General features: G+C 57.1%; 56 protein-coding genes and 6 pseudogenes (1 of these 62 cut by a window edge). 18 read left to right on the forward strand and 44 right to left on the reverse strand.

Features of this window, described 5'->3' with window-relative positions:
- Positions 1-324, reverse strand: a pseudogene (locus tag RAC79_RS14865) (hypothetical protein); the annotation flags it as partial.
- Between the two features lie 124 nt (positions 325-448).
- Here RAC79_RS14865 and RAC79_RS14870 point away from each other — a divergent pair.
- Both RAC79_RS14870 and RAC79_RS14875 read left to right on the forward strand, forming a co-directional pair.
- Entirely contained in the window at positions 449-1,066 is a 618-nt protein-coding gene (locus RAC79_RS14870) for a hypothetical protein (protein WP_374997177.1), read from the forward strand.
- A 146-nt stretch (positions 1,067-1,212) separates the two neighbouring features.
- A complete protein-coding gene (locus RAC79_RS14875; RefSeq protein WP_374997178.1) occupies positions 1,213-2,010 on the forward strand; it encodes an NYN domain-containing protein in 798 nt (265 codons plus the stop codon).
- A 660-nt stretch (positions 2,011-2,670) separates the two neighbouring features.
- On the opposite strand, the gene RAC79_RS14880 is transcribed toward RAC79_RS14875, so the two are convergent.
- The 4 genes from RAC79_RS14880 to RAC79_RS14895 form a co-directional block, all read right to left on the reverse strand.
- On the reverse strand, positions 2,671-3,225 hold the full coding sequence (locus RAC79_RS14880; protein ID WP_374997179.1) for a CGNR zinc finger domain-containing protein: 555 nt from the start codon (positions 3,223-3,225) through the stop codon (positions 2,671-2,673).
- Between the two features lie 160 nt (positions 3,226-3,385).
- The gene (locus RAC79_RS14885) at positions 3,386-3,712 is read right to left on the reverse strand and encodes a hypothetical protein (protein ID WP_044460145.1); all 327 of its coding nucleotides are present in this window, start codon (positions 3,710-3,712) and stop codon (positions 3,386-3,388) included.
- Between the two features lie 40 nt (positions 3,713-3,752).
- Positions 3,753-4,670 carry an alpha/beta fold hydrolase gene (locus RAC79_RS14890; protein ID WP_374997259.1) on the reverse strand — a complete coding sequence of 306 codons (918 nt, stop codon included), beginning with the start codon at positions 4,668-4,670 and terminating at the stop codon, positions 3,753-3,755.
- A gap of 193 nt (positions 4,671-4,863) precedes the next feature.
- Positions 4,864-5,772, reverse strand: coding sequence for an alpha/beta fold hydrolase (locus RAC79_RS14895; RefSeq protein WP_374997180.1), 909 nt, complete (start codon positions 5,770-5,772; stop codon positions 4,864-4,866).
- A gap of 98 nt (positions 5,773-5,870) precedes the next feature.
- On the opposite strand from RAC79_RS14895, the gene RAC79_RS14900 reads away from it, so the two are divergent.
- From RAC79_RS14900 to treY, 3 genes are all read left to right on the forward strand, one after another.
- Positions 5,871-6,476, forward strand: coding sequence for a TetR/AcrR family transcriptional regulator (locus tag RAC79_RS14900; protein WP_374997181.1), 606 nt, complete (start codon positions 5,871-5,873; stop codon positions 6,474-6,476).
- Positions 6,477-7,061: 585 nt separating this feature from the next.
- Positions 7,062-8,867: a malto-oligosyltrehalose trehalohydrolase gene (gene treZ, locus RAC79_RS14905; RefSeq protein WP_374997182.1), complete on the forward strand. Its 1,806-nt coding sequence runs from the start codon at positions 7,062-7,064 to the stop codon at positions 8,865-8,867.
- On the forward strand, positions 8,867-11,389 hold the full coding sequence (gene treY, locus RAC79_RS14910; protein WP_374997183.1) for a malto-oligosyltrehalose synthase: 2,523 nt from the start codon (positions 8,867-8,869) through the stop codon (positions 11,387-11,389). Before treZ ends, treY begins: the two co-directional genes overlap by 1 nt.
- A gap of 647 nt (positions 11,390-12,036) precedes the next feature.
- Here the strand turns inward: treY and RAC79_RS14915 are convergent.
- Positions 12,037-12,393, reverse strand: coding sequence for a DUF982 domain-containing protein (locus tag RAC79_RS14915; protein WP_374997184.1), 357 nt, complete (start codon positions 12,391-12,393; stop codon positions 12,037-12,039).
- A gap of 364 nt (positions 12,394-12,757) precedes the next feature.
- On the opposite strand from RAC79_RS14915, the gene RAC79_RS14920 reads away from it, so the two are divergent.
- The 3 genes from RAC79_RS14920 to RAC79_RS14930 are packed head-to-tail and all read left to right on the forward strand — an operon-like array spanning position 12,758 to position 13,650.
- Complete coding sequence (locus tag RAC79_RS14920) at positions 12,758-12,910, forward strand: hypothetical protein (RefSeq protein WP_374997185.1); 153 nt, start codon at positions 12,758-12,760, stop codon at positions 12,908-12,910.
- Positions 12,911-12,928: 18 nt separating this feature from the next.
- Entirely contained in the window at positions 12,929-13,129 is a 201-nt protein-coding gene (locus RAC79_RS14925; RefSeq protein WP_220331286.1) for a hypothetical protein, read from the forward strand.
- Positions 13,130-13,158: 29 nt separating this feature from the next.
- Complete coding sequence (locus RAC79_RS14930; RefSeq protein WP_374997186.1) at positions 13,159-13,650, forward strand: DUF4142 domain-containing protein; 492 nt, start codon at positions 13,159-13,161, stop codon at positions 13,648-13,650.
- A gap of 251 nt (positions 13,651-13,901) precedes the next feature.
- On the opposite strand, the pseudogene RAC79_RS14935 reads toward RAC79_RS14930, so the two are convergent.
- Positions 13,902-14,117, reverse strand: a pseudogene (locus RAC79_RS14935) (VapC toxin family PIN domain ribonuclease); the annotation flags it as partial.
- A gap of 16 nt (positions 14,118-14,133) precedes the next feature.
- On the opposite strand from RAC79_RS14935, the pseudogene RAC79_RS14940 reads away from it, so the two are divergent.
- Positions 14,134-14,749 (forward strand): annotated as a pseudogene (locus tag RAC79_RS14940) (IS3 family transposase); the annotation flags it as partial.
- Positions 14,750-15,174: 425 nt separating this feature from the next.
- Here RAC79_RS14940 and RAC79_RS14945 read toward each other — a convergent pair.
- The 8 genes and pseudogenes from RAC79_RS14945 to RAC79_RS14980 all read right to left on the reverse strand — a co-directional run bounded on the left by RAC79_RS14945 (position 15,175) and on the right by RAC79_RS14980 (position 22,871).
- Positions 15,175-16,956 (reverse strand): PAS domain-containing methyl-accepting chemotaxis protein, encoded by a 1,782-nt coding sequence (locus tag RAC79_RS14945; protein ID WP_220331290.1) that lies wholly within the window; start codon positions 16,954-16,956, stop codon positions 15,175-15,177.
- A 445-nt stretch (positions 16,957-17,401) separates the two neighbouring features.
- Positions 17,402-17,815: a RidA family protein gene (locus RAC79_RS14950; RefSeq protein ID WP_374997187.1), complete on the reverse strand. Its 414-nt coding sequence runs from the start codon at positions 17,813-17,815 to the stop codon at positions 17,402-17,404.
- Between the two features lie 112 nt (positions 17,816-17,927).
- On the reverse strand, positions 17,928-18,575 hold the full coding sequence (locus RAC79_RS14955; protein ID WP_173616177.1) for a LysE family translocator: 648 nt from the start codon (positions 18,573-18,575) through the stop codon (positions 17,928-17,930).
- Between the two features lie 385 nt (positions 18,576-18,960).
- A complete protein-coding gene (locus tag RAC79_RS14960; RefSeq protein ID WP_173616399.1) occupies positions 18,961-19,719 on the reverse strand; it encodes an alpha/beta fold hydrolase in 759 nt (252 codons plus the stop codon).
- A gap of 106 nt (positions 19,720-19,825) precedes the next feature.
- Positions 19,826-20,387 (reverse strand): annotated as a pseudogene (locus tag RAC79_RS14965) (L,D-transpeptidase); the annotation flags it as partial.
- Between the two features lie 170 nt (positions 20,388-20,557).
- On the reverse strand, positions 20,558-21,088 hold the full coding sequence (locus RAC79_RS14970; protein WP_112963853.1) for a VOC family protein: 531 nt from the start codon (positions 21,086-21,088) through the stop codon (positions 20,558-20,560).
- A gap of 64 nt (positions 21,089-21,152) precedes the next feature.
- Positions 21,153-22,001: an alpha/beta fold hydrolase gene (locus tag RAC79_RS14975; RefSeq protein ID WP_374997188.1), complete on the reverse strand. Its 849-nt coding sequence runs from the start codon at positions 21,999-22,001 to the stop codon at positions 21,153-21,155.
- Positions 22,002-22,046: 45 nt separating this feature from the next.
- Entirely contained in the window at positions 22,047-22,871 is an 825-nt protein-coding gene (locus tag RAC79_RS14980) for an oxidoreductase (protein WP_374997189.1), read from the reverse strand.
- A gap of 108 nt (positions 22,872-22,979) precedes the next feature.
- Here RAC79_RS14980 and RAC79_RS14985 point away from each other — a divergent pair, with 108 nt between their 5' ends.
- A complete protein-coding gene (locus RAC79_RS14985; RefSeq protein WP_173616173.1) occupies positions 22,980-23,843 on the forward strand; it encodes a LysR family transcriptional regulator in 864 nt (287 codons plus the stop codon).
- A 67-nt stretch (positions 23,844-23,910) separates the two neighbouring features.
- Here the strand turns inward: RAC79_RS14985 and RAC79_RS14990 are convergent, their stop codons facing one another.
- From RAC79_RS14990 to RAC79_RS15020, 7 genes are all read right to left on the reverse strand, one after another.
- Positions 23,911-24,207 (reverse strand): chorismate mutase, encoded by a 297-nt coding sequence (locus RAC79_RS14990; RefSeq protein WP_110730692.1) that lies wholly within the window; start codon positions 24,205-24,207, stop codon positions 23,911-23,913.
- Positions 24,208-24,248: 41 nt separating this feature from the next.
- Positions 24,249-24,833, reverse strand: coding sequence for a DUF308 domain-containing protein (locus tag RAC79_RS14995; protein ID WP_374997190.1), 585 nt, complete (start codon positions 24,831-24,833; stop codon positions 24,249-24,251).
- Positions 24,834-25,243: 410 nt separating this feature from the next.
- Positions 25,244-26,020 (reverse strand): molybdopterin-binding protein, encoded by a 777-nt coding sequence (locus RAC79_RS15000; protein ID WP_374997191.1) that lies wholly within the window; start codon positions 26,018-26,020, stop codon positions 25,244-25,246.
- On the reverse strand, positions 26,017-26,871 hold the full coding sequence (locus RAC79_RS15005; protein ID WP_374997192.1) for a cytochrome b/b6 domain-containing protein: 855 nt from the start codon (positions 26,869-26,871) through the stop codon (positions 26,017-26,019). Before RAC79_RS15005 ends, RAC79_RS15000 begins: the two co-directional genes overlap by 4 nt.
- A gap of 109 nt (positions 26,872-26,980) precedes the next feature.
- Positions 26,981-27,607, reverse strand: coding sequence for a hypothetical protein (locus RAC79_RS15010; protein WP_220331297.1), 627 nt, complete (start codon positions 27,605-27,607; stop codon positions 26,981-26,983).
- Between the two features lie 67 nt (positions 27,608-27,674).
- Entirely contained in the window at positions 27,675-28,265 is a 591-nt protein-coding gene (locus RAC79_RS15015; protein ID WP_374997193.1) for a TetR/AcrR family transcriptional regulator, read from the reverse strand.
- A 55-nt stretch (positions 28,266-28,320) separates the two neighbouring features.
- Complete coding sequence (locus tag RAC79_RS15020) at positions 28,321-29,148, reverse strand: oxidoreductase (RefSeq protein ID WP_374997194.1); 828 nt, start codon at positions 29,146-29,148, stop codon at positions 28,321-28,323.
- Between the two features lie 78 nt (positions 29,149-29,226).
- On the opposite strand from RAC79_RS15020, the gene RAC79_RS15025 reads away from it, so the two are divergent.
- Positions 29,227-30,153, forward strand: a complete 927-nt coding sequence (locus tag RAC79_RS15025) for an AraC family transcriptional regulator N-terminal domain-containing protein (protein WP_374997195.1) — start codon at positions 29,227-29,229, stop codon at positions 30,151-30,153.
- A gap of 51 nt (positions 30,154-30,204) precedes the next feature.
- Here the strand turns inward: RAC79_RS15025 and RAC79_RS15030 are convergent, their stop codons facing one another.
- From RAC79_RS15030 to RAC79_RS15050, 5 genes are all read right to left on the reverse strand, one after another.
- Positions 30,205-30,894, reverse strand: a complete 690-nt coding sequence (locus RAC79_RS15030; RefSeq protein ID WP_220331301.1) for an aspartate/glutamate racemase family protein — start codon at positions 30,892-30,894, stop codon at positions 30,205-30,207.
- 259 nt (positions 30,895-31,153) lie between these two features.
- A complete protein-coding gene (locus RAC79_RS15035) occupies positions 31,154-31,909 on the reverse strand; it encodes an SDR family oxidoreductase (RefSeq protein WP_220331302.1) in 756 nt (251 codons plus the stop codon).
- An 88-nt stretch (positions 31,910-31,997) separates the two neighbouring features.
- The gene (locus RAC79_RS15040) at positions 31,998-33,416 is read right to left on the reverse strand and encodes an MFS transporter (RefSeq protein ID WP_374997196.1); all 1,419 of its coding nucleotides are present in this window, start codon (positions 33,414-33,416) and stop codon (positions 31,998-32,000) included.
- 78 nt (positions 33,417-33,494) lie between these two features.
- A complete protein-coding gene (locus tag RAC79_RS15045) occupies positions 33,495-34,028 on the reverse strand; it encodes a TetR/AcrR family transcriptional regulator (protein WP_374997260.1) in 534 nt (177 codons plus the stop codon).
- A 150-nt stretch (positions 34,029-34,178) separates the two neighbouring features.
- Positions 34,179-34,565 carry a winged helix-turn-helix transcriptional regulator gene (locus tag RAC79_RS15050; protein ID WP_374997197.1) on the reverse strand — a complete coding sequence of 129 codons (387 nt, stop codon included), beginning with the start codon at positions 34,563-34,565 and terminating at the stop codon, positions 34,179-34,181.
- 46 nt (positions 34,566-34,611) lie between these two features.
- Between RAC79_RS15050 and RAC79_RS15055 the strand changes: the two genes are divergently transcribed.
- Entirely contained in the window at positions 34,612-35,421 is an 810-nt protein-coding gene (locus tag RAC79_RS15055) for an SDR family NAD(P)-dependent oxidoreductase (protein WP_173616162.1), read from the forward strand.
- Positions 35,422-35,465: 44 nt separating this feature from the next.
- Here the strand turns inward: RAC79_RS15055 and RAC79_RS15060 are convergent, their stop codons facing one another.
- The 3 genes from RAC79_RS15060 to RAC79_RS15070 form a co-directional block, all read right to left on the reverse strand.
- Complete coding sequence (locus RAC79_RS15060; protein ID WP_374997198.1) at positions 35,466-36,452, reverse strand: alpha/beta hydrolase; 987 nt, start codon at positions 36,450-36,452, stop codon at positions 35,466-35,468.
- 193 nt (positions 36,453-36,645) lie between these two features.
- Positions 36,646-37,293, reverse strand: coding sequence for an NrsF family protein (locus RAC79_RS15065; protein ID WP_220331306.1), 648 nt, complete (start codon positions 37,291-37,293; stop codon positions 36,646-36,648).
- Positions 37,286-37,858 carry a sigma-70 family RNA polymerase sigma factor gene (locus RAC79_RS15070; RefSeq protein WP_220331307.1) on the reverse strand — a complete coding sequence of 191 codons (573 nt, stop codon included), beginning with the start codon at positions 37,856-37,858 and terminating at the stop codon, positions 37,286-37,288. The genes RAC79_RS15065 and RAC79_RS15070 overlap by 8 nt, the downstream gene beginning before the upstream one ends.
- 157 nt (positions 37,859-38,015) lie before the next feature.
- Between RAC79_RS15070 and RAC79_RS15075 the strand changes: the two genes are divergently transcribed.
- Positions 38,016-38,801, forward strand: coding sequence for an alpha/beta hydrolase (locus RAC79_RS15075; protein ID WP_374997199.1), 786 nt, complete (start codon positions 38,016-38,018; stop codon positions 38,799-38,801).
- Positions 38,802-39,543: 742 nt separating this feature from the next.
- Here the strand turns inward: RAC79_RS15075 and RAC79_RS15080 are convergent.
- From RAC79_RS15080 to RAC79_RS15115, 8 genes and pseudogenes are all read right to left on the reverse strand, one after another.
- On the reverse strand, positions 39,544-40,515 hold the full coding sequence (locus RAC79_RS15080) for an alpha/beta fold hydrolase (RefSeq protein ID WP_374997200.1): 972 nt from the start codon (positions 40,513-40,515) through the stop codon (positions 39,544-39,546).
- A 136-nt stretch (positions 40,516-40,651) separates the two neighbouring features.
- A complete protein-coding gene (locus RAC79_RS15085; protein WP_374997201.1) occupies positions 40,652-41,542 on the reverse strand; it encodes a LysR family transcriptional regulator in 891 nt (296 codons plus the stop codon).
- 76 nt (positions 41,543-41,618) lie between these two features.
- The gene (locus tag RAC79_RS15090) at positions 41,619-41,924 is read right to left on the reverse strand and encodes a hypothetical protein (RefSeq protein ID WP_374997202.1); all 306 of its coding nucleotides are present in this window, start codon (positions 41,922-41,924) and stop codon (positions 41,619-41,621) included.
- A gap of 25 nt (positions 41,925-41,949) precedes the next feature.
- A pseudogene (locus RAC79_RS15095) lies at positions 41,950-42,415 on the reverse strand (DUF1348 family protein).
- A gap of 74 nt (positions 42,416-42,489) precedes the next feature.
- Positions 42,490-43,038 (reverse strand): carboxymuconolactone decarboxylase family protein, encoded by a 549-nt coding sequence (locus RAC79_RS15100; protein ID WP_307008506.1) that lies wholly within the window; start codon positions 43,036-43,038, stop codon positions 42,490-42,492.
- A 126-nt stretch (positions 43,039-43,164) separates the two neighbouring features.
- A complete protein-coding gene (locus tag RAC79_RS15105) occupies positions 43,165-45,222 on the reverse strand; it encodes a pyridoxamine 5'-phosphate oxidase family protein (protein WP_307008504.1) in 2,058 nt (685 codons plus the stop codon).
- A 60-nt stretch (positions 45,223-45,282) separates the two neighbouring features.
- Positions 45,283-45,894, reverse strand: coding sequence for a glutathione S-transferase family protein (locus tag RAC79_RS15110; protein ID WP_307008502.1), 612 nt, complete (start codon positions 45,892-45,894; stop codon positions 45,283-45,285).
- A gap of 182 nt (positions 45,895-46,076) precedes the next feature.
- Entirely contained in the window at positions 46,077-46,979 is a 903-nt protein-coding gene (locus tag RAC79_RS15115) for a LysR substrate-binding domain-containing protein (RefSeq protein WP_374997261.1), read from the reverse strand.
- A 98-nt stretch (positions 46,980-47,077) separates the two neighbouring features.
- Here RAC79_RS15115 and RAC79_RS15120 point away from each other — a divergent pair, with 98 nt between their 5' ends.
- Positions 47,078-48,493 (forward strand): aldehyde dehydrogenase family protein, encoded by a 1,416-nt coding sequence (locus tag RAC79_RS15120; protein WP_374997203.1) that lies wholly within the window; start codon positions 47,078-47,080, stop codon positions 48,491-48,493.
- 24 nt (positions 48,494-48,517) lie between these two features.
- Here RAC79_RS15120 and RAC79_RS15125 read toward each other — a convergent pair whose 3' ends face one another.
- Entirely contained in the window at positions 48,518-49,513 is a 996-nt protein-coding gene (locus tag RAC79_RS15125; protein WP_307008498.1) for an NADPH:quinone reductase, read from the reverse strand.
- 108 nt (positions 49,514-49,621) lie between these two features.
- Between RAC79_RS15125 and RAC79_RS15130 the strand changes: the two genes are divergently transcribed.
- Entirely contained in the window at positions 49,622-49,948 is a 327-nt protein-coding gene (locus RAC79_RS15130) for a helix-turn-helix domain-containing protein (RefSeq protein WP_307008495.1), read from the forward strand.
- Positions 49,949-49,963: 15 nt separating this feature from the next.
- Here the strand turns inward: RAC79_RS15130 and RAC79_RS15135 are convergent, their stop codons facing one another.
- Positions 49,964-50,842, reverse strand: coding sequence for a LysR family transcriptional regulator (locus RAC79_RS15135; protein ID WP_307008493.1), 879 nt, complete (start codon positions 50,840-50,842; stop codon positions 49,964-49,966).
- A 139-nt stretch (positions 50,843-50,981) separates the two neighbouring features.
- Between RAC79_RS15135 and RAC79_RS15140 the strand changes: the two genes are divergently transcribed.
- From RAC79_RS15140 to RAC79_RS15150, 3 genes and pseudogenes are all read left to right on the forward strand, one after another.
- Positions 50,982-51,557 (forward strand): isochorismatase family protein, encoded by a 576-nt coding sequence (locus RAC79_RS15140; protein ID WP_152096502.1) that lies wholly within the window; start codon positions 50,982-50,984, stop codon positions 51,555-51,557.
- A 67-nt stretch (positions 51,558-51,624) separates the two neighbouring features.
- Entirely contained in the window at positions 51,625-52,371 is a 747-nt protein-coding gene (locus RAC79_RS15145; protein ID WP_307008490.1) for a pirin family protein, read from the forward strand.
- 259 nt (positions 52,372-52,630) lie between these two features.
- A pseudogene (locus RAC79_RS15150) lies at positions 52,631-53,388 on the forward strand (hypothetical protein); the annotation flags it as partial.
- On the opposite strand, the gene RAC79_RS15155 reads toward RAC79_RS15150, so the two are convergent.
- From RAC79_RS15155 to RAC79_RS15170, 4 genes are all read right to left on the reverse strand, one after another.
- The gene (locus tag RAC79_RS15155; RefSeq protein ID WP_307008538.1) at positions 53,271-53,579 is read right to left on the reverse strand and encodes a hypothetical protein; all 309 of its coding nucleotides are present in this window, start codon (positions 53,577-53,579) and stop codon (positions 53,271-53,273) included. The pseudogene RAC79_RS15150 and the gene RAC79_RS15155 overlap by 118 nt on opposite strands.
- Before the next feature lie 471 nt (positions 53,580-54,050).
- On the reverse strand, positions 54,051-54,713 hold the full coding sequence (locus RAC79_RS15160) for a hypothetical protein (RefSeq protein WP_374997204.1): 663 nt from the start codon (positions 54,711-54,713) through the stop codon (positions 54,051-54,053).
- Between the two features lie 585 nt (positions 54,714-55,298).
- A complete protein-coding gene (locus RAC79_RS15165) occupies positions 55,299-55,574 on the reverse strand; it encodes a hypothetical protein (protein WP_307008486.1) in 276 nt (91 codons plus the stop codon).
- Positions 55,501-55,672 carry the final stretch of a DUF1254 domain-containing protein gene (locus RAC79_RS15170; RefSeq protein ID WP_373426380.1) on the reverse strand. Its footprint extends 227 nt past the window's final position, so 172 of the gene's 399 nt are visible here — the last part of the coding sequence; its start codon lies beyond the right edge, outside the window; its stop codon occupies positions 55,501-55,503. The genes RAC79_RS15165 and RAC79_RS15170 overlap by 74 nt, the downstream gene beginning before the upstream one ends.

Consider the following 55,672-nt stretch of genomic DNA (forward strand, 5'->3'; position numbering starts at 1 on the left):
GATACCGCCTGCGACGAGCGTAGGAACGCCTTCGACTTGCATTTTTTTAACCTCGCCGCCTCTTATCTTGTATGAAATTGCGATTTTCGTTCCGGAGTAAGAGGACAAGTCAACCAATTGTGCGTTCGACCGCGTTAAAACCTCAACTGCAAATCGCCCATCGGCGCATGTCAACGTGACGGTGGATGAAACACCGTCTTTGTCAGTAGCGATTCCCGTAATCGCGAGGCGCTCTCCGCTGTCCAATCGCGCAAACCATGCTGCGCTGCCTGATGTAGCGAACATCATAAATGCGACAAACGTTGCGACGGTTATACGTTTCATCCCCTGGAAACCTCTGTGTTTATCCAAACATCTAGTTCGCTTGAACAAGCTACTTTAGGAAATGATCGTTGAGAAAATCTCCATAAATTGAGGCGACATTTAATGTCGTTTTCTGGGGGATCGAATGTCTATATGTAAAGCCGCAGTTTTCGTCAGCGCCATGGGTATTTTGTCCGCGACATCAGCAGGTGCCGTCAAGCCGCAAATTGTAAATGCGAAGAATGCTGCGGTTCATACTGATTTCCAATCGAAGCCTTACCTGTCTGACCCAAAGCGCATCTTTTATTGCGAATTGGAATACAGTGCCTATTGGGATGAGGACGGATTTGAATACCATCTCGCTTTCACTTACGGTCTACGGTTCCCTCCCGTAACAGAAAAACAGGTCCCGATTCACTTCCTATCATCTTTCCTGTCGAAGACGGACAAGAAGGGCGTTGAAACCGTCATCCCCGTGAAAAAGGCATATGTGGAAACGAGTGATGACAACACCTTGGCGAAAGAGATCAGCTCGCACGAGGCGGCAGGGCACGCTGCGTTCACTCGGTTCGACAATCCGTCCGTTTTTGGCATGACGTCAGAAATGTCCGAAGATTCCCACCTATATGCGTACGTCTTGACGTCCACCGGTAGGGTCATCGTCGCGGAGATGGATTTCTCCGCAACAGAAACAGGGATGCCTGGTGATGCTACTCAAGCACAGTCCTTCGCCAAGTGCGCCGAAAGAGTTATATACCAGTAGGGAGACAAATACTGAATCGGTTCTACGAGGATGGCATCCACGTTGAAGACCCGGTTAAATTTTTACTTCCTATTCTCAACCTGGAAAAGCACGAAGAATCGTAAAATCAGGATGTCGTGATTTCGCGACGAAGGAGAACAAACGATATGGCGACCGACACGCTGGCTCTACTGATCGATGGCGACAATGCGTCACCAAAGATCATCGCAGGCCTTCTGGCTGAACTCGCGAACTACGGAACCGCCAGCGTCAGACGAATCTACGGCGACTGGACGAAACCCAATCTCAATGGTTGGAAAGAATGTCTTCTTGAGCATTCGATCCAACCCGTGCAGCAATTCGCTTACACTACGGGCAAGAATGCGACCGACGGTGCGATGATCATCGACGCCATGGACCTACTCTATACCGGGCGCTTTTCAGGATTTTGCATAGTGTCCAGCGATAGCGACTTTGCTAGGTTGGCGTCGCGTATCAGAGAGCAAGGTATAACGGTTTACGGCTTCGGTGAACGCAAGACGCCCCGGCCATTTATCACCGCCTGCGACAAGTTCATCTACGTCGATGTGCTCAGTTCGGAGAACGAAGCCGATGTATCAGCCGTCCCCCAAGCCAAAACGTTGGCAAAGCCTAAGGCCTCCATGTCGACGATGAAATCCGAGACAGAAAGGGCACCTGCGCCGCAGGGCGTGGCCGCAAGCGGAAAGCTCGACAAAGCTGCCTTGGAGATGCTCCGCAAAGCCGTCGAGGCATCAGCGGAAGAAGATGGCCGTGCGAACCTCGCCCGTGTCGGAGCGCACCTGGCGAAACAGTCTCCAGACTTCGATGCGAGGAACTACGGATATGCGAGGCTGAGCGATTTGGCTGAGGCTTCTGGCATACTGGCTGTAGAGCGAATCGGCGATAATCCGAAGGTCGTCATGGTCAAACTAGCCAGGCCTTGACCGCCACTGACGTCGACGGCTTTGGGACCGCACAAACGATGTCTGATCGCTTAATCCAAGCTTGGCGTGCAGTCACGCGCAACACTCGGCGATGGCCTCCCCTGGTGGCGTCGTTCGAGAATGCGTTTGGCTTTATAAAGAGCAAACGGTGCCGGTAGCGCAGTCGGTCTTCGCGAGTCGATCATCTTTTCCAGTTGCATGATAGCCCGTTCCAATGGGCTGACAGTAGTGGGTGTGGGTCGCGGGAAATATCGAGCATGACCCGAGTTGATTGACATCATGTCACCTCATCGGTTGTTGTTATCACCGGATACATAATGGCAAAGACGACATATACGCGGCGTGGAATTCGACAATCCACCTTGTGGTAAATGAAAGTTTGCGGTCGTTCCGATTTGAAACTATCCGACAGCTGTCTGTTCACAAGGGTAAAATGCCGCAGAAAAGATGGAGAGGCACTTGTTCTCCGCTCGGCAGGGAGTGGCCGTGATGGTTTTCCCCGACCTCAGGAATGAGTTCAACTACATTCTCCATCCACTTCGAAGTCCGCCTGCGGCGCCTAGTCAATGCGGTATTCCGACACGCAAGTGATCATTGGTTTTCATCCTGCTTTGATCACGGGTCCGGAATACCGCTGTCTGCTCGTTGCCGCCGTTTGAGTCAACGCCGGGTTCTGTGAGCCATTTTTTTGGCGCGATTGCCGCAGGTGGACATGTCGCACCAGCGCCTTGAAGCGTTCTTTGTCCGGTCGATAAACAGCCAGTGACAATCGTCGGGTGGGCATTGCTTCAGCCGGGAGAGTTCGTCGCCTCGAAGCAGGTCGAGCGCGGACCACGCGATGGTGCCGGTCACGCGATAGATACCCTCAAAATGCCATGTGCACGGCGTCCCGGAAAGCGAAGCCTGGCGCAGAGACAGCGCAGCAACGTCGCGTATGACGTCCAGATCCAGCCGAGACGGATCGAGATCGTTAGCTATCGCCGATCCCGCGGCACCAATTGCCTTGCGAAGCGCGAGCACCTGCTCGAGCAGTATATCTTGCTCCTGCGGCGATACGACGAAGTCGCCGTCGACCAGGCCGACTTGCTTCGACCATGCCACAACGTCATCGAAGCTTGCCAAATGGTCGAATTCCCGGCTCGTGTTACGCCAACTGATGGTGTTGGAGAGATCAAGGGCGAGATTGCCGGAGACGCGGTGGGGCAGTGACATCATCGTCGCTTTCTTTTCTTGGTCAGCGCGATTGCGCTGGAATGCGCGCCGTTCCCGATGCACAGAGGTGGGACCATCTGGAGACCGGCCGGCCCTTGCTGCGGCCGGGAGATCCCGATTTTCTTGCGGAGTTCCATCACCCTAGGGAGGGCTTGCTCGCGGCTCAACGAAGGCTCGGATCATTCACCAGAATGCGATGCAGCTCGATGCGCTCGGGCAGTTCGATCAGGAACTCGGCGTCGCGATCGAGATGATGAACCTTGACAGGATCGCCCTTTGTAAAGGCGGTCATCGTCTCGATGTCCGGCCAGTAGGAGATAGTCGTGAACCACGTTTCCTCGTCCCGATCCTCCCGAAAGAGCTGGACGCCGAGGGCAATCTCCTCAAGCGGAGGAATGCCCTCGGCTCGCAAATAGGGCTCGTAGCTGTCCGCGACCTCGCGGCGCGTACGGCCGCGCCAGATGCGTGCAATTGTGGGCTTCGTAACCATGCATGTCTCCTCTCGTTGCGGGCTACGTTCAAAGGCGCGATCATCGGAAGGTCCGGGCAAGGAAATCGCGGACGAGCGGCAACGCCTGTTCGAGATGGGTTTCCAGCAGCCAATGCCCGGCCTCGCTGAGAATGTGCAACTCCGCGTCCGGGAGATCGCGCCGGTAAGCTTGCGCCGACGCCTCGGGCATATAGCCGTCCTGCGGGCCCCACACCACCAGGGTCGGCGGGCGGTGCTCACGCAGATAGGCTTGATAGCGAGGGAACCAGTCGAGGTTTTCCTCCAGCTTTTCCATCAGGCGGACTGCCACCATTTTGCGTGTCGGCGTATCCATGAGCGGCCAATGGAGCTTCCAAAGGTCGGGAGGGAAGAGACTTGCCACTTCTTCAGAGACTTCACCGACGAACTCCTCGCGAAATCCGTCTTCGCTTACGGCCTCCTCGAGAGGGCGGTGCTTCTCGGGCGACTTGTCGGCCCACCACGCTTTGATCGTCTCGTATTTAGGGCCGAGCACGTCTTCATAGATGTCACCGTTCTGGATGATCAGCGCGGCGATCCGCTCCGGGTGGGCTATGGCATGCCGCAGACCAATCTGCGAGCCATAGTCGTGGAGCCAGAGCGCGTAGCGCTCCAGCCGGAGCGCCTCAGCGACGTTGTTGAGCACCTCGGCGTAAGCGTCGAAGTCATATCCGAACTCGGCGGGATCAGGCGTGTCGCTGTAGCCAAAACCCGGCCAATCGAAAGCTACCGTGCGCCACTGATCGGCGAGCGCCGGCATCAGCCTGCGGTACTGATAGGACGAACACGGGTATCCGTGGGGCAGGAGCAGAACGGGCGCGTCCATCGGCCCCGCTTCCCGGAGGAACAGGGAGTGCGTTCCAATAGTAACCCGTCTGTGGGTTATATTGCATCTGTTCACGCGTTCGCTCCTGACAGCTTCTCCATCTCCCGGAACCATCATAACTCGTTTAGCCGGTTCCAGTTCCGTCGTCGTGACACACCGGTGTTCGGCCCAGCGCGACGGGGCGGACCTATCAAGACCACGGCTCCTCACGCACGCTTCTCCAGATCAGACGACCATTCAGTCTCGATTTCAAAATGGGAGCATGAAAGACGAAGCAGAATGGGAGCCGGTGAAGCCAGTTTCTGACTTACTCGCCGTCCGCCACGGAAGCCGCAAACCTGGCCAAATCCTTATTGAACCGCGACGCTTCTTCAAAAAATGGCGCATGACCCGAGTTGTCGTAAATCTCTGACTTGATCGCGCCGTTGAACGACTTCGCGCGTTCTATACTCGGCTGCGGCCGTACCAGATTATCCTTACCCCCATAGATCAACAGAACCGGCTTTTTTGCCTTCGCCAGTCCTTCTTTTGCCTGGACTGTCATCGAGGGGACGGTTCGCGTCATCAGCCATGATGCCACCGCTGCATTGGACAGCAGCCGCTCAAACGTTGCGCGTTCTGGCTGCGTTGCAAAGCAGAGGGCCAGGAAGGTACGCACCATGTCGAGATGCGTTCGCAGGTCCTCTGAGGCCAGTCCTGCATAGACCTCCGGATGCGGCGTGATGAGATCGGGTTTGAGTTCGATGACACCGTCGACGTAAAGGAGGCCACCAATCCCGCCGTCGCCATGGTTGGCAAGATAGTTCGACAGCACCACACCCCCAAGAGACCAGCCCACGAGCACGGGGTTCGTCGCTCCGCTTCCCCGAAGGACTGCATCGAGATCGTCTGCCCAGCGGTCGCCATCCTTGTAGGCGTCAGCGTCATCCGGTTTTGCCGACAGTCCATGTCCTCTCAGATCAAAGGTGATCAGCCTAAACTTCTGCAGGTCTGGATCGGCCGTCTGGCTGTCCCAATTGATGCGGCTGCCAAGCAGACCGTGAACGAATACGATTGGCTGACCTTGGGGATTTCCGGTTTCTTCGACGGCGATTGTAACGCCATCGGAGGATGTGACGGTGTATTGCTTTTCGGCAGCCGCAGCGACCGATGCCCCCGTAAACAAGATCACCGCGGCAAATATTCCTTTTGCGGCTCGGATGAAACGTCCTGACATTAAATCTCCAGTGGTATTGTGCGAAAATTGGCTATTTTTAGTGATCGATACAAACTAACCACTTGATCCCCTCTGTCAAGCTGTGTTTAGTGATCACTATGAATAAGCAGATCAAACGCCGGCGCGGCGGACCGAGGACCTTCAATCGAGACGAGGCGGTCGACATCGCCATGCATCTGTTTTGGCGGCATGGCTACGAAGGTGTGTCGCTCAACGATCTGACGACCGCGATTGGGATCGCACCACCAAGCCTCTATGCCGCGTTTGGGAGCAAAGCAGGGCTTTATCGGGAGGCCCTTGATCACTATTCGGGAATTCCCGCGGCTCTGTTCAACCTCGAAGGCGCATCAACATTGGAGGACACCGTGTCGGCGATCCTGCGCCAAGGGGCCGACGCCGTGACGGACCCTGCCGGCGAACGAGGGTGCATGGTGTCCAGCGGCATGCTGCAATGCGCCGAAGAACATGCCGCGCTTGCGCGAGTTTTGTCCGAGCGCCGAGATATGATGAGAGAAACAATTGCCCAGGCGCTTGGTCGTTGGCTCAATTCGGATAGCGCGCGCTCCCTCGCCCGCTTTTTGGTCGTTGTGCTTCAGGGTATGTCGGTCCAGGCCCGGGACGGCGCGACGCGCGAGGAACTGGAAGACGTCGTGCAGGACGCACTGCACGTGTCTCTCACGGCGCGCAAGACTGGAACGAAATAACAATGATATTTCTGATTGCTCGATACTGTCTCAAAAATAGCAAGCCATTCGTGAAGTCAATTGCGCCTTGCGATGATGAGCCTGTGAACAAATGTGCTGTCGGAGCACGCTCTTAACCGCGCAAGTCATTTTCACAACAAAAACCAACGCTCGAGTGTATCGAGGCTCATCGCTTTCTATAACTCATAATTTCGCGAAAAATGAGCTATTGCATGCCCGTCTGTCGCTCAGCGCCATATCTGTAACTCCGCGACAGTTAGCGGTGCGTCACGAGGTTGATCGCGCAGCAAGAGGTGCCTCTCGTACAAAACCGGGGCTCAGTCCACCGGCCTCCCCCTTTGGGTCCATCACGCGACAAACGAGCAATGTCGAAGAAGCGCTGATCATTTTCCAGGAGGCTTGGCGGGCGGCAACTGGATTTTTAACCGGACATCCCGACGATGAAATCTCTTCGATCCTCTGAGCTCGGCGACTTTTTCAAGCCCGCGCAATGCACGCTGTCACGGCTTACACTTTAATACTTGCCGGACGGGAACCCTTATCGACGCCGCCGGTTCTGCCCCGCTCAATCCTGACGGGGGAACCATGCGGTCAAAGCAACACAATCGCTCCAATGTCACAAAATCACCGGCTTGGGGCGTACGACGCTCTCCATCGGGGGGTGTCACTTTTCGAACCTGGGCGCCTGGGCAAAATGAATTATACCTCGACGACGGCACAGCTTTACGATGCATGGCGCGCGACGAGCACGGGTGGTTCGAGATCACATGTCCAGACGCTGTGGCAGGAACTGAATATTGCTTTGTCCTGACTGACGGACAACGGGTGCCCGACCCGGCTTCGCGGGCGCAGAAGGACGATGTCAATGGACCATCGCTCGTCACCGATCCGGATTGTTACATTTGGCGAAACGTCGCCTGGACGGGACGACCGTGGGAGGAAACAGTAATTTACGAAATGCATGTCGGAACCTTCACGCCGGAAGGGACGTTCGAGGCGGCGGTTGGGAAGCTCCCTCATCTTGCGCAGCTGGGAATTACCATGATTGAGGTGATGCCGGTTTCCCACTTCGGCGGCACCCACGGCTGGGGTTACGATGGCACTCTGCTTTATGCTCCCCATGCCGCATACGGCAGGCCGGATGATTTCAAGGCCTTTATCGATGAAGCGCATGGTTTTGGCATATCCGTCGTGCTCGACATCGTTCTTAATCATTTCGGACCGCAAGGAAACTACCTCCCCCTGCTGGCTCCGGGTTTCTTCGACAAGGATCGAAAAACCCCTTGGGGCGATGGGATAGCCTATGACGTTGACGCGGTGAGGCGATACATCGCCGATGCCCCTCTTTATTGGCTGCACGAATTCAAGCTTGATGGCCTCCGATTTGACGCGATTGACCAGATTGAGGACAATTCTGCAAAACACATTCTGGTGGAGATAGCCGAACGCATTCGGGGCGAGATCACCGATCGTCCTATTCACCTTACGACCGAGGACAGTCGCAACATCGTCTCCCTGCATGAGAGAGCCACAGACGGAAGTATTCCTCTGTTCACCGCAGAATGGAATGATGACTTCCACAATGCGGTTCATGCGCTTGTGACAGGAGAATGCGACGCTTACTACCAGGATTTCGCGGCGGCACCTGAAAGGCTTGTGGCCCGGGCGCTCGCGGAAGGCTTCGCCTACCAAGGTGAAACTTCACCGCAAACCGGGAGACCACGTGGCGTCAGAAGCGATGGCCAACCGAGCTCCGCATTTGTGGATTTCATCCAGAACCACGACCAGGTGGGCAACCGGGCCCACGGGGAACGGCTGATTACACTTGTAGGCAGCGATCGCGCCGAGGTTCTGGTGGCTCTACTTCTACTTTCGCCACACATTCCTCTTCTGTTCATGGGAGAAGAATTCGGCGAGTCCAACCCGTTCCTGTTCTTTACCGATTTCCGTGATGATCTCGCAAACACAGTCCGCGAGGGTCGAAGAAGCGAGTTTGACGGCCATTCCGGTTACAAAAGCGAGACTGTTCCCGACCCCAACGATCGCACCACGTTCGAGACGTCAAAACTGGATTGGAGCAAGGCCCAAACCGAGGCGGGGGAAGATTGGTTAACGCTCACGGGCAAGCTGCTTTTACTGAGACGGACAAAGATCGTGCCTCTTCTTCGAGGAGATAATGGCCGCGCTGGCAGAGTTGTGGAGGCAGGCGACGGATGTATTGCGGTCACTTGGACGTTTTCTGCCGGCGCACTTTCGATCGCCGTCAATCTTGGCGATGAAACAAAACCGCTGCCGGATCAGCCCGGAGACGCGATTTTCGCGTGGCCGGAAGAGCAAGCCGCCCTGCCGAAAAATTCAATCTTGGTTCGCCTCACCACGGAAGCGGTATAATGACAATTCCCACAGCAACCTATCGGCTACAATTCCGCAACGGTATGACCTTTGATCGCGCAGCCGCGCTCGCACCCTATTGGAGGCGGCTCGGCATCAGCCATCTTTATGCATCGCCGATCTTCACCGCAGCACCGGGCTCGACCCATGGCTATGACGTGACCAATCCGAACGAAATCGATCCAGCGATCGGCGGCCGTGATGGCTTTGACCGGATGGTCGCCGCACTCAAAAATGAAGGTCTTGGGCTCATTCTGGACATCGTGCCAAACCACATGGCCGCATCGCTCGATAATCCGTGGTGGTATGATGTCATCAAGAATGGGATTCATAGTCCCCACGCTCGCATTTTCGACATCGACTGGTCACGCCGCCTGACATTGCCATTTCTAGGGGAATCCTTTGAACACGCGCTACAGGCCGGCAACATTTCGATTACCGCCGATCCAATAACCGGAAAGCCGTCTTTCGCCTATCATGACAGCTACTACCCTATCGCGCCGGAGACCCGTGAAGATCGGCTGCCCGCCACTGTTCACTTTCTCAACAATGCCGACATTGCAACACTTCATGACCGTCAGCCCTATCAGCTGACGTCTTGGCGCACGGCGCGCCACAACCTCTCCTATCGCCGATTTTTTGAAATCACCGGCCTGGTAGGAGTTCGCGTAGAAGATGATGCCGTCTTCGACACCACGCATCAACTTATACTTGAACTCGTGCATAGTGGCGCTGTCGACGGCTTGCGAATTGACCACGTGGATGGGCTGGCCGATCCGAAAGCCTATCTCGACCGGCTTCGGCTCAAGGTCGGGCAGGACTGCTACCTTCTCGTGGAAAAAATCCTGGCGGATGGCGAGCATGTGCCGGCCGATTGGCCCGTGTCCGGCACAACCGGCTATGAATTCATTGCCGCACTTTTGGACGCCCTTGTCGACGGCGGTAAACTAGAGATGCTGCGTGGATCCTATGAGGCTTTCTGCGGTCAAAAAACCGACCTGGACGGCGAGGTTCGTGCTGCGAAGCTCCTGATGATAAATCACAATTTCGAGGGCGAATTTTCGACCTTATTACAGCTGGCGACGACAGTGGCGCAGAAGGAAGGTAAGGATCTCATCCTTTCCGACCTCGAAACAGCATTGCGAGAGCTTCTCGTCGCCTTTCCGGTCTACCGAACCTATGGAACACGCGAGCGACTTTCTGGCGAGGACGAGGCGCTGCTCGGCGCGATTGCCGATAGTGCCCGTGTTCATCTAACTGCACCTGGCGAGACAGCGCTCGCTTTCGTAATCAGCATTCTTAAAGGATCTGTTTGTGATGCGGCGGCTTTCCTTGCGGGTGAATTCCGCGTCCTTTTCCAGCAACTGACCGGGCCGTTGATGGCAAAGTCGATCGAAGACACACTTTTTTTCCGCCAGCACATGGCACTCGCGCTCAATGAGGTGGGGGCGGATCCGCTGCCACGCCCGTTTGCTCTTTGGCGATTTCACGAGGCGATGGCGGATCGCCTCAAGCGCCAACCGGACGGATTGTCGAGCACTTCGACCCACGACACCAAACGCGGAGAAGACGCACGCGCGCGGCTGTCGACGCTCAGTGAAGCACCTGAAATCTGGGCGGCCAATGTTGCGCGATGGTGCGACACCAACCGAACCATGATCACGGAAATGGATGATGGTCCTGCGCCGGAGCCCTCGGTGCAGTGGATGCTCTACCAGGCTCTTGCCGGCGTGTGGCCTGCCGAGCCCGGGGTACCGACAGGATCGGAGCTGGACGCACTACAGGCGAGGTTTCTTGTTTATGTCGAAAAATCGCTGCGTGAAGCCAAGTTGCGAACCAACTGGGGCGACAATAACGAGGCCTATGAAAGAGCCGTACTTGCCTATGCGTCAAATCTCTTTGCGCCTGAGAACAGCGTCTTTCTGAAAGACTTTGTTCATTCCATCCAGCCATTCGTTATGGCGGGCCTGCGCAATTCCCTCAGCCAGACGATCATCAAGCTGACAGCGCCTGGCGTCCCGGATATATATCAGGGCAGCGAGAGTCTCGATCTCAGCCTCGTTGATCCAGACAACCGTCGAGCGCTTCCCTTCGAGCAATTACACTCACGTCTTGAGGAGAGCGCGGCTATCGATTTTAGCTGTGAGGATGAGATGCGAAACGGGGTGACCAAACAACGGGTCATTTGTCGCATACTGGAGTTGCGGCGCCGTCACCCTGACCTGTTCCGCAGGGGCAACTATGAGCCCCTTTTGGATGGATCTCCATCAATAGTGTCGTATGCGAGGACCCATAGAAATCAGGCCGTTATCGTCATGATCCCACGCCTCGGTTTGCAACAACTCCTCGGAAACAGACAAATCAAGGCCGGAGGTCAATCAAAGCGCGGGAGCTTACCGGCCAGTTTGCGTGGCGTTTTCACCGATGTCCTGTCTGGATGCACATACCACGCCGGTGAGATGGAAAGCTTGCCCCTTGTCGAACATCCGTTCTTTGTGTTCTCCCGACAAAACACAGCGTGATGCCGAGCGCCCCGCTCAACCCGCCTTTTCGCGTACCGCAACCCGTTGAAGTGAGGATACGTGCCGGCATCGGCGAGATGCCTTAGGCGCTTGTCCGGTTGAATGAGCCTAACATCCGAAGCGGTCGACTTTGGTTCTATGCAAGCAATCGCATTGAACGCCTCCTGCTCCCTGTTCCGGGCATGGAGCGCGCCCACACCTATAATTGGTCTGGAAGGCAAAGAGGCAATCAGTCCGGCAGCTAAGACCACCGCGACAGGCTCGCCCGCTTCTCAATCTTGTCGCCAAGATGATGGGATGCGCACAGATCACATAATCCGGGCGCATGCGCAGAGGGAGCGTCAGGTTCGGACACTTTCGGACCCGAGAACGAGTCTCTCTCTCTCTCTCTCTCTCTCTCTCTCTCTCGGCGAAACAAAAGACACGCTCCAGGGCTCATGAGCGCCGGGCTCTTGTAAAAGCAAAGCGCCGCACGAGAGAAACAACGGCCACCTGCTCGATCCCGGCCACGCGGCAATATGCCCTTGCCAATAGCCGAAGCGTGAACCGAAGCCTCGCTTCGGTTGACCACCCCTCGGGCGCCGTTGGCCGCACGCGTCGCAAATGGCGATCACCCCTACAGTTCGCCCGCCGTCAACAGCAAGCGACTAGCCTAGGTGATTATAATTAGCCCTATCGGCTGTCCTCGATCCTTCTTTCGGGGAGAAATCTGTTCTACTTCCCCTTGAGGACGGTTTGGAGGATAATGGCTCGTCCTTTTGACGCTGCATAATCTGCGCTTCCTGAGCCGCCTGCAAGAACATGTCGCGAGCCCAATCTGGGGCTTGACGTCCAGCGAGTGCGGCACGGCAAGCGCTCCTTGCACGAACGTAAGCGGGACCTCTTTTGTCCGGCCATTCATCCAGCAGGAAAATGAGAGCGTCGAAGGGGCCACGGACGGTTTGTTGCCCACCTTCTGTGCTCAAAATCGTTACCGGACTACTCCATCGGGAAATAGACATCATGGTGTTCCTCCATTCACGTCTAACCGTCGGCTGTACTCCCTGTTCCTCAGTCAGACTGAATTATTGTATCCTGACCCTATGCTCTGTCGGCGATAATGGAACCAAGTCCTAGCCGCCGGTCGGTCCAGATCCTCTTTAGACTTGCGGGGCAGCATATGGTGAAAGCTTCTGACCATTTTCGCGATTTCAACGAGGGCCGGTAGCCGCTCCTCGACCGCGGAGACATCGCCGTTTGAGCCTTGCTCCAGCGCGCCATCTGACGGGTGATTTTTGTCCCATCTGCTTACTTTCCAAATTTCCAGGAACATTGGCTCTGGTCTGTGGTTCGTCGTGGCACCAACCTCATGAACTGACAGGACGGATTATGGCGGATGTATTTTGGCTGGTTGTTGTCGCTGGAGGCCCATTGCTGCTGGGTGCCGTGGTCTTTTATGTCCTGCTGCGTCAGCGCAGGTTATCGGCCAAGGAGCAGCAAGAACAGGTCCGCAAGGTTCATAAACTTTACGACGGAAAGTAACCGGAAGCGGAAACTGATATGAAAAACTATAGAACTATATTGACATTGGCAGCAGCCGCGGCCGTGGCTCTGGCGATGATCGTGGTCGTCTACTTCGTCAAGACGACGCCGGACACAGCACCGTCAAATTCACCAGACAGGGGCCAGACGGAAGAGCAAGCACCTGCGGGGCCTGCTGACAGAAATGCGCTGCCGGGCAGCCAGAACACGACGCCCTGACCATAACAGTCATTGAGGGAGAGTTTAACATGAAGCCATTCCATGCCTGCTGCGCCGCACTGTGTCTTTCGATGTTAATGCCCGCTTTCTCGAACGCGCAATCACCCGCGGACTTCACTGTCGAGGCGGCTTCCTTCAATCAGTTTGAAGTGGAGGCGAGCAGGCTGGCGCTTAAAAGCGCGCAGGATGACGCGACGAAAATGTTCGCTAATGACATCATGCGCGACCATGAGAAAGCGCTCGTCGATCTCGCGGATGCTGCTCAAAAGGATGGTACCTCGGTACCGAAGAACATGAGCGCCGAATATGCAGAGAAGATGAGAGCTTTAGAAGCCGTTTCACAAAGTGAGTTCGACCAGGCGTACCTCTCGACGCAGGTTTCGGTCCTCGAAGATGCGAAGACGATGTTCGAAGCCTTTATCAAAACCGGGGTTGCAGGGTCGCTACGTGCATATGCTGAAAACCAGCGCGGCACCCTGCGAACCTATAGTGTCCGTGTTCAGGGCCTGACAAACCCGTGAGACGGCAACGAGAGTCCACTTGAGTATAACTATCACATGAAATGCACCTTATCGTCACGGTATCTGTATCGCTGGATCCCAATTCCGAATCCTGTTCCCTATCTACTCGAGTTCGAGGAGGTTGGCATAATTTCGGCGTTGCGATCGGTCCGCAAATCACCACAAACGATCTGCATCGGGAAAGACCGCCCGGAGCGTGGTTCCCAGTCGTCGACGGCTGCAAGCATCGGTGCGTAAACGAAATTGCCGCTGGCCATCAGGTCCGCGTAGAATTCGGAGGCGCCTGCATTAAAAGGCAGAATACGCCCGTCAAAAAGCGGTAGAAGAACTTCACCTTCAAGGCGATCGTGGAGAACTGCCTGGCGCTTCCCCGTTGGCATTGAGGCAACCCCAAAACGAAGTTCGGCAATTGAACTCGCGGAAATGAACAGCGTTTCGATGGCTTGTGCATCCAGCCAAGTGAGCACAGCAGTCTCAGGCCGGCGTCGCCTCGGCCTGAGCCAGCATTCCCTGTATGAATGAAAGACGAAGTTTGCGGCGTCTAACGCCAAGGGCAACGACGAGGCCGAGGAGACCAGGCGGCTGAAGAAGGAACTGGCTCGCGTCACCAAGGAGCGAGACATCCTAAAAAAATCGGCCGCGAATTTCGCCAGGGATGCAAGGTGATAGTCGAGCATTCATTGCTCTGCATCGCTTGCAGTTTTCGGTTCGGACGATGTGCCGCCTGCTGCGGGTTCACCCGAGTGGATTTTACACCTGGCTAAAAAACCGCTGAGCAGACGAGCCAACGAAGGCAAGCGACAGACCGATCTTCTCCTGAAGGTATGGGAAGAGAGCGGCAATGTATACGGTTATCGCAAGCTGCACGACGACCTTCTCGATCAGGGAGAGATGCGCTGCCCGAACAGGGTCGCGCCCGATGTGTCTCGCCGGGATCAAGGCGCAGATCGGCTACAAACGCCGCCCCGGCCGCTATGGCGGCAGGTCTGCCGTCGCTATCAACAACACACTCGGCCGGCAATTTAACGTCAAGGCTCCGGACAAGGTCTGGGTCACGGACATAACCTACATCCGAACCTGCGAGAGCTTAGGTGTCATGCTACCCCAACGATTTCGCTGAAGCTGACGCCCGACGTCCCCGAGGCTACTCATTCCGAGTCTCCGCTTCCCAAGCTCGAACACGCGCTTCAAAAGCCATTGGCGTTCATGATGTGCCGATTTTCAGCTTTGCCAATGCCGGCGTATCGCTCGCCGGGGTTCTACGGGGTATTTTCCGAACCGTTGATTGGTGTTGCAGCCGGACTTCTCGTCGGAAGTCAGTTCGGCGCCTCTGTGGCATTCATCGCCACGTTTGCAGGTGGGAGGTCAGGATCGACGCCAAAAGATAAGGCACGGACCACAAACTATTTTCACTGTGAAAAACGTGATGCTCGGTTCCCTAATGCGGATCAGGGGTTCGTCACTCGGCTTGACCTCTGGATAGTTGTAGACGCGAGGAAACACCCTTATGGTGCCGTTTCCCGATCAAAACTCTTCCCAGCTATCGACCGGGCGGGCGCTGCCATTTGCCGCCACCTTGAGAACGGGGGCGGTGTTTGTGGGCGAGGCAAAAGAGGACGGGCGCGCCATCGTACGTCCTACCTGGCGCAGCGCCGATGTCTGAGCCGCACCGACGCTGAACTGTGCTATCAGGCTTCGCAGCCGACCTGCTTCCTCGGCAAGTGCACTGGATGCCGCATTTGATTCCTCGACCATGGCGGCATTCTGCTGGGTCGTCTGATCCATGGAGTTTACAGCGGAATTGACCTCAGCCAGACCTGTGGCCTGCTCCCTGGCAGAGGTGGCGATCGCCTCCATGTGAGCGTTGATCTCGATAATGAAGCCGCCGATCGTCTTCAGCGCCTCTCCGGCATCACGCACCAGCTTCACGCCGCTTCCGACCTCAGATGTGGAGTTATGGATGAGGCCCTTGATCTCCTTAGCGGCATGCGCCGAGCGCTGGGCCAGTTCCCGCACCTCCTGAGCGACAACCGCAAAGCCCTTGCCCGCTTCGCCGGCACGGGCGGCTTCGACACCGGCGTTGAGCGCCAGCAGATTGGTCTGGAAAGCGATCTCATCGATCACGCCGATGATATTGGAGATCTGTTGCGAGCTCTCCTCGATTTTTCGCATCGCTTCCTCGGCCTGCGAGACCACTTCTGCGGACTTTGTTGCAGCGTGATTTGCTTGGCTCGCCACGCCGCGCGCTTCCTCCGTTCGCTTCGTCGAGCTGCTGACATTGGCGGTAATCTGGTCTAGAGCAGCTGCGGTCTCTTCAAGCGATGCCGCTTGTTGCTCTGTCCGCTTCGACAGATCACTTGCACCTGCGGCGATCTCGCGAGTACCGGAATCGATTCTTGATGCCGTGTCTGCCACCGAGCCGAGCGCCGTGCCAAGCCTGTCGACCGCCTCGTTGAAATTGCTCCTCAGGCTTTCGAAGTCAGTTGCGAACGGCTGTTCCAAGCGGAAATCGAGCCTGCCGTCGGCAAGCTTGTTGAGCGAACCACCGATCTCGGTGACTGCGAATACCCGGTCGGTGACGTCGGTTGCGTATTTGACGACCTTGGCGACTTTTCCATGTTCGTCGAGGATCGGGTTATAGGAAGCATTCAAGACGACCTTCTTCCCGTTCTTGCCGACCCGAGTGAACTCTTGGGCCTGGAACCTGCCGGCTTTGAGCTCATCCCAGAACTGCGCATATTCAGAACTGGCCCTGTAGGCCGGCTCAACGAACATGCTGTGATGTTTGCCGCGGATTTCGTCTAGCGAATAACCCATCGTCTTGCAGAAGTTCTCGTTGGCTGTGACAATTTCGCCGTCCAGCGTGAACTCGATAACGGCCTGGACGCGGCTGATCGCAGCCATCTGGTTCTGGTAGTCGAGATTGAGGAGCCGCTCTTTCGCGTCAGCCCACTCAACCACGAATGCCTTTGGCTTCCCGCCCTCCATGATCGGTGTGACGTGCAGGTCGAAGCTGTGACTGCCCACGCGGATGGTCGCGCTGTGCGGCTTCGTCAAGTGCGAGAGCATTTTTCGCTGGTGGGATGGGTTCTTGTGGAAGATGTCGATATTGCTGCCGATCAGGGTATCGACCGCAAACCGCGGCAGCTCCTTCTTGAGGTCCTGTTCAGCAGCGGCCAGCAGCTTACGGACAGCATCGTTCATGTATGTGATGTTCAGCTTACCGTCGGCAATCATGACATTTGCTTTGATATGAGCAAGGGCTGCAAGTTGAGCCTTTGTATTGCCGCCGATCACTCCGATCATCGCAATCCTTTCGAAGCTGTCAGCTTCAGGTTAAACATGAAGCGATCGACGGTTCCTTTAGAACAACGCTGTCCCGCATGTGCTAATATTTGCATACGTGGATTAACGGATGTTTAATGATAATCTCGGGCGAAACTACTCTGACTATAGAACAACATAGGTCCGAAAATACATTTTGCCGACCAACTCTATCGTCGCTGACATGCCTTCCCTCAGAGTATTTGCGGCCGTACAGATCGCCCTAGCCCGCTCGATTAGTTTCCGGACTACAAATCCGTCCAATGTCATGCATCTTGCCCTATCAGCCATTTTTTCCGCCGGTCATTACAAAGACCAGTGCGAGCGACGCCAGTAGCGCCCTTGAAAAGATGCGAACCTGCAGCCTGCTTTTCTACCCCCCCTAAATAGCTGGAACGCAAATACTTGGAGCCGTGATCGGCGGGCATCAACCGCTCAATTCCAACGGGTGCGAAGGAATAGCTGCCACAACTTTAATTTCCACAAGAAGACCGGGTTGGGCAAGTTCAGAGACGCCAATGCAAGTCCACGCGCATGTCCCACGGGGGAAAATCCGGTCTTTTACCTTGCGAAAGGTATGCATGTGCTGCTGCAACCCGACATGGTACGTAGTCATCTCGACAACATCTTCGAAGCTGCAGCCTGCCGCTGACAAAACGGTAGCTAAGTTGTCCCAACACGCCTCGAATTGCTTCTCTGGGTCGTTGATGACATTCATGTTGGCATCACGTCCAACCTGCCCCGCGCAGAAAACCAGGTTTTCAACGCGTACTGCAGGGGCATAGCCTGCCCGCTCCACAATCGGCTTCATTGCCGACGGCACGATAATTTTGCGATTCACAGATAATCCTTTCTTCGTCCGCACAGGCCGAGCCAAATTAGCTAAGTGAATGAATTGACGCGAGGCGGTCGTTGTGTTGAAGGCGCGTTAGCCCCGGATCAGGTTGAGACGATCAGGCAGGGCTCTTTGCCAATAACAAGCGACCGCCTAACAAGATCAAGGCCGCCCCGGAGATCGTTTTGATCCTTCTGGCGATGTGCGGGCGATTGAGAAAACCAGTCACGCTGCCGACCAGGAGGACAACTAAGCCGTAAAAAGCTACAGCGATCAGAGCATGTGTGAGTGCGAGCGCGGCGCCATTTGCAAGCACGTCCTGTTGGCGCCCCTCCAAGAATTGGGGAAAGACTGCAACGTAAAAGATCGCCGGTTTTGGGTTGAGGAAGTTGCTGAGATATCCGCGAACGAAGGCCCTCTTAGCTGTGAGGTTCACTGACACCCGGCTCGGATTTATGACAGGTGCGTTCAGACGTCGCAGCGACAAGAGAGATTTAGTACCCAGCCAGATGAGATAGGCTGCACCAAACAGCTTCATCACTGTGAACAAGATTGCCGACGCTGCGATCACCGCCCCCACTCCAACAAGTGCCAACGCGGCATGAGAAACGATGGCTGCGGCGAAGCCGAATACCATCCCGAAGCCGGTCAGCTTCGTGTTGCTTGGCGAATTGGCCAGGAGCAAAGCAAGGTTCGGTCCCGGTGTCACCACGATCATGGTAACGATAGAGATAAATACGAAGTACTGATGAAGAGGGATAAACATGGCAACGACCTCGCGGTTTAGGCACAATTAGAGCGTATTGCATCCGGCCGTTTCCGGCCCGGATCATACGAAGGAGTTCGAGTCGAGACAAAGTTATCGGGCACAGTTTTCCCGGGCAACAGATGTGCACGGCCCCGTTTCGACGAGGCTGAAAAGTTCAGACATTCTACAAGCACCGGAGTGCGCTCCTGCTGTACCTTCCGCGGCGATCTGCATTGAAGGCCCGCGACGACACTTGGCTTTAAAGCGCGATGTTGGATCGCGGGGCCCCTCTGATGTCAACGTTTATCCTTGGCGCAGCGATCACGTCACTGCCAAGGCACGAGTCCAAACTCCCAAAGCGCTGCAGCTAGTGACTTTGCGGAGTTACCGCGGTCCTTTTCTGTCAGTCGACGGCTTGCGCGGCCTCCTCGATCATCTTCGCAACTGCAGCTGCCTGCGAGATATAAATAGCGTGACTACCATCGATCTCCGTGACAGTCGAGCCAGCGCGCTTGTACATCCAGCGCTCAAGGTCCGGATTGATCGTCATGTCATTCTTCGCAACAATCCCGTAGCTTGGCTTGTCGTGCCAAGCGGCAATAGACACCGGCGCACTGGTGGCCGCGACGGCGACAGGCATCTGAGACCGGGCCATAAACTCGCCCTGCTCTTTGGATAGATCCGCCCCGAAATCAGCCGCGAACCGTGCCGGGTCGATAAGCAGGAAGCCATCCTTTGTCGGCTTGATATCATTGGTGGGTGACGGCATCGACTGGAGCAGTTGTGCGGTGCTTTCGCCCTTCTCAGGCTGCAGTGCCGCAACATAGACAAGTGCCTTGACCTTAGGATCATCACCTGCTGCCGTGATGATCGTCCCCCCATAGCTGTGGCCGACGAGAACGACGTCCCCGTCCTGCTGATGAAGCACGCTCTTCGTAGCTGCAACGTCCTGATCCAGGCTTGTTAGTGGCTGCTGGACGATGCTGACATGATAGCCGTCGCGGGTGAGGATGTCATAAACGTCGCGCCAGCCCGAACCATCCACGAGCGCGCCATGGACAAGCACGATGTTGCGCGCATCCGCTAAGGCTGGGGCAGTTAGGACAGCAGAAGACAAAAGCGCTGCAATGAGGCCAACGGCCGCTTTACTGAAGTTCGACATGGGCGGTAGTTCCTTGAGTTTTTTGCTTGGAATTACGGAGGCTTTGAAAGCTTTGGGGGACATGTCTCTCCTCTATCCAGGGAGGGACGGACGTGATTGCTTGTACTTACTGCTTAACGACAATTGGAGCCTTGATCGGCACGCGTTCATAGAGGTCGATAATGTCCTGGTTGAGCAGGCGCACACAGCCGGAAGAAACTGCCTTGCCAATCGAGCGCCATTGCGGATTGCCGTGCAGACGATAGAGTGTGTCGTGGCCACCGGAGAAGATGTAGAGCGCTCGCGCACCGAGCGGATTTTTCAGGCCCGGCTCCATGCCGCCATTCTCGATCGAATATTTGGCCAATTCCGGCTGGCGGACGACCAATCTCGTTCGGCGGCTTCCAACGCGGCCATTTCTGACGCCACTGAATGATGCCGTTGCCCTGCCAGGCAAAGCCATCGCGCCCGATCCCGACACCATACCGCATCGCGGTCCCGCCCGACTGGACGAGGTAGAGGAAGCGGGAGGGAGTGTCGACGACGATCGTGCCGGGCGCCTCGCCAGTCGGGTCGAGGACCTGCTGGCGATAGTAGCGCGGATTGATCTGCTTGTAGGGAACCGCCGGGATTAGAAAGCCGCCATCCTCGGTAGGACCGTACATGGTCGCCAGTTCGGCATCTGTCGGCGCAGGGGCGATGTGGACAGAGCCGATCGGATCCAGGAGAGGCGTCGACTGTCGCCCCACCATCCGGCCCGAGCCGGAGGTGGAGACGCACCCCGCCAGGGCCGAGGTTGCAGCCATCGCCGAAAGCGACAGCAGGCCGCGGCGGGATAACGAGGTATCAAAGCTCATGCTCAATCCTCGTCCTGCCATCTGCGCAGATCCGTCTGGTCATGATAGGCCATGCGATCAGGCGTGGTGATAAACTCAATCATCGTGCCCCACGGCGTGCGGCAATAGCAGACCTTGTTTCCAGGACCTTTTTCGGTTGCGTAGGGAATTGCGCGTGGCGCCGTGAGGGCTGCTCCGCCAGCCTTTTCAAACCGCGCTACCGATGCGTCGATGTCGTCGGTATAGACGCCAAAATGCGTAATGCCGAAGTCGCTCGGTGTAACCGGTTGCGCTTGTTTGGGGCCATGCATTTCGAAGAGCTCGATGTCAGGCCCGGTTCCGATCTTGACCATTGCCTGCGCACGCACAACCGTTCCCGGGTAAGCACCAGTGGCCCGCTCGAACTCGGGTCCCTGTCTGGCCGGATCCTGCGGCCCGAACGATTGGTAGATCACCTGGCCGCCAAAGGCTTCCACCAGGAATGATTTTGCTGCCTCGATATCGGGCACTGTGATGCCGATGTGATTGACGCCACGAATTTGAGGTGCAGTCATGACAGTTTCCTTTCTTGTTGAATCGATGAACGCGTTCGGACTCAATTTGCCCGGATCGCAGAGTTCAGTTGGCCTTGAGGAAATCGATGAGAGCAGCGGCCACTTCATCCGGGCGCTCGTCCGCCACATAATGACTGCAGCGGGCAATCGAGCCGCCCGTTACATCTGTGGCGAACTCCTTGAGCATTGGGACCATATGAGCACCAAAACGCTGCTCCCCGCCGAGACCTAAAACCGGAATTCGGAGCGGTTGTTTTTTGTATTCGAGCGCGGCCGCATGGTCTGCGGTCAGTGTGCGGTACCATTCCATGCCACCGCGCGTGCGACCAGGAAGTGCCATTGCTTTCGCATAGATGTCGATGTCTTCAGGATTAAAGGTGCTGTGATCGTAAAACCGCTCCGCCATGAAGGCCGAAATATAGTCATGTTCGCGGCCATAAATCAGGCGTTCCGGCAGATCCCGATTAGCATGGAACGCGAAGTGCCAGATCTTTGCCGTCGTAGCCTCCCACTCACTCCAGCCAGGAAGCGGAACATCGAGGACGGCAAGGTGAGTAACGGCATCTCGATAGATAGCGGCCTGCGGAAGCGCCACCATTCCGCCGATGTCATGGCCGCATACAGCGTAGCGTTCATGCCCAAGGGCGATCATGACCTCGTGCGCGTCGCGCGCCATCGTCGCCTTATCGTAGCCGTCAAGCGGGCAGTCGGAAAAGCCTGCGCCGCGTAGATCAATCGCCACCACGCTGAACTGTTCGGCCAGCAGCGGCATGACGTCGTGCCACTCCCACCAAGTTTCCGGCCAACCGTGAAGCAGAAGGAGCGGGGGGCCAGAGCCGCCCGTGACGGCATTGATCTTGATGCCGTTCACCGGCACCAGTTGCTGGGTAAAATCTTCCAGTGTTGGGATCATAACTCTTTCCCGTCGATGTTGATGTTAAACAGAGCTAGCGCCAGCTCAGGCCTGATCGAAATCGGTGGCGACCGAGATGTCTCGCCAAGCGTCGATATCGCTGCGGAAAGAAGCCAGCTTTCGTTCGGCGATTGAATGCGCGACGGGCCCAAGCGGCAGATGAAGCGGGGCGTTATTGGCGTCGACCGCCTGCAAGATCACTGTAACCGCCTTGTCGGGATCGCCTGCTTGATTGCCGTTGTTGGTTTCACGATAATGTCTGCGCGAACTTGCGGCGTATTCCGGCATTTCCTTGGCCGCCATCGTTATCGAGCGTCCAAGGAAGTCAGTGCGAAACGGCCCCGGCTCGACGATCAGCACGCGGACGCCGAACGGCTTCAGCTCACCCGCGAGCGCCTCGGAAACCCCTTCAACCGCAAACTTGGCTGCATTGTAGTATGCTGCCCCGCCGCTGCCCGCGATCCCTGCACCGGACGACATGTTGACGATCGTTCCGCCCGAGCGCCGCAGGACAGGCAAGGCTGCTCTGGTGGTTTCGATAAGACCAAAAACGTTCACCTCGAACATCGGTCGATATTCTTCGGGCGTGCCTTCCTCGAGCGCACCAAACAGTCCGTAGCCGGCATTGTTCACCAGCACATCAAAGCCGCCAAATATCTCCACGGCCTTTGCGACCGCGGCATTGGCCGCCGCCGCATCCGTCACGTCGAGCGGCAAGGCGATCATGCGGCCGTCGAATGGCCGAGCCATTTCTTTGATCAAGTTGACGTTGCGCGCAGTCGCGACAACCTGATCGCCCCGCCGTGCCGCAGCGAGCGCGAGCCGTTGCCCGAAGCCGCTCGAGCAGCCTGTGATGAACCATGTTTTCATGACGTTTCTCCGCTTGCTTTCAGAAGATGACTTGAATCTAGATGTTTATATTTGTACTTGAAGTGACAATTTTGTATTCTCATTGTTCACTTTTGTAAGGGCATGGCCATGGAGTGGAGTGATGTAAGAATCTTCCTTGCGATTGCGCGGTCCGGCACGCTCGGCGGCGCTGCGCGTGCTCTTCATACAAGCCATCCGACCGTCGGCAGGCGGCTGCGTGCCCTTGAGGATGCCATCGGCCATACGCTCTTCCAGCGGACCGCGGACGGTCTCGTGCTGACCGAGGAGGGCCACGGGATCATCGCCCTGGCAGAGCAGATGGAAGAAGGCGCGCTTGCAATGGAGCGCCGACTCGCCGGGCAGGAGCAAAATCTCAAAGGCAATCTGCGCATCTCATCGGCAGACTGGTTCGGGGCTTATGTCCTGCCTCCCATCGTGGCGGATTTCTCGAAAGCCTACCCCAATGTGGACGTCGAGATCCTGACCGGCACTCGCCTGTTCAACCTCGCCCAGAGGGAGGCAGACGTTGCCTTTCGCATCGTTCCGTTCGACACTGCCGATGTTATTCAACGGCGGCTCTTTAGGCTCGAATACGGCGTCTACATCGCCGAGGAGTCGCCTGACCCTAAATTCGGCGACGGGACTGGTTTCCGTCTGATCACCCACGACACTTCGACAGGGCAATTCCCCGACATAGCCTGGCTCTCCGAGAGTTTTCCGAACGCGAGACCCGTGCTGCGATCAAACAACCGAAACGTCCAGGGGCGAATGTGCAGGCAGGGTGTTGGGATCGCCGTCCTGCCCCGCGCAGTGGGTAACCAAATCCCGGGTATCCGCAGACTTGAACTACCCAAGCCCCCGCCCGCGCGAGACATCTGGATGGGATATCATCGGGACCTGCGACGTCTTCAGCGTCTTCGGGCGTTTATCTCGACCGTCTCGGACCACATCACAAATGCCCCTGCATGGTAAGCCGCGCGAAGAAGATCGATTTTCCCCGCCGATCCACGGCCGCGGTAGGACAGCCGCGACAGACAACTTACTTGCTGGCCGCAATCTCCCTGTGCCGCTCCACCACAGCGCCCACGATCATTGTCATCAGCCCTTCGACGAAGTGCCGACTGAGGCCAACCTCATTGGCGATACTCATCACTCGATCCAATTGGCGTCGCTCTCGCTCATTATCGATCGCCGGCAACGCCTGTTCGGCTTTCAAGTGGCCGACATGCTCGGTACAGCGAAAGCGTTCGGCCAGAATATAGAGGAGAGCTGAATCCAAATTGTCGATGGTCCTCCGGTAGGAAGCGAGTTGCTGTGCCACATCATCTGTCATCATTTGAATATCTTCCAAGTCGTTTCACAGGCGCGAGGTAGAGCTTATGAGATGGGATGCATACTGCGACGTGACAGGGCGATCGTCAGCCAAATTGCCGAAACCAGGAAGTAGAATGCTCCGACGCCAGCGTAGCCCGCAACCGTGGCGATAGAAGGCTCCTGAGGCATTTGCGCCTGAAAGATGAAGAGAGCACCGACCACAGAGGATTGGCTTCCGCTCAAAATCATCGCCCACTGACCCCCATTCGTTTTTCGGCGCCGCACAGCAGTTCCAAGCTGCAACAGCCCTGAGAAGATAGCCCATAGACCGAAGGCGCCGAGAACCCAGTTCATGTTCATTGTCAACGCCAGGATTACGGCTATCGTCATAACCGAGCTCGCTGCGACGTTGATCGCTTGGCTCCGATTGGCGGCAAGACCACCACTCCTGGTGGCATCGATAACGTTGGCGATTGCATCCCAAGCGGGATAAATGATCAGCAGTGCGGCAGCCACCGCAAAGGAATGTCGTCCGGCAGTCAACGCAGCCGCGACCCAAAGCACTGAGAAGGCCGCTCTGGTAAAGTAATACTGCTTGAGCCACTGGTCGTTGCCGCGCGCGGCACGGGAGATCTGGTTGTTCGACATTGTTTTCTGTCACTTTCTAAACTGGTTGATTAGTGGTTCGCGCGAGCGTCATCAGATGAAGACGAAATGCTCGCTCAAGTGGGTGTTCTCTGCCATTCAGCACGGCGGGTCTGATCGCTTTTGTCAGAGAGTTTCCCGGCTGACATTTCGGGACTATCGAGGTCCTGGCCGTCGCGAGAAGAAACCGTCGTCCCGCCGCCGTGGGCACCCTTGATGCCCATGCCTTTCCGAAGGCATCGCTGATCGCCTCCTCCCGCCCGGCAGCCCATCGGCCGTCAGGATCGGAGAGGATGGAACTCGCTTGGTTGATTTCGATTTGTCGTGAAGGCGCAATTTCTGAAATCGGCATCACTTTCCGGACTTCCGTCGGCTCATGGATTGTTTTCCTGTGGTTCATCATCTCGATTGCCTCAGATGCCGGCGTACCACTCGTAGCCACGGTCTTCCCAATAGCCGCCGTTCCCACCCCACAGCCCGGCGAAGCTGTCGACCAGTTCGATGCGCATGATGTATTTTGCCTGTTTGTAGCCGAGCTGTCGCTCGACCCTGAGGCGCAAGGGCGCGCCGTGGCCGACGCTGAGATCCTGGCCGTTCATCTGGTAGGCGAGGATGGTTTGAGGATGGACCGCATCGATGAGATCAATGCTCTCATAGTAACGGCCGCTTCCGTCGAGCGTCTTTTCGAGTTCGTCCGCACAATGCAATACGACGTAGCGCGCCGTCGGCCTAACCCCGGTGAGACGCAACAAGTGGGAGAGCGGGACGCCTTTCCATTTACCGATAGCACTCCAGCCTTCGACGCAATCATGGCGGGTAATCTGGGTGCGGGAAGGAAGCGCCTTCAGATCTTTGAGCGAAATCTCTTGAGGCCGATCAACAAGACCGTCGATCTTCAGTCGCCAGTTTGCGAATTGGCCTTCCAACAGTTCTGCATATTCCTCGCTATCGGGAGCACTCGTTCCGTTGACACGGAAGAAAGGAGAAATGTCTTTTTCGTCAAACTCACGCGCCAGCGCATCCCGCCCCTGAAGCAGTCTCTGTGCCTTCATGGTCAGGTGCTCGGCTGAGCGCAGGACATCGGCGACGTCGGCGTTCTGGTCCAGCAGGTCACACCCGGAAAGGGTCAGGGCGCTGGCGCCGAGTGTGCCGCCGATGAGGAAGCGGCGTCGGGTGAGAAGCGTTCTCATGATTGTGGCCCCTTGTGATGAATCATATAGCGTCCGGTGATCATCGAGCGAATATTGTTCCAGGTCCCGGACAGGACCACCATTGCCACATGCACGACAACGAAGATGACCAGCGCCGACGCTGTGATGAAATGGACGGTACGCGCGGACTGGCGTCCACCGAAAATCTCAATGAGTACGGGGAAAGCGGCGTCAATCCCGGGTGACATTGCCAAACCCGTGGCGACCATCAGCGGCAGCAGAACGACAATGACCGCCAGATAGGTGAGCTTTTGAAGCGAATTATAGTGTTTGGCCTCCTCCCCTTTCGGAAAGCGCAGCCGAGCATGATCGAGGACTTCGCGGCCGAGGTGGCTTGGCGAGAGCTCATGGGGCTTTGGCGCAAGGTCCTTGCGGAAATGTCCGCTCAGCACGCTGAAGCCGAGATAGACAATGCCGTTGATCGCAAACAGCCAGGCGAAGAAGAAATGCCAGCGACGTCCGGCTGCAAGATCCTGGAATGAAGGGATGGTTGCCCAGGAGGGAAAAGCGCGTGAGACTTGTCCGCCATCAACATTCGACACGCCGAGGACGCCCGTGGTAGGTAGTTCCAGGCCTGCAATGCGAACAAAACCGCGTGGTTCGCCGCCTTTGTCATCGGCGCCAATCGTCAAGACGGCAGGATCGCCGTCGGCGCCATAATGTCCCCAGTATAGCTCGGGGTGGGCGTTGAAGATCTGCAATCCGCTCAAAAGAAGGAAACTCAGGCAGAGCACGTTCAGCCAGTGCGTGAGCCGTGTCACGACAGAGTGGCGGCGAATAGAGATCGTCCGGGGATTTCGGACATTATCATTGGAAGGGTCTACGCTCATCTCAACGTCTTTCATCGGTGCATTTAGCGGCGGCAGACCAAGCAGCGTCGATCTGTAGTCGCCGGCCGAAGCAGTATGGCGGCTGCTCCGGCCAGTGACGGCGGGGTCTTCACATCGGGGGAACCACGCCATTCTTGCCGACGACCACCTGATGGGCGATGGGGCCGGTTGCAGCCTTTTCAGCGGTGATGAAGACTACGGCGCCGGGGACGAGATCATCCTTGGTGGCTCCAGCGATGGTGACGACAGGTGTCCCATCCGGAATGGCGATCTTCTTTTCCTTGCCATGATAGGTGACGGTGACGGTCCGGCCATCTACACCCGTTACGGCATCGGCGACCGTCGCATTGGTCATGCTGCTGTCGGGCTTCAAATCCCAACCATAGCTCCCCTCGCCTGTGCCTTTCATTTCCGGCGGGAAAATTAGGACCTCAAGCGCTCCATCGCCGCCATCGCCCTTTGGCAAGGATGCGATGCCCACGAAATCGCCCGGCTTGATATCGGTGACCTTTGCGTTGGCAACGCCAGCGACCTTCCAGTCTTTGGCAAGGACGACGTCGACGGTCTCACCTTCGCGGGTCTTCACTTTCAGCGTTGACCCCTCGTAGTCGACGATGCTGCCTCGTACATGGATCGGCGCGGCTTTCTTATCTTCGGCAGATGCAGGTGCGGAAACAACAGTTGCGGAAAGGATGCTGGCTAGCGCGAAGGCCAGAGCTGGAAAAACATTTCTCATTTTTATCTTCCTACTAGTTGGTAGTTTCGATGGGCGCGATTGACCCGGGTAGCCATGCCACGCAGGATTAGTGTGAGGCTGTGGGCATGAGACGATTGAGGGCGGGTTCGAGTATCGTTGAGAAGACCTCCGGTTTCCCGTAGGCTCTCGCCGAAAGCATTGCCCCGTATACGGTGGCCAGAAATGTTTCGGCTTCAACATGCGGCGCACTGGTAAGACTCAGTTCGCCTTGCTTGGCACCGCGTTCCATGACCGAAGTCAGCCATGAGGAGATGAAACGAAAAAAGTTCGTCACCTCCGTTGCGACTTCCGTCGGGAGGGAAGGCAGCTCACTGGCAAGCATAGCACAGACACAATAGGGTCTGCTGGCATCCTCGATGCATGCAGCCCAGTGGTTTGCATAAGTCTTGAGGATGTCCAGAGCGTTCGGAACCTTCTGCTCAAGGACTGCCACGCTTGCCTGGCCATCCTCTCGATACCGCTTAACCAGCTCACGCACCAGATCGACCTTGCTCGGAAAATGATGATGGATGCTTGCCTTGCGGATGCCAACAATCTCCGAGATATCAGCATAGCTGAAGCTATTGTAGCCGCCGCTTATCAGAAGGTTTCGGGTGGACGTCAGAATGTCGTCCGAGGTTGTCGAAAGATTGCTCATGCAGTCTATCTACCTTCTAGTAGGCAGATGGTCAATAGCAAATGTTGGTTTCGTGTCAGCCGTCCGTGGAGACGGTCACATCCTTCCATGCTTCGATTTCCTGTTGCAGACGCTCGATACGTGCCGTCACATGCTTCAAGGCATCGCTACCGAGGAGAAGTTGTGGTGGAGGATTGTCGGACTCGACGAGGGTCAGCACCGCGGAGGCGAGCTTTTGTGGATCTCCGAGCTGCTTGCCGCTCACTGCCTGACGCGCCTCGCGGATCGGATCAAACAGGCTATCATAGTCAGCAATGGAACGCTCTGTGCGGACCATGGAACGACCTGCCCAGTCCGTCCGAAATGAGCCCGGGCAAAGGGTTGTCACACGAACACCGAACGGCGCCATTTCCGAACGCATGACCTCTGAAATACCCTGCAAGGCGAACTTGCTGCCGCAGTAATAGGCGATGCCGGGCATGGTGATCATGCCGCCCATCGACGTCACGTTGACGATAAAGCCGCTTCGGCGCTCACGGAACCTCGGGAGAAACGCCTTGGCGACTGCAACGGCGCCAAACACGTTCACGTCGAACTGGCGGCGCATCTCCTCAAGCGGCGATTCCTCAAGCACACCCTCGTGCCCGTATCCGGCATTGTTGATCAGCACATCCACGGGACCGTGGTCTTCTTCCGCCTTCTGAACCACCTCCGGAATGCGTCCGAAATCTGTGACATCGCAAAGGACCGGGTGGAGTGTCGGCAGTATCTTTGACAACCTGTCACGCGACGGTTCGGAGCGGGCGGTCCCGATGACCTTGTGACCGGCATGGATTGCGGCAGTGGCAATGGCCAGTCCAAAGCCTGAGTTTGCGCCTGTGATGAAGAAGGTCTTGGATGACATGTCGGAAACTCCTTGATTAACCATCCACATGACAGATAATCTAGAGCGCGCTTCAATTCGATTGCATATCCTCTCAGTATGTTGCCAAATCCTATGACATGTGAAAAGACATCCCCCGCACATGACCAGCTTGTCGTCCTGGCTGAACGGCTTGCACCTCGTCTGGGGTACAATCAAACAGCGTTCGGTTGTGTCCGTATCCTACGTACGGAAGCGGTGCTGAATGATGTTCCGGTTCTCTACAAGCCGGGGGCCGTATTCGTTTTGCAGGGAAATAAATACGGCATGCTGGATGGAGAAATGTACCTCTACGACGAGGACCACTATCTTGCCGTTTCGGTACCAGTTCCCTTCCGGATGACGTCTACCGCCAATCCACAGCGGCCGCTGCTCGCAGTCTATCTGGAGTTCGATATGCAAGTGGCGGCAGAAATCGCCATACAGGTCGAGAGACTCACCGGTCCTGTAAGCGCCAAGCCGAGAGGTCTATTCTCAAGCAGAATGGATAGCAGGCTCAAAGACGTCCTGCTGCGCTTGCTGATGACACTTGACAGCCCGGTCGAGGTTGCAGTGCTGGGAGCTTCCATCCTGCGTGAACTGCACTATCGCGTCATGTCGGGTCCGCAAGGCGGCACAGTGATCGCGGCCCTGCAGCAGAAAGGAACGGCGGGAAAACTGGTCGAGAGCGTGATGTGGCTACGGGAGAATTACGCAGCCGACATGGCCATCGCGGATCTCGCTAAAGCCGCGGGAATGAGTGTCCCTTCCTACCACGTCCATTTCAAGGAGCTGACAGGCTCAAGTCCTATGCAATATGTGAAAGCGCTGCGGCTCCATGAAGCGAGGCTGATGATCGCCCGCCAAAGCGGAACCATCGCAGATGTGGCTGTTTCAGTAGGCTATGTCAGCCCAGCGCAATTCAGCCGCGATTTCAGACGGCATTTCGGGCGCACTGCATCGGAAGAGGCGAAGTGGGTCCAGTATCATCTGGGAGAACAGGTATGATCATTGAGCCTCATCGTTCTCACAATCGCTCGACCGTCAGAACACACCATATCATTGTAAAGCCGCGTCAAGTGCGGCTTTACAATGAACGAGGGTCGTGTCGAAGACAGGAACGCCTACATTATCCTGGTTCAACAGCATACCCACCTCTGTACAGCCGAGGATAAGACAGTCGCAGCCTTTGTCGACCAGACGCTGTGCAATCCGTTCATAGGTCAAGCGGCTCTCCTTGCGGACGATGTCACGGCACAGCTCGTCATAGATAATACGATGAGTTTCTGCTCGATCATCGGCTTCAGGGATCTCTGGCCACAGCCCCTGAGCTATGAGGCGGTCGGTATAGAAGGTCTGCTCCATGGTGAAGGCGGTTGCCATCAAACCCGGTCTCCGGAAACCGCGGTCGAGGATAGCCGTTGCAGTTGCGTCCGCGATGTGCACGAACGGCATCGAGACCCCGCCCACGATCTTGTCAGCCACCTTGTGCATGGTATTCGTCGCCAGGATGAGGAGGTCGGCACCTCCGCGCTGCAGCGCGATAGCATGATCATTGAGGATGCGGCCCGCCGCGCCCCAATCGGAGGATGCCTGCAACTTTTCGATTTCATCAAAGTCGACAGACCGTATAAGAAGCTCTGGAGAGTGAAGTCCCCCCAGCCTCTCGCGGGTCAGCCTGCAAAGCTCTCGGTAATAAATCTGGGTTGATGTCGCGGACATCCCGCCAAGTATGCCGATGGTCTTCAAGTGTTGCTCCATGTTCATAGGTTAGGTCCCGCTAAACGGACGCTTAAGCAGAAAGCAGGCCTGCCATATTCGCTACCTCCGAGGCGGTTGCAACGTCAGGGAAACCACGAACTGAGTGAGATTCCCGAATTATGGCCCCACCCGCTCCTTCAAATTTACGCGTGTAGTGCAGCGGAGGAAACGCCGCGGCCCATGCGCGCCCAAAAATTCCGCGTTACTACCTGCAGGTGGAGCGGCCAGCACCGCCTCGTGCCAATGCTCAGGCACTGATGCCGCCATCGACGAGAATGCCTGAGCCTGTAATGTAGGCTGCACCGGGCCCCGCGAGAAAGGCGACGGCCTCTGCGACTTCTCTAGTTTTACCGTATCGAGCAATCGAGAGGTTTGGCAGGATAGTGGCTGCGAGTGCGCCATCGGCAGGGTTCATGTCAGTATCAATCGGACCTGGTCGAACCAGATTGACCGTAATTTCCCGAGAGCCCAGCTCACGTGCGAGACCGCGCGTGAAGCTCTCCAGTGCAGACTTGGTCGCGGCATAGACCGTGATCCCCGCGAACGGCACAGCCAGACCTGCGTTGCTGCCGGTACTGATGATGCGACCTCCGTTGGGAATATATTTCAGCGCTGCCTGGGTGATCAGAAAGACGCCGCGAACATTTACGTTCAGCTGCAGATCAATCTCCTCAAGTGGCTGCGTGGCGAAATCACTTGCGAGAAGGACACCGGCGTTATTGACCAGGATGTCAAGGCCGCCGAGCTCAGAGACCGTTTGTTCGACGGTCGCCGTCGCGGCTGCAATGCACGCGGCATCGGCATGGATGGCGATCGCATTTCGACCGAGGGCGCGGATCTCGGCACAGAGAGCTTCCGCTTTCTCGACTGACTTCTCATAGGTGATCGCAACGTCGGCACCGTCCTCGGCCAGTTTTAGCGCAATTGCCGCACCGATACCGCGTGCTGCACCGGTGACCAGCGCGCGCTTGCCGGCAAGAGGTAGTGTGGAGATGTTGTTCATGGAGATTACCTCTGAATGTTTCTGTTTTGCTGGGGAGTTTCACGCCGTTTTCGCGCGATCGGCTGATGATGCGCTGAAATGGTGCCGCTCATCGGCGCAACGGTTGGGTCGATGTCAGACCGACGGAAAGCCATCCCGCGATGAGAAGACAAAAGGCAATTGCAACCGCTGCAACGCTGTATGCTTGGCCAATGGATTGAACGTCTGTGGCCGGCCCCAAGATCGAGAAGAACAATCCGCCAACGATTGCGGCTGCCAATGCACCGCCAATCTGAAACATCGAATTGACCAGACCAGAAGCCAAACCTGACTGCGTCCGGTCTACCCTTTGCACGATGCTCTTCACCAGGTTTGGAAGGGCGATCCCCTGCCCCGCACCGATAAGAAAGAGCGCAGCAAAAAGGAATTGCGGAAGGCCATTCGAAATTAAGGCCGCCGTTCCAAACAACCCTGCGGCTTGCAGCACCATGCCGGCGCCAGCGGAAAATCTTCCGAAGACGCTGAGGATGCGCTCGCTTGCAAAAGGACCAAGGACGAAGCCGACAGCCGCAGGAAGGATCGCCAGCCCGGCCTCGAAAGGCGTCCGACCAAGGCCACCCTGCTCATAGACCGAGAATATCAGCCAGAAAGCCGCAAGGGCGTAGAAGAACAAGGCAGCCAGCAGCCCGCGCAGTAGTCCACGGTTTTGCAGCAGGCTCGGTGCAAGAATCGGATCTTTCCCCGTCGATTCCAGATGTTTCTCATGCCGCCAAAACAGGACGAAAAACGGAAGACACGTGGCAAGCATCACGATGAGCCAGATCGGCCACCCCTGCTCCCGGCCCTCGATCAGCGGCGCAATCAGTGCAAATAGCGCAATCGCGATCAACAATGCTCCTCCAAGATCCAGTTTGCTTGGGTGCGCAGATCGAGTTTCCCGCAACGTGATGAAGGCGGACGGCGCGGCGACCGCGATAACCGGCAGGTTGATGAGGAAGATGGCTCTCCATCCAAGACCAAGAATATCAAGCGCAATCAACGCGCCACCAAGAAACAGACCAACCATCGATGCCACCCCGAATGTCAGGGCATAAAAGCTGAGGGCCTTTGATTTTTCGTGGTCTGGGAAAATTGCATTGATGGAAGCTAAGGCTTGCGGTGCCATAATTGCCGCCGCAAACCCCTGAAGGATACGGCCGACGATCAGCGCGGCTGGAGACCAGGCAAACCCGCATAGGGCAGACGCGGCTGCAAAACCGACCATTCCAGCCAGAAAGACATTTCGTCGACCATAGAGATCTCCAAGCCTTCCCCCAGTGATCAGCATCACAGCGTAGGTGGTAGCGTAACCGGAGATAATCAGCTGCATCGTTGATGCAGAAGCCCCGAAATCCTCCCGGATCGAGGGCAGCGCCACATTGACGATGAAGAAGTCGAGCGGCGGCAAAAAGGCACCGGTCAAAAGGATGACCAGCGCCATCCATCGACGTGGATCGAGTTTATCATCGGGATTGCTGGTGTCTCTCATAAGTCTCCCCAAGCGATCAAAAAATCGATCGACGGTTTGCAAAATCATCAATTGGAACTAATTGGTTCCAAAATAGGGTCAGCCAAGCGCCTTCAGTGCCAGGTCGACCATGGCCCTTGTCTCCGCGCGATCTGCTCCTGCCTTCGCCAGGACCCGCATACCCTGGATCTGGCACACGAGGAACCTCGCGAGCGTTCGTTCATCCAGCCCAGGATCGATCTCGCCCAAGGCCTGGCCTCTTATGATCGCCGCGGCATAAAGATCTTGCAGACGTCTGAACAGCCGGGAAATACGTAGTGCGACCTCTTTATCCTCCGGAAGCATTTCTACAGCTGCAAAGACGACAAAGCATCCACGCAAACCGTCCGTTCCCGATGTTTGATCCACTTGTTGAGAAAAAGCTTCTAAAATTGCGGCTTTAGGCGACGGATTGGAATGCAGTGTTTCACCGACCGAGCGAACGGCGTCCTCGATGTAAGCGTCGAGGGCGCGCAGATAGACGCCTCTCTTGTCGACGAAAGCCTTATAAAAGCTGCCTCTGGAAAGTTCCATGCCCTCAAGCAGGTCGGGAAGGGATGCATCGTGATATCCACGATCCCAAAATACGTGCATTGCTTTTCGAACTGCTTCATTGAGTTCAAATTCGCGAGGGCGACCGACGGACGCGGATATTGGAGTGCGCTTGACCATGGAGACTATATGGAACCATTCGGTACACAATGCAAGAGACAATGTGGCTTCATCAAGCTAAAGGCGTCCAGGTCAAGGACCAACAGTCGGATCAACGGGATAGTCCCGAGAGAATTCCCTGACCGCGATCAAAATCGGCATAAGCCCATGGCCTGCTGAACTCAGCGAGTATTCGACTCGAGGAGGCTGCTCTTGAAAGTCGTGTCGGCGTATGAGGCCGTCAATTTCCAGCTCCCTGAGATGTTGCGTTAGCATCTTCTGGGATATCCCAGGTATGTCTCTCATGAACTGCGATGCCCGCAGTGATGGTTCGGCGAACAATCGGAAAAGGATCGCCAGTTTCCAACGTCCTGTGATCATCCGAAGCACCCTGCTGACATGAGAGACAGATCCGTCGGCTCCGAGGCATGTCGCCCTATCCTCGACAGGCACTTTAAAGTGCGTAATTGCCTGTTTCATCGACGAACCTCATATCTGCCGGAGACGATAACAAGGATCAAATATCATGGAGTTACAGCTCCAAAACAAGGTTGCGCTGGTCACGGGAAGCAGCAAGGGGATTGGCGAGGGTGTGGCCCGAGGCCTCGCAAAGGAAGGGGCGACCATTCTTGTCCACGGTCGCGACAGAATGAAAACAGAGGAAGTCGCGCATGACATCATATCCTCTGGAGGTCGGGCATTCGCAGTATTCGGCGACCTGACAGTCTCGGATCAGGTCGATCGTCTCATTAGGGATTCCATGGCTGCAGCAGGGTCGATCGACATCCTGGTCAATAATGCCGGCGGATCTGCCCCGGCAGAGGATTGGACCTCGACGAACTCTGAGACGTGGGCGGCTGTCTATGACAGGAACGTGCTCGGATCTGTGAGGATAATCTCGCTCGTTCTGCCCGCAATGAAAGCATCGCGGTGGGGTCGGATCATAAGCATCGCAAGCCTGGCGGCCCTGATGCCGCCCGCAAGTCGACCGGACTACTCCGCCGCCAAGGCAGCCATGATCGCGATGACGGCGTCGCTCGCAAAAGACGTTGCTGCATACGGCATCACCGCAAACACCGTCTCGCCTGGAACGGTGCATAGCACCAGCTTGGATGCCGTATTCCGTAGGAAAGCCATTGAGAGGGGGTTGGCCATCGACGCCTCCTGGAACGACATAGAGAGAGAAATCCTGCCGATGTTTGCTCAGGTGCCCCTTGGGAGGGTCGGAACCCTTGAGGAGATTGCGGATGCCATTGCTTTTCTCTCGAGCCCCCGTGCCGGCTATATCACAGGAGCAAACCTCCGACTTGACGGAGGAATGTGGCCAGGGACGTAGCAGGGCAACAGAGGATCTGCGCCAGGTTCTCTGGGTGCCCCGCATCAGTTCCAGCTTGCCATGACGAACCGGTGGATGTCCATTTCGAGTTCCTGGTCTTCCGGCGTCCCACCCGTGAAGCCACCATGGGGCATGGCTTCGAAGACGTGCAATTCGGTTTCCACGCCAGCTTTTCGCAAGGCTCGATGCATCCTCACCGTGTTCGATAGGAACAGGTCACGCGTGCCGGTCTGCAGAAACGTCGGCGGGAAGCCCCGCAGATCACCAAAGAGTGGCGACAGATAGGGATTGGAAAGATCTGCACCACCAGCGTAGAGCAGGTTGCTTGCTCTAAGCGGGCGAGGGAGAACAAGATCAAGCATCTGGTTTGTTTGGAAACTGTCGCCCGATTCGGTGAGGTCAACCTGTGGCGAGAGCAAGACTAATCTGCCGGGCATTGGCATGCCTTCATCTCTCGCCCGTAGCAGCATAGCAGCCGCGAGATTGCCGCCGGCCGATCTCCCCAGGATGACCACCTTGTCGGGGGGATGACCGTTCAACACATGACGGTACGTGGCCAAGCAGTCATCAAGAGCGGCCGGATATGGATGCTCGGGCGGCATTCGGTAATCGACGCCGTAGCATCGAACGGCATGCTTGTGAGCTTGGCGGCGTGCACTGACGCGACAGGCCTCTCCGCCTCCGAACACCAATGCGCCGCCATGCAGATCGATGAGTGCGCTACGCTCATGAAATGATCCGTGCGGCGTTGCGACATGGATCGTTGCTTGTTCGACTACGATTGTCCCGACTGTGGACTGCAAACTCTTGGCAAGGTCTTTAGCCGCGGCGGCGTAGTGCGCATCTACTGCGGCTTTCATCATCATCCAGCCTGAAAAATCCTCTGGGGACGGCATTTCGAACCGCGCATTGGTAGGGCTGCCGTCCTCGTCGACCAGGCGCGACAGTGCCGCTCGTGCTTCAGCGCTGATGGACTTTGGGGCCTGAATTTTCCGTGAAGGGACGGCTACACTGCGCGAGGAATTGCTCATTTCTTGCTCTGTCATGGAACGAAGCGGCGATGACTTTTTCTCGAACCCCGGGCGCCAGTCTGGCCTGTCGACGTTAGATAATCTGCCCGAGACATGAAATCGCTTCAGATTGGAGCTTGGGTCCGCAGCCCGATGACAGACTGCATCCCATTGCTTCGAAGGGTAAATAGCATCTATCACTAAATTGACCTTGCTACCACCTCAACAATTTGGGCCCGATTGAAGCTCCCAGTGCCGTTACGCCTGCAATGGCGATCGAATACCATACCGCCACAAAGGCGGCGCCATCGTTGAGGCAGGCGATGGTATAGGCGAGACCACCAACGGAACCTGCAAGGAAACCTGCAATAGCGCCTGCCCGGCTGAGCCGCGTGGGCGTTCCTGCTCGCATCGCAGAAAGAATAGCAGCGAGCGCCGGGATCGAAGCCATGATGATAGTAGCCGTACAATTTAGCACGGAGTAGGTGTGAACCCCAAAAAGGGGAAAGCCGCTCCGATCAAACAGAGCTCCAGCAAGCAGGAAGACCAGAGCCGGAGCAAGAAAGAGAACCGTACGAGGCGCCTGGCCCGGCTGGACCACTGCCCAAACAAGCTGAAACCCGCCGGCAGCTACAAGAACCATGCCGATGACTTTGAATAGGAATGTCCATGTCGGCAGTATCTGCATGAGATCGGAGCGAGGACCGGCGATCATCACAACGACGCCAGTCGCTGCCAGGATCGAAAAGACCAGCGCGACAGGAAGGACGATCGAGAGGCGGAGCAAAAATGACGAACCTTTACCAGCTTGCGCTGCAAGACCTCGAATAAGATCGTCCGTTGGCTGCCGATTGTCATTCATGCCCGGGGCCTCTTCTCTGTGTTGCCGCCATTAGTTTCTTCAACGATCGATGGAAGGCGACGCGCACCGCTCCCTCGGTGGAACCGATACGCGCCGCGGCCTCTTTGGTAGAAGCACCCTCGAGCCCTATGGCTCGCACAGCAGCCTGTTCGCCAGGGGGCAAGGCGGAGATTAGTTTTTCGACATCGGCCGGATTGCGTTCAGGATCGACCGCTTCAGATAAGAACAAGCCGGCCCACTGCTCTTCGGTCAAATCGACGCGCATGCGTGCGTCTCGGCCCAAGCGCCGGCTGGCGTCAATGATCTTGTAGCGCGTGATTGCGTTCAACCAGGGAAGCAGAGACCGCTTCGTGTCCCATTGGTGGCGACGGGAATGCACTGCTATGAGCACTTCCTGTACGACATCCTCTGCCTCATAGCGACTAAAGCCCATATACCGCAAATGCGTTTCGACGATCCGCCGCACCGAAGCGGCGAAAGCCCTGAGGAATGCCTCGTAGGCAGCGCTATCGCCAGTGCGTTCCGCGCGCATCGCTTTCGCCCATTTGTCTTCCCGTGTGTCCATCACTCGTGCTTTCGGTTGGACGAGACCCGTTGTTACGTCGCATCGCGAAATTATTCGATATTGCGCGCCGATCACATCGGCGTGACGATGTAAGATTGGGGTATTCCCAACGAAAGACTCCTCGAAGCATGTGCTTTATGATGAAAGGAAGTCCGGAATGATCATGAACAGGCGCACATTTTCAACTGCTATGCTTGCCGGCGCGGCAGCATCAATGCTTTCAGCCAAAGGAATGGCCGCATCGGCTGCCGGCCGCCCAGAAAAGGCCCGTAACGTGGTCTTCGTCCATGGGCTATTTGCAGATGGTTCCTGCTGGAGCGAAGTGATATCGAGGCTCCAGCCCGAGGGCTTGAACATCACATCTGTGCAGAACCCTCTGACCACTCTCCCGGAATCGGTTGCTGCTGCTGAGCGAGTACTGGCGCGGCAGGACGGGCCAACAGTATTGGTAGGGCACTCATTTGGGGGAATGATTGTAACTCAGGCCGGCATGCATCCTAATGTCTCGGCTCTCGTGTACGTCGCCGCCCGTGCACCCGACGCAAACGAGGATTTCGGCGCTTTAGCGAAAACCTTCCCTACTCCCCCCGCTTCTGCCGGAATTGTTTTCGACGGTGAGGAAGGAAGACTTAGCGAGAAGACGTTCCTCGAGGACTTCGCCGGTGACATTCCCACGGCCCGCGCGAAGGTGCTGTATGCAACGCAGTCTCCTTTCCAGAAGACGCTGCTCTCGGGCAAGGTCACCGAAGCGGCATGGCGCCATAAGCCCAGCTTCTACGTGGTGTCGAGCGAGGACCGGACGATTAATCCAGATCTGGAGCGGTTTCTCGCGAAACGTATGGGCGCTAACACTATTGAATTAAGAGCTAGCCATTTATCGTTGATCTCGCATCCTGATGACATCGCCGATCTTATCATGAAGGCAGCAGGCTACGCCTCCTGAACGGGACGGGCATGACGTGGATCTCGCGTGCATCGATCACCTCGAAGCGGGCACGCCATACTAATGCTGGGCGGCGAGGGCCAGCCGCGAGATTGCGAAAGACCGTAGCAGAGTAATTATATTCGCTCTCCCGGCCTACTTTGCGTTTCGGTACCAACTGCGAGTTATCTGCGTCACTTTATCGGAGGTGACGCAGATGACGTGAAACTTCATTCGAGAACTGCAGCGGTCGCGCTTGAATCAAACGCATTATCGAATGACTGTCTGTCCTTAGACTTGCATACTGCAACGGCGATCACGCCGACCTTGTCGTCACTCGGAAAAAATCGCTGCAGGCTTCTAAACCCAGCGCCAGATTCTTTTTGACGCAGTAGTCTCTCTCAAAAACCGACGAGGTGCCGCCAGGGTAACCGACGCCAGTATCACGTCGGCGAACGCCCCCCTGCCTAACTTAGCAACACTGCCTGCAGCAAAAACAAACTTTCCAAGAGCATATGTCACGTTTGTATTCCCTGTCTGATGCATTGATTGCATTTCTCTTGATGAGTTCTGAACCGACGACCCGTACCTGGATTGCCAAACGAGAGCCGACGGTAATGGTGGCCAGCATTTCTATCAAAAATGCCTGCCGCGGGAGGAGAGAGGCGGCAGGCCTATCGGAGCAAATGGCCGCCCATGAAGAGAGGCTTGTGGAGAAGATTTCTTAATCGTTTTCAGCCGGTGCGGGAGCCTCACTCCGGTTTTACTTTGCAATCTTGCGATCCAGGAAGCTCCTGATCAGCGGAGCCATCTCGTCCAGCTTGTCTTCAAGCGCAAAGTGGCCCGTATCAAGGAGATGGAACTCTGCATCAGGAAGATCGCGAAGATAGGGATGCGCGCCCTCTTCCGGGAAGATCTTGTCGTTCTTGCCCCAGACGATCAGCGTCGGCGGCTTACGGTCGCGGAAGAATGCCTGGAACTGCGGATAGAGCGGCAGGTTGGTACGGTAATCGTAGAACAGATCGAGCTGGATATCCTTGTTCCCCGGCCGGTCGAGCAGTGCCTGGTCGTGGACCCAGTTATCGGGGCTGATGCGCGTCAAATCCTCGACGCCATCGGTATATTGAAACTTTGTCGTCTCCGGTGCAACGAGCACTGAGAGTGCTTCTCGGTCCTTGGTTGCCCCTGATTTCCAGTAGGTGCGGATCGGGTTCCAGAAATCCCGGATGCCTTCGTCATAGGCATTGCCGTTCTGGACGATCATTCCGGTGACGCGATCCGGGTGCTTGAGCGCCAGCCGGTAGCCAACGGGCGCGCCATAATCCATGAGATACATCGAATATTTGGTAGCACCGAGCTTGGTCAGCAGCGTGTCGACGATATCGGCGTAGTGGCCGAAGGAATACTTGAACTTGGTGTGATCGGGGGCATCGCTCTGACCGAAGCCCGGATAGTCAGGGGCGATGACGCGGTAGCGGTCAGCGAGCAGCGGGATCAGGTTGCGGAACATGTGCGACGATGTCGGGAAGCCGTGAAGAAGGACGACGACCGGGCCATCGACCTTTCCGGCTTCGCGATAGAAGACGTTAACGCCGTCGATTTTCACGGAGCGATAGTGAACCGTTGCAGATGCCTGCTGGGCAATCGCCGGCGTTTCGGCGAACACCATGCTTGCGGGGGTTGTAACAAAGATGCTGGCAGATGCGAGAAGTAGGGTGGCCAGAGTGCGGGACATTGCGGTTCTCCTCAAGAGCGGTTGTGGGCGGCTTGTTGCCTGCGACCACCATCACCTTTTCAGCGTGCAAGGAGAATGTTCGTATTGAACAAGGGATTATTGCGTCTGGTGATATAAGTGCGGACGGACTTGGTGACTAGTTGAGAAGGCGGTTCTCGCGCAGCCTTGCTGCAGCCATATCCACGAAGGCGCGCACCTTTGCCGGAGCGTGCCGACCCTCCGGATGAAGGATATGGATGGGTAAAGGTGGTTCTTCGAATTCACTGAGTATGATCTGGAGCTCTCCTGCAACGAGGGCCGGGCCGATCTGATAATTGAGCACCCGTGTCAGGCCCCATCCGTCACGCGCAGACTGTATCGCGGCTTCGTTGGTGTTGCATTGTAAAGCCGCATCCACGGATACTCGCAGATCGCCGCCAAACTTCCACTCAGGTGAAGCCCAGGCTGCCGTGGAAGCAGCGATGCGGTGGTCTTTGAGATCGGCCGGCGATTTTGGAACACCAAAGCGCTCAAAATATTTTGGCGAACCGCACATGACGCGACGGACCGTTCCGACTTTCACGGCAGAAAGATTGGAGTCGGGCAAATGGCCGATACGCACTGCGACGTCGATGCCTTCCTCCACGATGTTCACCGGTCGATCGATGAAAAGTGTCTTGGCCTTCATCGTCGGATAGGTGTCAAGATAACCGGTCACGATCGGAAGCACGTACATTTGCCCGAACAGCGCCGACGCGGTTACGGATAGGGTTCCCGTCGGCGTCGCGTAGGACCCGCCGGCAGCCGCCTCTGCTTCGGCGATATCGGCAAGAATCCGGCGACAATCCTCAAAATAGCGAACGCCCGCTTCGGTCATCTTCACAGAGCGGGTGGTTCGCACGAGGAGGCGCGCACCAATAAGGTCTTCGAGCGAGGCAACAGCACGTGTGACAGCCGGTGCGCTCATAAACATCTGGCGTGCGGTATCCGCGAAACTTTCGGTTTCGGCGACCTTTACAAAGATCCTCATTGCTTGCCAGCGATCCATCCATTCCCCCGAAGCACTCGCGTTTGCAAGACCCTAGGGGCTTGGAACCAAAGCCTCAAGAGGCTCTAACCGGGGATCATGCGATTGGCGAGCGGCAATCCTGCGAGATGCGTTCTATCTCCGCACAGGCTTCCTCGGAAAGACCGGCGCGCAGTGCGCGCTGGTGCGTTTCCTGACAAGCATTCAATGCAAGGGATATTGCGATCGACGTCTCAAAGTCGAAGCTTGAGCCCCGACGTGCCACGTCTATCTCCGCGCCTGTCATGCCAAGGGCTCGACCGGCTTCTTCTTGTTTCGCCAGCAGCAATTTGCTCGCGTTGGTTCCCGTGAGAGCAAGCTCTATTGAAAGTCTTACGCGAGCATCGATTGGCGAGCCGGCCATTTTTCCATCTCCTTGGCTCAGCCGTCTAAAAGCCGAAATCGCTGAGGCCGGGATGGTCGTCGGGCCGGCGACCCAACGGCCAACGAAACTTGCGATCGGCTTCAGTAATCGGATGCTCGTTGATACTGGCATGACGCTCCCGCATCAGGCCATCCTCGGCGAACTCCCAGTTTTCGTTACCATAGGCGCGGAACCATTGGCCGCTGTCGTCGCGATATTCGTAAGCGTAGCGGACGGCAATGCGATTGTCGGTGAAGGCCCAGAGCTCCTTGATAAGGCGATAGTCTAGCTCCTTGTTCCACTTGCGGGTCAGGAAAGCCTCGGCCTCAGCGCGGTTCTTCGCGAACTCGGCGCGGTTTCGCCAGCGCGTATCAAGAGTATAGGCTAAGGCCCACCTTTGCGGCATCGCGACTATTCCAGCCATCTTCGGCAAGACGGACCTTCTCGATGGCGCTTTCTCTGGTGAATGGGGGAAGCGGGGGCCGGGACATATTCAAGTTCCTCTCAGGATAGTGTTGGCAGTCGGGCGGAGGCGATACGTTTAGCGCCGCCTCCAAGCCCGGTATCAGGCAGCAGCGCGGTCGATGCGGGGGAAGTCAATCTCGGTATCAAGTGCCTCGTTCACGTAGTTTGTGAAGGTGTTGAGGGCCACGTGGGCGATGATCTCGACGATCTCGGCATCGCTGTAGCCTGCGTTACGAACCTTGGTGATTTCGGCTGGCGAGACGGACCCGCGCGCGACCGTCAGAGCCCGGGCGAACTCGACAGCGGCCGCTGCTTTTGGATCGTTGGATGTGCCGCTCCGGTTGGCAGCGATTTCACTTTCGTCGAGCTTGGCGAACTTCGTGCCAGTGAAGGTATGCGCGGACAGGCAATAGTCGCAGCCGTTGGCTTCAGCCATGGCGAGCGCGATGCGTTCGCGGGTGGCCGGCGGCAGCTTGCCCTTGCCAAGTGCGCCCTGGAGCGACGTCAATCCGGCTAATGCGGCGGGACTGTTGGAAACCAGCCGGAAGATGTTCGGAACGGATCCGATCTGCTTCTGGATGGTCTCGAGGATCGGACGGGAGGCTTCTGGAGCTTCGTTGATAGTTGCGGGGGTAGGAATGCGTGACATTGTGTTTCTCCTTTTTCGGTTGAGAGAGATGTTGCTCTCTTGAGATTGAATATGACCCCGTGGGGCAACTTGCTGAAGATCGAAAGGAAACAAGGGACTGTTACGCTGGACGCAGCAATCGAACGTTTAGACAGCGAGCTGGAGGCCGCCTTCCTGCTCTGCCGGGACCGCGCAGCACAGGAGCACTTCGTCGGCGTCGATCTTCGCGGTGGGCTGTTTGACGTAAGCGACGGCGCCCTTGATAAGCTTCGTTCGGCACGTGCCGCAGTTTCCTTCCCGACAACTGAACTCAGGCTCGAGGCCGCGTGCCTCGGCGAGCTCCAAGAGAGTGCCGGAACCAGGTGTCCAACGTGCTTCTTTCAGGGAATTCGTGAATACGACGGGCACAGGTCTTTCGGAGGGCTGCGCGGCGGGAGGCATCAGGGCTGGCGCGAGTTGTCCCGTGCGGATCAGCGACGACGGACCGAAGGCTTCAGCCTGAATACGATCGTCAGCAATGTTGAGAGCCCTCAATCCGTCATAGAGTCCTTGCGTGAATTGAGGAGGTCCGCAGAGATAAAAATCATAGTCGTTGAACGGGAGAAACCGCGTCAGCATCGCCATATCGATCCGCCCTGCGGCATCGAAGTCCCTGCCCTCTTCGGCATCGGTGGTGTCACTGAGGATCCTGACCAGGCGCACAACACCCTTGGTCGCACCAATGAGCTCGGCGATCTCTTTATCGAACGGCCGATCGGCTTTGGAACGGGACGCGTGGAATAGCGTCATCGGTCGGACACGCTGCTTGCGGAGCCCTTCGTAAACGACATGACGCAACATCGCGAGCAGCGGCGTGATGCCGACGCCGCCTGCCAGAAGAACCGCGGGGCGGGTCGAGCGGGCGTCGATGCTGAAGTCGCCGGCCGGCGCGCGCGCCTCGAAGACATCGCCCACGGCGATGCGATCGTGGAGGAACTGAGATACCTGGCCATCCCGCTTGACGCTGATGCGGTAGATCCCGTCGGACGGCGCGACCGAGAGCGTGTAGGTGCGAATGACCGCGTTGTTCTCCCCGGGCAACTTTATACGGATTGGCAGATGCTGACCGGCCGCATGCGGGAGCAGCCCTGCGCCATCGCTTGGCTGGAGGTGGAAAGATTTGATCGTCGCGCTTTCATCGACGATCGCGGTGACGTTCATTGGCCGCCATGTCGCGGCAAGCTCTGTGGCACGTAAGCGGTCGGCCGTCTGCTGCCAGCTGCCCGTCATCGTGGAACTCGGTGACCAGCCGTCCTTTTGAAAAGCCCATCTCAGAGCCAGCGCATTGCGGCGCCGAACAATCCGCGTCGGCTTGAAGGTCCAGAACCGCTCTGCCCCCTGGAAAGCGGCGATTTCGGGTGAATCGAAAATGACTTCGGCTGTTCCTGTCATCTGCAGCATGTCGCCCGTGGTGAAATCCACGAACAGCAGTCCTGCCTTTTTATTCAGCAGGATATTGCCCAACGTTGCGAAGAAGAGATTGCCGTCGAAATCCGGAATCGTCAGGACGCCGTCGTCACCGATGCGTACAAACCCGGCGTTCCCGCCGCGATGTGAGACGTCCACCTGGCGCCTGTCTTCGCGATCGACGTAGGACGCCACGAAAAAAGCGTCAGCCTCCTGAATGATCGCGCGTGCCTGGTCGTCGAGTGCAGGCAGTTCCTCGACTGCACCTTGAAACAAGGTCCCCGGCTGGCGCTCGAATCTGAAGTCACGCAGCTGAATGTAGCGCGGACAATTTCCGAAGCTCTGGTCGACATCCATGCGGAAACCGCCGTCAATCGTAGAGACAAAACCATTCATACGGTTGCGGCGACGCGTGTGCATCTCGATGCCGAGGAGGCCGATCGGCAATCCGTCAGCGAATCCTTCGCTTGCCGGGTCGCTCGGATCCCAGGTCGCAGCGATATTGAGAACGACGGGGGACGGTGACGACATGAAGCCCGGATTGCCTTCGACAAAAGTCGCCCAGGCGCCACCGGCTTGATCGACGCTCCCGAGAACGATGAAGGGGAGTTGCGCGTAGAAGTCCCGGTGCTGGTCCGGCATGAAATCGCGAACGACACGCTGGCCAACGGAGGCCATGCGTTCCTTCACGCCGAGCTTTTCCTGAATAAAGGTCTCGCCTTCATGCCATGTCGGCAATTTCGTAAGCTTCAAGGACATCTGCTTTCTCCAGGAAAAGAGGCAAAGAGCGTGCAAGGTGTTGCACGCTCCTATAGAGGCTCAGGCGGCAAGGCCGGCCGGCGTTTTGACAAAATCCACAAATCCCGGGAGGGCCTCAACGCGAGCCAGCAAAGCGTTGACGGAGGGATAGGTGCCTAGGTCGACATTGCCCTCCGGGGCGCGTGCGATATAACTATAGATCGCAACGTCGGCGATCGTCGGGCGATTTGCCACCAGCCATTCACGTTCCTGCAGATGGCTCTCGATCCGGCCAAGGATGGTGTGTGCACGGCCAATGACCTCTTCCGGATTGAATTTGGCGCCGAAGACCGTCACCAGACGGGCAGCTGCCGGTCCGTAGGCAATCTCACCGGCAGCGACAGAGAGCCAGCGCTGGACGTCCGCGGCCCCTTTGGCATCTTCGGGAAGCCACTCCGTCTGGCCCGACTTCTTGGCGAGGTAGACCAGGATCGCGTTAGAATCGGAGATGAAGACATCGCCATCCGCCAGAACCGGGACCTGCCCGAACGGGTTCATCTTGAGGAAGTCAGGCTGCTTGTGGGCGCCAGATTTAAGGTCCACTTCGACCAGCTCGTGGGGCGTCCCGATCAGCGAAAGGAAGAGCCGGGCGCGGTGTGCGTGACCTGACAGCGGATGGTGATAGAGTTTCATGTGATCGCTCCTGATTGAAGGCCGGGTTCGTTCCCGATCCGTGAGGACAGGATGCAATGTCCGATCGCGCAGCTGAATACTCATGTTCGACACTGGACTGTTGCGCTGAGTGGAATAGTCCGGTGCGCCAGGATGACAGGTGAACTTGACACCATTCCGATGAGCCCAAGCTCAAGAGCGGGTCACATTGGTGCGGTTGTCCGCAGCTCCCTTATCAGGTCTATAAACCGGCGCAGCTTTGCCGGGATATTGCGCCTTCCGGGATAGTAGAGACATAGCCCCGGGTATGGCGGGGTCCATTCGACAAGAACCTGCTCCAACTTACCCTCGGCCAGGTCGTTGGCGATCTGCCATTCGTTGAGATAGGCGAGTCCAGCTCCATCACGAGCGGCCCGGAGCATGAGGTCACTATCGTCGAGTACGAGCTTGCCTGGAACGTCCAGCGTGAAGCTCTCGCCTCGCCGCTCGAACTCCCAGCGATAGATGGTTCCGCTCGCCATTCGGGCACGGATGCATATGTGGTTTTGGAGATCTGCCGGATCCCTCGGCTTTCCGTGACGGCGGAAGTAATCGGACGACCCGACAATGGCCGGTCGGATATTGTCGCCGATCGGGACGATCACCATGTCGGGAGGGACGGCCTCCCGGATCCTGATCCCGGCATCGAATCCCTTGGCATTGACGTCGACCAGCGCGCCCTCTGTGACGATCTCCACCGCCATCTGCGGATGCCTGCGCATATATTCAAGGATCAACGGTGTCAGGATCATCCGCGTTGCGCCTAGGGATGTATTGATCCGTAAGGTGCCTGTGGGTTCAGCTCGATGTTCATCGACATGCTCAACGGCGCTGCGGATCGCTTCCAGCGCCGGGCCGATGGTCGCCACGAATTGTTCACCCGCCGCTGAAAGGACAACGCTCCGCGTAGAGCGGTTGAACAATCTGACGCCCATGCGACTCTCTAGCGTAGCAATCTGCTGGCTGAGCGATGACGACGATATCCCAAGCTCGCGAGCCGCAGCCCTAAAACCGCCTTGGGAAGAGACGGCGAGAACCGCCTCGAGTTCAGCAAGCGAACCACGCATCATTGTCCGTAAACTCCTATCAGGTTGAGCATCTTTGGCCAGCTTATCAGGACAGTATCGAAGTGCCAGATATGACGGAACAGCAAAAGGAGTTTGAGATGCGCATCATCGACAAGGCTTATATTGACGGAGGCTTCGTCACACCAAGGGGATCGGAGATCGCCGATCTCTACAATCCGTGTACGGAAGAGAAGATAGGGACGGTTAGACTTGGCGGCATCGAAGATGCCTGTGAGGCTATCGCCGCCGCGAAACGCGCCTTCCCGGCGTTCTCACGGACGACAAAGGCCGAGCGTGTCGAGATGCTTAAGCGTTTGAACGCAGCCGTCGCCGCGCGCGTCTCCGACCTGACGGAAGCGATGACGCTCGAATATGGTGCTCCTCAGAGCTTTACCCGGTTCGCTATTCCCCAAGCTGCGTCAAGCTTTTTGACCATGGCGAAGGTTCTGGAGGACTACGACTTCGAGCGACAGATGGGCCGCGCCCGCGTCGTCATGCAGCCCTCCGGCATTGCCGCCGCCATCACGCCGTGGAACAGCAATATCGGCTTCATCACCTCGAAGCTTGCGACCGCAATCGCCGCCGGCACGACCATCGTCATAAAGCCCAGCGAAATGAGCGCGATACAGACGCAGATCCTCTCCGAGTGCCTTCACGAAGCGGGTTTGCCGAAGGGCGTATTCAACATCGTCAACGGATACGGCAATATCGTCGGCGCAGAACTCAGCCGGCATCCTGATATCGCTAAGGTGACCTTCACTGGCTCCACAGCGGTCGGAAGGGAGATCCTGCGAAGTGCTGCCGATACCTTCAAGCGCGTCACGCTGGAACTCGGCGGCAAGGGTCCGAACATCATTCTCGATGACGCCGATCTGGACGCGACCATTCCCGCCGTCCTGCGGATGGGCTTCATCAACAGCGGCCAGGCCTGTATTGCCGGCACTCGCATTCTGGTTCCTAGCCATCGACTCGAGAACATCCTGACCAGGCTGAAACAGGAGGTCGAGACATTCAAGGTCGGCGCGCCAGACGACCCGGACGCGATGATCGGACCGATGGTCAGTCAAAAGCAGTATGATCGCGTTCAATCCTACATCGAACTTGGAGCGCGCGAGGGAGCGAGGCTCTTGGCAGGTGGCTTGGGACGGCCCGCCGGATTGGAGCGCGGCTGGTTCACGAAGCCGACCATATTCACTGGCGTCAATAACCAGATGCGCATCGCGCGCGAAGAGATTTTCGGGCCGGTGCTGTCGGTCATCTCCTATCGCGACGAGGATGAAGCCGTGGCGATCGCCAACGACACGCCTTATGGACTTCAAGCCTACTTGCATGGCACCGACGCGGCACGCATGCAGGCGCTTGCGGATCGTCTGCAGTCGGGCCGCGTGGTCGTTAACGGCGCGCCGCACGAACCGCTCGCTCCTTTCGGCGGCTTCAAGCAGTCAGGCATCGGCCGCGAGTACGGCGTTTTCGGCCTCGAAGCGTTCCTGGAGCCGAAAGCGGTCATTGTCTGACGAGCGGAGCTTAGACTGGGCTGCTCACGGGTTCTGAACTCGGACGAGGACCTTTCCAATAGCGTTGCCGCTCTCTTGCAATTCGTGTGCCTCTGCCACCTCGTCGAGGGCATATGTCTTCGCGATCCGCGGAGCATATGCCCCCGATGCGGCGCAGGCAGAGATCGCCTCTGCGGCCCGCCTCATCGCGGTTTCCGGCGTAGTATAGACGTAGACGAAACGGAACGAGAAGCCGCCCAGCAGCGCCGGAAAGAACGGGATCGTCAGCTTCGCGTCTGGCGATTCTGTCGAATAGGCCGACACGACACCGTCGCGGGCGAGACAGGCGATCGCCACGTCAATGTTGGCGGATATATCGACGTCGACGATACGGTCGACGCCATGGCCGCCGGTGGCTGATCGGACGGCCGCAGCGACGTCTTCCTCGCGCCTGTTGACGATAAGATCGGCCCCGGCCGCTTGCGCGACCTCCGCCTGCTGCTCACGGCTCACCGTCGCGGCAACCCATGCCCCCGCCCATTTGGCAAGAAGGATTGCTGCGTTACCAACGGCGCCTGCACCTCCCTGGACGAGAACCCGCTTGCCGCGCAGGTCTCCTTCGGTGAAGAGGCAGCGATGCGCGGTCATCGCAGGAACGCCGAGCGAGGCCCCGATTTCGAAGGATATGCTGTTGGCTAGCCTGACAGCCTGCGCGGAGGGAACGACAACGAGTTCAGCCGCGGTCCCGAACGCACGACCCCATTGGCCCATGTAGATCCAGACGGGCTCACCGATACGCGACGGAGGCACGCCGGCACCGACCGCGTCGATGATGCCGGCTCCGTCCTGATGCGGCACGATCCGCGGAAACGGCATGGGCTTGCCGCCAAACCCAGTTCGAGTCTTGATGTCGGACGGATTGACGCCTGACGCGACCACCCTCACCCGAACCTCTCCGGCTCCCGGTTGCGGATCGGGTAGCTCGCCAATAGCCAGCACCTCCTTTGCGGGTCCTTGTCGGTCGTAGAAAGCAGCTCGCATGACGCACCTCTGAATAAAACTGCTTCCAACTAGAGGCGGCACAGGCGAACTTGCAAGTAGGCAACTATTTTGCCTATAGGTATAGAAAGTACACTATTGGAGCATGTAATGACTGCTGGCCACAAGTGCCCTGTCGAAACCACCGTCGACGTTACGGGCGGAAAATGGAAGCCGATGATCATTTATCGGCTGCTGGACGGGCCGCGACGGTTCGGTGAGCTGCGCCGCCTTGTCGGTGACCCGAGCCAGCGCTCGCTGACGATGCAGCTCCGCGAACTCGAAGCCGACGGGATCGTCGCCCGCGAAGTCTTCGCAGAGGTTCCGCCGCGCGTTGAATACTCTCTGACGCCCTTTGGGCAGACGCTGGCACCCGTGCTGATGGCTATGCGCGACTGGGGCGTCACGTTTCAGGAGCGTCAAACCGTTGATAGCTAACCCGCCCTACGCCTGTTATCGGGCTACTTCGGAGAACCGCTCCACGAAGAACTCGATCAGCACTCTAACCTTCCGGGACACGTGTGATCCCGGCGGCCGCACGATGTAGACACCGATCTCGGGCAGGCTGTATTCCGACAGGATCGGCACAAGGGTTCGGGCGTCAAGGTAGCTCTGAGCGATCACCACGGGTAGTGCTGCGACGCCCAGCCCCGCCGCCGTCCCTTCGGCGATGCCTGAAGCGCTGTCGGCCTTGAACCGTCCCTGACCGTTGACGACCACCGTCTTGGTGCCATCCGAGACCTTCCAGCTCTCGGTGCCCTGCAGGATGGCCTGATGTTCGAGAAGATCTGATGGCTTTTGCGGTACCCCGTGGATACGCAGGTATTCCGGACTCGCGAACAGGCCCGCGGCAAAGGCGCCAATCTTGCGCGCCGTCAGGTTCGAATCCTGCAGGTACCCGACGCGTATGCCGCAATCGAAGCCCTCCGCCACCAGGTCGACATATCTGTCGCTGTAATGTGCGTGGAGCTGCAGAAGCGGATGCTGGCGTGCGAGCTCGGCCAGTGCCGGGGCAAAGTGGCCGGGACCGAAGGATGAAGGAGCCGCCACACGTAATCGGCCTCGCAGCTCTCCGGTCGGCAGCATCTCCTCGCGTGCGATGTCCATCTCCAGGCACATGCGGGCAGCGTGTTCGCGGAAGGACACACCAGCTTCGGTGAGGGATGCACCTCTGGTCGTCCGTGCCAGAAGCTGAACGCCAAGCTCGCTCTCTAGCCGGACGAGCCGCCGACTGACGATCGACTTCGGCAGGCCGAGACGCCGTGCGGCGACCGTGATGCCACCCCCATCTGCCACCTCGACGAAGGTCTGCATGTCCTCGAAGCTGATCATTCTGGTGTTCCATTTTCCGTTCTACAGAGTGGCTCATCGTAGATCTACCGTGCCGATGATTGCAACGCTAAATTCCAGTCATCGAGCGGATCGAAACGAACTTCACTAACCGCCGCCGACACAAAAAAGGAACACGATAATGCATAAGGACGTATTCACCCCCGAGAATTCCGCAATGCTGCTGATCGACCATCAGATCGGCACGATGGCCTGGACGCATTCGCATGACATCAACCTGGTCAAGCAGAACGCATTGAAGCTTGCTCGCATCGCCAAGGCTGCCAACATCCCGACGATCCTCACCTCCAGCATGGAAGACCAGATCCAAGGCCCGCTACTGCCGGAACTGGAAGCAATCCTGCCTGAAGCGTTCAAAGCCCGCGTCAAGCGTCCCGGTATAGTCAACGCCATGCACCACGACGGCTTCAACCAGGCGGTCAAGGCAACCGGTCGCAAGAAGCTGTTCGTTGCCGGCGTAACGACTGAGATCTGTGTCACCTTTCCGGTCCTGCAGATGCTTGACGAAGGCTACGAGGTTCAGGTGTCAGCGGACGCTTCCGCTTCTTACACCAAATACGGCGACGACATCGCCCTGCGCCGCATGGAAAAGGCCGGCGCGATCATCACCACCGTCGACCAGATCATCTCTGAGCTTGCCGTCGACTGGACGAGCCCGCTCGGTCAGAAGCTCGTCGGTATCCTGAACTATCATTGAACGCAGACAGCCGTCTTCGGCGCGGGCGGGAAATTCGAGCCCGCGCCTGGATGAAAGGAACACTTCCATGACCATTACCAAGGTCCCAGCAGGCCGGATGCGCGGCGACGTCAGTCAGGGCTTCGGCGTCGAGATCCTGTATCCTGGGCTGACGCTGACGTCGGACGACAGCGGTATCGGCCCGATCGGCAGGATCGACCGGGCACAGGTCCAATCGGGCCATCTTATCGGCATGCACCCCCACAAGGACGACGAAATCCTGACCTATGTTCGCGGCGGCGAGATGCTCCATCGCGACACGGTCGGAAACGAGACGAAGCTCGACAAGACGCATTTCATGATGATGAACGCAGGTCATACGTTTCAGCATGAAGAGCTGATGCTTGGTGACGACCCCGTGAAAGCACTGCAGATATTTCTGCGACCAAACGCCCCCGATCTGGAGCCAATGGTACAATTTCATGAGTTCCCCGAGGAATATAGTGTTGATAGCTGGCGGCTTATCGCCGGACCGAGCGCTGCACCGTTGAAAGTCAGATCTGACATCAGCGTCTTTGACGCCCGTATCGCTGAAGGGGTCCGTCTGCGGCTGCCGGCCGAGGACACTGGCAGAAACACCTTGCTCTACGTCTACAGTGGAAAGGTCGCCATCGCGGGGGAGGTCATATCGGAAGGGGAAAGCGTATTTTCGACTGCTGCCTATGACGATCTTACCGCATGGTCTGAATCAGACGTCTTGCTTTTCTCGATGGATCCTGCGGCGGAGGTTTACCGAGGTGGAATGTTCAGTGGGAACCAGAGGCGCCGCGTTTAAAGATGCAGCGCTCGATCCTCGCTTGTCGGCTTCGGAGTCGTCTCGAGCAACACGTCGAGGTCCCCACTCGGCGTCATCGTTCTGGTCAATATTCGCGTTAAGGCTCGGGCTTACTACTCTTCAATAAAAGTCGAACCTTCGGCCCATCTATGTGTAATGAATTGAGTGGCAAGGGATCGGTGCCTTCTCCTACAATCGCAAGGTATCGTCGATAGCTGAACACCCGGCCACCCTAAGGGCCAACTCCATAATAAACCATATGCGTCGGTTCGGCGACACATATTGGGAGATCCACCGCGCCGTTGGTCATCTGAATGAGACATTCGATAACAAGACGCTTCTATCCTGGATGCAAGGCGAGCGCGTGCCCCGCTCCGTTGCCAGCTTTAATATCCTGCGCCGCATTGAGCGGCGCTATCGGTTGCAGAAAGGACATATCAAGGACAAACTACTGCACCAGGCGCGCTCGCTTTATGGTCATGATCTCTGCGATATCAGCCCGGCTTGGCGGCGCAGGATTTCAGTGCATCTGCCAGATGACTTCAGCAGCCGACGCTTTACCAAGCGCGAGGAGATTCTCGATTGGGTGTGTCGGGTGATCATTTCCGGATCGACAGAGTATCCCTATATCAGGCAGCCGCCAGCAAGCAACGATATGCCATCCGCTTTCCCGGTGCCACTTATGGCGGCAGTTCGATATCACCCGGTCCTTGGCACCCGCAGTCAGCACCAATCAGGATGCAGTGACAGAAGACGATGATCCGGATTTGCTGTCCGCGGTTATCGATGCGCCGCCAAGGCTTACAATGGGAAATGGCGGACCTTATCCGTTTCAAAACCTCGACCCTAACTGCCATTGGCTTTCAACGGAATGGCGTCTGTGGGGAGGAAACGGCCTCTCAGAAGATAGAGCACCTCGGCTTGATGTTCGGCGCACTAGCTTCCTCACCGAATGGCGCAGGCACGTCCGTCCATCTTCCAAAGCCCAGTGTCAAAGATGACAGCGTCGAATTCCCCATGCCGTAGGCGTGATCGGCAAGCAGTCCATCGTCGACCCGCTCGATCGTAAAGTCATGGCGTTGCTTCAGGGCCCTTATCAGCCACTGCGCAAGCTCGGCGTCGTCCTCGACCAGAAGAAACTTCGTCTCATCCCGCTTCGAAAGTCCAGAAATCAACCGGGTTTCGTGATTAGGCTTCAACCCCATCAAGCTGGCCCTCTGCATGGTATAATGGGGTGGAGAGCGACAATTGAAGAATAGAATTTGGTTGGATAGCGCGGCCTCTTCAAAGGCTAGAACAGAAACCATTGGGTTGACGGCTATGGTTGAGACGAGCCTATAGGACCTGACAGATGAGCAATGTGTTTGGCTGATGGACAACCAAATGGCTCGCCTTCAGCCCTCTTTGATGCATTGGTCAGGACTGGCGCTGGCTCCGCCGAGAACGCCAATGAGATCGGCACATCAAAATTACCGCACGGGGCCAGCATTATGTTGGCAACCATTGCGCTGACCACTACCGAAGCATGAACTTGGGGTGACCTCAAACGAGGGGCAAAGCAGTCAGGCATCGGCTAAAGCAAATCTGTTGGGATTGTTTACCGCAATGGCAACAAGACAGCGCTGCTGCGGTCGTCATTTTTGCTTGGCTGGAATCGCTCCGTTTCCGAAGTCCTGAGCCTAGACAACAGGGGGACCCTTGTCCGTCCGCAGCGAAAGACCGAACAATATTATCGTGGAACCCGCGACGAGAAGATCTGCTGTCAGAACCATGTCCGGCCCGGTTCCAAGCCCGAAACAGCGATCGGCAATCATCCACAGAATGATAAAAGGGGTGGTGCACCCGCCTGCAAGCAAGGACGCTGCGCCTCGGCGTGGTCGGAGCGTTTCTCCGGCCCAAAGCCTCAGTCCTGAAAGAGTAAGCAAGAGGAAGCAGACAACCGTAAACGCGCCAGTCGATCGAAGTTCCGGATCGATCGATACGATACATCCCACTGCCGCCTGTAGAAGACCTATAGTGATCCAGTCCGGATAAATAGAGGGACGCGCAAGACGAAGAACAATGATCGCAAACAGCAACCCGCCCAGTATTGGCCCCAGACCGGCCAGATATCCTTCGAAATGGCGGTCAATAAACCTGTTGGCCAGCGACAGAATGGCAAAATCGATGAGAACCACGCCAAGCGCAACCAGACGCAGCCAGTCGGATGGCTGGTTGAATCTGCGTGAACCGGAATCGCGACCCTTGTCCAGAAGTCGGTGAAGCCATGAAATCAGGGACGGGGCACGCTGGCGGGAAAGAGCGTGCCCCGCGCGATGGCCGGCGCCAGGCGCTTCGGACACCGCCGGCCCTGAGTGCGGGGGACGACACATCAGAGCCTTGGCTGTTAAAGTCGGAACCGTCAGCCATTCCACGCAACGTGCATGACTAACCTGCCAACCGGAACAAGAGCGGAGAATTCGGCCCCATCCTCTTTTTCGATATTCCGTCATTTTTGGTGCACCCCTTGCGCTTGATATCCGCGGACATCACACCAGGTCGCGGGCATCTCTGCGACAGTCACCGGCATGATACATACATACGATACGTTTGTAAACTATTGTCCAGACATCTCCCTAGACCGCGCCGGTCAAGCACGGATTGAAAATCGGGACTTCACGACGAACTTGAGTTTTCGAGGCAGCTATTCGCTGAAGTCCGCTCAGCAACGTTTTGATAAACAGCCCGCGGTCATCGGGAAGCGTGAATTCTCCCTTTCCACAACGCCCATTCGGTAATGAGACCGCCAATAGCCGCAAACACCATGAAGGCAGTTTTCTCTGGTGTCCAAGGTTTGAGCACGCCGGGATTGTGCTCGATCACAATGAAGATTCGCACGGCAATCTGTGCATCTCTTCAGGGAACGTATTTTGTCCGCCCTCCTTCTTCTATTCCATCAGCATCGGATCCCGCCCGGCTGCGACGAGCACGGCCTGGATTTGAGCGTAGCGCGCTTCTTCTGCCGGCAGAGGCGGCGCGTCCTTGATGACCTGCGGCATTTGCTGGAATATCGTTTCGAAGAACACCCATTTGGTTCCAGCATCGCCACATTCAGATTTCGGAGAGTCGAGGGTTGGAAGGGAAGTCCACTCATGTTCTTTCATCTCTCCGTTGAACTGGGAGAGCGGCTGGATCGAAGAACGGTCGCCGGCAGTGCCGTCCAAGAATACACGCGGCACGACGCAAGCGGTATTCGTCTTCGCACGAAATACCTGCGTTATGCCTTTTTGGGACGTCACCCTTCCAGTTCGGGCCGACGAGG

The organism is Agrobacterium sp. LR_9, from assembly GCF_041954855.1.
GTDB lineage: Bacteria > Pseudomonadota > Alphaproteobacteria > Rhizobiales > Rhizobiaceae > Agrobacterium > Agrobacterium leguminum.

What these genes read in the sequence shown, in the direction of transcription:
- RAC79_RS14870 (WP_374997177.1), top strand. Translation starts at nt 449, where the DNA reads ATGTCTATATGTAAAGCCGCAGTTTTCGTCAGCGCCATGGGTATTTTG.
- RAC79_RS14875 (WP_374997178.1), top strand. Translation starts at nt 1,213, where the DNA reads ATGGCGACCGACACGCTGGCTCTACTGATCGATGGCGACAATGCGTCA.
- RAC79_RS14880 (WP_374997179.1), bottom strand. Translation starts at nt 3,225, where the DNA reads ATGATGTCACTGCCCCACCGCGTCTCCGGCAATCTCGCCCTTGATCTC.
- RAC79_RS14885 (WP_044460145.1), bottom strand. Translation starts at nt 3,712, where the DNA reads ATGGTTACGAAGCCCACAATTGCACGCATCTGGCGCGGCCGTACGCGC.
- RAC79_RS14890 (WP_374997259.1), bottom strand. Translation starts at nt 4,670, where the DNA reads ATGGTTCCGGGAGATGGAGAAGCTGTCAGGAGCGAACGCGTGAACAGA.
- RAC79_RS14895 (WP_374997180.1), bottom strand. Translation starts at nt 5,772, where the DNA reads ATGTCAGGACGTTTCATCCGAGCCGCAAAAGGAATATTTGCCGCGGTG.
- RAC79_RS14900 (WP_374997181.1), top strand. Translation starts at nt 5,871, where the DNA reads ATGAATAAGCAGATCAAACGCCGGCGCGGCGGACCGAGGACCTTCAAT.
- treZ (WP_374997182.1), top strand. Translation starts at nt 7,062, where the DNA reads ATGCGGTCAAAGCAACACAATCGCTCCAATGTCACAAAATCACCGGCT.
- treY (WP_374997183.1), top strand. Translation starts at nt 8,867, where the DNA reads ATGACAATTCCCACAGCAACCTATCGGCTACAATTCCGCAACGGTATG.
- RAC79_RS14915 (WP_374997184.1), bottom strand. Translation starts at nt 12,393, where the DNA reads ATGATGTCTATTTCCCGATGGAGTAGTCCGGTAACGATTTTGAGCACA.
- RAC79_RS14920 (WP_374997185.1), top strand. Translation starts at nt 12,758, where the DNA reads ATGGCGGATGTATTTTGGCTGGTTGTTGTCGCTGGAGGCCCATTGCTG.
- RAC79_RS14925 (WP_220331286.1), top strand. Translation starts at nt 12,929, where the DNA reads ATGAAAAACTATAGAACTATATTGACATTGGCAGCAGCCGCGGCCGTG.
- RAC79_RS14930 (WP_374997186.1), top strand. Translation starts at nt 13,159, where the DNA reads ATGAAGCCATTCCATGCCTGCTGCGCCGCACTGTGTCTTTCGATGTTA.
- RAC79_RS14945 (WP_220331290.1), bottom strand. Translation starts at nt 16,956, where the DNA reads ATGATCGGAGTGATCGGCGGCAATACAAAGGCTCAACTTGCAGCCCTT.
- RAC79_RS14955 (WP_173616177.1), bottom strand. Translation starts at nt 18,575, where the DNA reads ATGTTTATCCCTCTTCATCAGTACTTCGTATTTATCTCTATCGTTACC.
- RAC79_RS14960 (WP_173616399.1), bottom strand. Translation starts at nt 19,719, where the DNA reads ATGTCGAACTTCAGTAAAGCGGCCGTTGGCCTCATTGCAGCGCTTTTG.
- RAC79_RS14970 (WP_112963853.1), bottom strand. Translation starts at nt 21,088, where the DNA reads ATGACTGCACCTCAAATTCGTGGCGTCAATCACATCGGCATCACAGTG.
- RAC79_RS14975 (WP_374997188.1), bottom strand. Translation starts at nt 22,001, where the DNA reads ATGATCCCAACACTGGAAGATTTTACCCAGCAACTGGTGCCGGTGAAC.
- RAC79_RS14980 (WP_374997189.1), bottom strand. Translation starts at nt 22,871, where the DNA reads ATGAAAACATGGTTCATCACAGGCTGCTCGAGCGGCTTCGGGCAACGG.
- RAC79_RS14985 (WP_173616173.1), top strand. Translation starts at nt 22,980, where the DNA reads ATGGAGTGGAGTGATGTAAGAATCTTCCTTGCGATTGCGCGGTCCGGC.
- RAC79_RS14990 (WP_110730692.1), bottom strand. Translation starts at nt 24,207, where the DNA reads ATGATGACAGATGATGTGGCACAGCAACTCGCTTCCTACCGGAGGACC.
- RAC79_RS14995 (WP_374997190.1), bottom strand. Translation starts at nt 24,833, where the DNA reads ATGTCGAACAACCAGATCTCCCGTGCCGCGCGCGGCAACGACCAGTGG.
- RAC79_RS15000 (WP_374997191.1), bottom strand. Translation starts at nt 26,020, where the DNA reads ATGAGAACGCTTCTCACCCGACGCCGCTTCCTCATCGGCGGCACACTC.
- RAC79_RS15005 (WP_374997192.1), bottom strand. Translation starts at nt 26,871, where the DNA reads ATGAGCGTAGACCCTTCCAATGATAATGTCCGAAATCCCCGGACGATC.
- RAC79_RS15010 (WP_220331297.1), bottom strand. Translation starts at nt 27,607, where the DNA reads ATGAGAAATGTTTTTCCAGCTCTGGCCTTCGCGCTAGCCAGCATCCTT.
- RAC79_RS15015 (WP_374997193.1), bottom strand. Translation starts at nt 28,265, where the DNA reads ATGAGCAATCTTTCGACAACCTCGGACGACATTCTGACGTCCACCCGA.
- RAC79_RS15020 (WP_374997194.1), bottom strand. Translation starts at nt 29,148, where the DNA reads ATGTCATCCAAGACCTTCTTCATCACAGGCGCAAACTCAGGCTTTGGA.
- RAC79_RS15025 (WP_374997195.1), top strand. Translation starts at nt 29,227, where the DNA reads ATGTTGCCAAATCCTATGACATGTGAAAAGACATCCCCCGCACATGAC.
- RAC79_RS15035 (WP_220331302.1), bottom strand. Translation starts at nt 31,909, where the DNA reads ATGAACAACATCTCCACACTACCTCTTGCCGGCAAGCGCGCGCTGGTC.
- RAC79_RS15040 (WP_374997196.1), bottom strand. Translation starts at nt 33,416, where the DNA reads ATGAGAGACACCAGCAATCCCGATGATAAACTCGATCCACGTCGATGG.
- RAC79_RS15045 (WP_374997260.1), bottom strand. Translation starts at nt 34,028, where the DNA reads ATGCACGTATTTTGGGATCGTGGATATCACGATGCATCCCTTCCCGAC.
- RAC79_RS15050 (WP_374997197.1), bottom strand. Translation starts at nt 34,565, where the DNA reads ATGAAACAGGCAATTACGCACTTTAAAGTGCCTGTCGAGGATAGGGCG.
- RAC79_RS15055 (WP_173616162.1), top strand. Translation starts at nt 34,612, where the DNA reads ATGGAGTTACAGCTCCAAAACAAGGTTGCGCTGGTCACGGGAAGCAGC.
- RAC79_RS15060 (WP_374997198.1), bottom strand. Translation starts at nt 36,452, where the DNA reads ATGAGCAATTCCTCGCGCAGTGTAGCCGTCCCTTCACGGAAAATTCAG.
- RAC79_RS15065 (WP_220331306.1), bottom strand. Translation starts at nt 37,293, where the DNA reads ATGAATGACAATCGGCAGCCAACGGACGATCTTATTCGAGGTCTTGCA.
- RAC79_RS15070 (WP_220331307.1), bottom strand. Translation starts at nt 37,858, where the DNA reads ATGGACACACGGGAAGACAAATGGGCGAAAGCGATGCGCGCGGAACGC.
- RAC79_RS15075 (WP_374997199.1), top strand. Translation starts at nt 38,016, where the DNA reads ATGATCATGAACAGGCGCACATTTTCAACTGCTATGCTTGCCGGCGCG.
- RAC79_RS15080 (WP_374997200.1), bottom strand. Translation starts at nt 40,515, where the DNA reads ATGTCCCGCACTCTGGCCACCCTACTTCTCGCATCTGCCAGCATCTTT.
- RAC79_RS15085 (WP_374997201.1), bottom strand. Translation starts at nt 41,542, where the DNA reads ATGGATCGCTGGCAAGCAATGAGGATCTTTGTAAAGGTCGCCGAAACC.
- RAC79_RS15090 (WP_374997202.1), bottom strand. Translation starts at nt 41,924, where the DNA reads ATGGCCGGCTCGCCAATCGATGCTCGCGTAAGACTTTCAATAGAGCTT.
- RAC79_RS15100 (WP_307008506.1), bottom strand. Translation starts at nt 43,038, where the DNA reads ATGTCACGCATTCCTACCCCCGCAACTATCAACGAAGCTCCAGAAGCC.
- RAC79_RS15105 (WP_307008504.1), bottom strand. Translation starts at nt 45,222, where the DNA reads ATGTCCTTGAAGCTTACGAAATTGCCGACATGGCATGAAGGCGAGACC.
- RAC79_RS15110 (WP_307008502.1), bottom strand. Translation starts at nt 45,894, where the DNA reads ATGAAACTCTATCACCATCCGCTGTCAGGTCACGCACACCGCGCCCGG.
- RAC79_RS15115 (WP_374997261.1), bottom strand. Translation starts at nt 46,979, where the DNA reads ATGCGTGGTTCGCTTGCTGAACTCGAGGCGGTTCTCGCCGTCTCTTCC.
- RAC79_RS15120 (WP_374997203.1), top strand. Translation starts at nt 47,078, where the DNA reads ATGCGCATCATCGACAAGGCTTATATTGACGGAGGCTTCGTCACACCA.
- RAC79_RS15125 (WP_307008498.1), bottom strand. Translation starts at nt 49,513, where the DNA reads ATGCGAGCTGCTTTCTACGACCGACAAGGACCCGCAAAGGAGGTGCTG.
- RAC79_RS15130 (WP_307008495.1), top strand. Translation starts at nt 49,622, where the DNA reads ATGACTGCTGGCCACAAGTGCCCTGTCGAAACCACCGTCGACGTTACG.
- RAC79_RS15135 (WP_307008493.1), bottom strand. Translation starts at nt 50,842, where the DNA reads ATGATCAGCTTCGAGGACATGCAGACCTTCGTCGAGGTGGCAGATGGG.
- RAC79_RS15140 (WP_152096502.1), top strand. Translation starts at nt 50,982, where the DNA reads ATGCATAAGGACGTATTCACCCCCGAGAATTCCGCAATGCTGCTGATC.
- RAC79_RS15145 (WP_307008490.1), top strand. Translation starts at nt 51,625, where the DNA reads ATGACCATTACCAAGGTCCCAGCAGGCCGGATGCGCGGCGACGTCAGT.